At 61.2% G+C, this 45683-nt stretch carries 37 protein-coding genes and 2 pseudogenes (1 of these 39 running past the window's edge); 20 read left to right on the top strand and 19 right to left on the bottom strand.

The annotated features are described in order from the left end of the window. Positions 1–659, bottom strand: partial view of a PBSX family phage terminase large subunit gene (locus tag E0E29_RS17605; protein ID WP_130851047.1) — the 5' portion only. Its footprint begins 589 nt before the window's first position; the window shows 659 of its 1248 coding nt (coding positions 1–659); its start codon is at positions 657–659; its stop codon lies off the left edge, out of view. After that, positions 656–982, bottom strand: coding sequence for an XRE family transcriptional regulator (locus tag E0E29_RS17610; RefSeq protein ID WP_130851048.1), 327 nt, complete (start codon positions 980–982; stop codon positions 656–658). The genes E0E29_RS17605 and E0E29_RS17610 overlap by 4 nt, the downstream gene beginning before the upstream one ends. 341 nt (positions 983–1323) lie before the next feature. Here E0E29_RS17610 and E0E29_RS17615 point away from each other — a divergent pair, with 341 nt between their 5' ends. After that, complete coding sequence (locus tag E0E29_RS17615; RefSeq protein WP_130851049.1) at positions 1324–4551, top strand: S-layer homology domain-containing protein; 3228 nt, start codon at positions 1324–1326, stop codon at positions 4549–4551. Between the two features lie 74 nt (positions 4552–4625). Here the strand turns inward: E0E29_RS17615 and E0E29_RS17620 are convergent, their stop codons facing one another. Then, complete coding sequence (locus tag E0E29_RS17620) at positions 4626–5630, bottom strand: hypothetical protein (RefSeq protein WP_130851050.1); 1005 nt, start codon at positions 5628–5630, stop codon at positions 4626–4628. Between the two features lie 243 nt (positions 5631–5873). On the opposite strand from E0E29_RS17620, the gene E0E29_RS17625 reads away from it, so the two are divergent. From E0E29_RS17625 to E0E29_RS17640, 4 genes are all read left to right on the top strand, one after another. Further along, positions 5874–6302, top strand: coding sequence for an RrF2 family transcriptional regulator (locus tag E0E29_RS17625; RefSeq protein ID WP_130851051.1), 429 nt, complete (start codon positions 5874–5876; stop codon positions 6300–6302). Between the two features lie 83 nt (positions 6303–6385). Then, positions 6386–7414 carry a methionine ABC transporter ATP-binding protein gene (locus tag E0E29_RS17630; protein ID WP_130851052.1) on the top strand — a complete coding sequence of 343 codons (1029 nt, stop codon included), beginning with the start codon at positions 6386–6388 and terminating at the stop codon, positions 7412–7414. Then, positions 7407–8189 (top strand): methionine ABC transporter permease, encoded by a 783-nt coding sequence (locus tag E0E29_RS17635; protein WP_130851053.1) that lies wholly within the window; start codon positions 7407–7409, stop codon positions 8187–8189. Before E0E29_RS17630 ends, E0E29_RS17635 begins: the two co-directional genes overlap by 8 nt. Positions 8190–8623: 434 nt before the next feature. Next, positions 8624–11854 (top strand): S-layer homology domain-containing protein, encoded by a 3231-nt coding sequence (locus E0E29_RS17640; protein WP_130851054.1) that lies wholly within the window; start codon positions 8624–8626, stop codon positions 11852–11854. Between the two features lie 78 nt (positions 11855–11932). Here the strand turns inward: E0E29_RS17640 and E0E29_RS17645 are convergent, their stop codons facing one another. The 5 genes from E0E29_RS17645 to E0E29_RS17665 all read right to left on the bottom strand — a co-directional run bounded on the left by E0E29_RS17645 (position 11933) and on the right by E0E29_RS17665 (position 17640). Beyond that, positions 11933–12952, bottom strand: coding sequence for a hypothetical protein (locus tag E0E29_RS17645; protein WP_130851055.1), 1020 nt, complete (start codon positions 12950–12952; stop codon positions 11933–11935). Between the two features lie 187 nt (positions 12953–13139). Continuing rightward, positions 13140–14867 carry a phospho-sugar mutase gene (locus tag E0E29_RS17650; RefSeq protein WP_130851056.1) on the bottom strand — a complete coding sequence of 576 codons (1728 nt, stop codon included), beginning with the start codon at positions 14865–14867 and terminating at the stop codon, positions 13140–13142. Positions 14868–14963: 96 nt separating this feature from the next. After that, the gene (locus E0E29_RS17655) at positions 14964–15446 is read right to left on the bottom strand and encodes a 23S rRNA (pseudouridine(1915)-N(3))-methyltransferase RlmH (protein WP_130851057.1); all 483 of its coding nucleotides are present in this window, start codon (positions 15444–15446) and stop codon (positions 14964–14966) included. A 10-nt stretch (positions 15447–15456) separates the two neighbouring features. Then, positions 15457–16242: an MBL fold metallo-hydrolase gene (locus E0E29_RS17660; protein ID WP_130851058.1), complete on the bottom strand. Its 786-nt coding sequence runs from the start codon at positions 16240–16242 to the stop codon at positions 15457–15459. A gap of 96 nt (positions 16243–16338) precedes the next feature. Then, on the bottom strand, positions 16339–17640 hold the full coding sequence (locus E0E29_RS17665) for a UDP-N-acetylglucosamine 1-carboxyvinyltransferase (protein WP_130851059.1): 1302 nt from the start codon (positions 17638–17640) through the stop codon (positions 16339–16341). 302 nt (positions 17641–17942) lie between these two features. Between E0E29_RS17665 and E0E29_RS17670 the strand changes: the two genes are divergently transcribed. The 7 genes and pseudogenes from E0E29_RS17670 to E0E29_RS17695 all read left to right on the top strand — a co-directional run bounded on the left by E0E29_RS17670 (position 17943) and on the right by E0E29_RS17695 (position 24970). Then, positions 17943–18479 (top strand): NUDIX hydrolase, encoded by a 537-nt coding sequence (locus E0E29_RS17670; protein ID WP_130851060.1) that lies wholly within the window; start codon positions 17943–17945, stop codon positions 18477–18479. A gap of 34 nt (positions 18480–18513) precedes the next feature. Further along, positions 18514–19218: a response regulator gene (locus tag E0E29_RS17675; protein WP_130851061.1), complete on the top strand. Its 705-nt coding sequence runs from the start codon at positions 18514–18516 to the stop codon at positions 19216–19218. Between the two features lie 1034 nt (positions 19219–20252). Next, positions 20253–21014, top strand: a pseudogene (locus tag E0E29_RS19365) (histidine kinase dimerization/phospho-acceptor domain-containing protein); the annotation flags it as partial. Positions 21015–21173: 159 nt separating this feature from the next. Next, positions 21174–21518, top strand: a pseudogene (locus tag E0E29_RS19370) (sensor histidine kinase); the annotation flags it as partial. Further along, entirely contained in the window at positions 21508–22890 is a 1383-nt protein-coding gene (locus tag E0E29_RS17685) for a hypothetical protein (protein ID WP_130851062.1), read from the top strand. The pseudogene E0E29_RS19370 and the gene E0E29_RS17685, both read left to right, overlap by 11 nt. Before the next feature lie 77 nt (positions 22891–22967). Further along, on the top strand, positions 22968–23762 hold the full coding sequence (locus tag E0E29_RS17690; protein WP_165449973.1) for a hypothetical protein: 795 nt from the start codon (positions 22968–22970) through the stop codon (positions 23760–23762). A gap of 191 nt (positions 23763–23953) precedes the next feature. Then, entirely contained in the window at positions 23954–24970 is a 1017-nt protein-coding gene (locus tag E0E29_RS17695; RefSeq protein WP_130851064.1) for a hypothetical protein, read from the top strand. A gap of 79 nt (positions 24971–25049) precedes the next feature. Here E0E29_RS17695 and E0E29_RS17700 read toward each other — a convergent pair whose 3' ends face one another. Then, positions 25050–27905 carry an S-layer homology domain-containing protein gene (locus E0E29_RS17700; RefSeq protein ID WP_130851065.1) on the bottom strand — a complete coding sequence of 952 codons (2856 nt, stop codon included), beginning with the start codon at positions 27903–27905 and terminating at the stop codon, positions 25050–25052. A gap of 519 nt (positions 27906–28424) precedes the next feature. On the opposite strand from E0E29_RS17700, the gene aroF reads away from it, so the two are divergent. From aroF to E0E29_RS17725, 5 genes are all read left to right on the top strand, one after another. Then, positions 28425–29441 carry a 3-deoxy-7-phosphoheptulonate synthase gene (gene aroF / locus E0E29_RS17705; RefSeq protein WP_130851066.1) on the top strand — a complete coding sequence of 339 codons (1017 nt, stop codon included), beginning with the start codon at positions 28425–28427 and terminating at the stop codon, positions 29439–29441. 12 nt (positions 29442–29453) lie between these two features. Then, a complete protein-coding gene (locus tag E0E29_RS17710; protein ID WP_130851067.1) occupies positions 29454–30296 on the top strand; it encodes a prephenate dehydrogenase in 843 nt (280 codons plus the stop codon). 95 nt (positions 30297–30391) lie between these two features. Then, entirely contained in the window at positions 30392–31516 is a 1125-nt protein-coding gene (locus E0E29_RS17715) for an AI-2E family transporter (RefSeq protein WP_130851068.1), read from the top strand. Positions 31517–31628: 112 nt separating this feature from the next. Next, positions 31629–32189 carry an RNA polymerase sigma factor gene (locus E0E29_RS17720; RefSeq protein ID WP_130851069.1) on the top strand — a complete coding sequence of 187 codons (561 nt, stop codon included), beginning with the start codon at positions 31629–31631 and terminating at the stop codon, positions 32187–32189. Further along, on the top strand, positions 32186–33409 hold the full coding sequence (locus E0E29_RS17725) for a hypothetical protein (RefSeq protein ID WP_130851070.1): 1224 nt from the start codon (positions 32186–32188) through the stop codon (positions 33407–33409). The genes E0E29_RS17720 and E0E29_RS17725 overlap by 4 nt, the downstream gene beginning before the upstream one ends. A gap of 45 nt (positions 33410–33454) precedes the next feature. Here E0E29_RS17725 and E0E29_RS17730 read toward each other — a convergent pair whose 3' ends face one another. Both E0E29_RS17730 and E0E29_RS17735 read right to left on the bottom strand, forming a co-directional pair. After that, positions 33455–33976, bottom strand: coding sequence for a spore maturation protein (locus tag E0E29_RS17730; RefSeq protein ID WP_130851071.1), 522 nt, complete (start codon positions 33974–33976; stop codon positions 33455–33457). Continuing rightward, positions 33976–34530 (bottom strand): nucleoside recognition domain-containing protein, encoded by a 555-nt coding sequence (locus E0E29_RS17735; protein WP_242622580.1) that lies wholly within the window; start codon positions 34528–34530, stop codon positions 33976–33978. The genes E0E29_RS17730 and E0E29_RS17735 overlap by 1 nt, the downstream gene beginning before the upstream one ends. Positions 34531–34766: 236 nt before the next feature. Between E0E29_RS17735 and E0E29_RS17740 the strand changes: the two genes are divergently transcribed. Then, the gene (locus E0E29_RS17740; protein ID WP_130851073.1) at positions 34767–35009 is read left to right on the top strand and encodes an AbrB/MazE/SpoVT family DNA-binding domain-containing protein; all 243 of its coding nucleotides are present in this window, start codon (positions 34767–34769) and stop codon (positions 35007–35009) included. A gap of 218 nt (positions 35010–35227) precedes the next feature. On the opposite strand, the gene rsmI is transcribed toward E0E29_RS17740, so the two are convergent. Next, the gene (gene rsmI / locus E0E29_RS17745; protein ID WP_130851074.1) at positions 35228–36079 is read right to left on the bottom strand and encodes a 16S rRNA (cytidine(1402)-2'-O)-methyltransferase; all 852 of its coding nucleotides are present in this window, start codon (positions 36077–36079) and stop codon (positions 35228–35230) included. A gap of 52 nt (positions 36080–36131) precedes the next feature. Beyond that, complete coding sequence (locus tag E0E29_RS17750; RefSeq protein ID WP_130851075.1) at positions 36132–36788, bottom strand: tRNA1(Val) (adenine(37)-N6)-methyltransferase; 657 nt, start codon at positions 36786–36788, stop codon at positions 36132–36134. 55 nt (positions 36789–36843) lie between these two features. Here E0E29_RS17750 and E0E29_RS17755 point away from each other — a divergent pair, with 55 nt between their 5' ends. Continuing rightward, a complete protein-coding gene (locus E0E29_RS17755) occupies positions 36844–37602 on the top strand; it encodes a GNAT family N-acetyltransferase (protein ID WP_130851076.1) in 759 nt (252 codons plus the stop codon). Here the strand turns inward: E0E29_RS17755 and E0E29_RS17760 are convergent. The 4 genes from E0E29_RS17760 to E0E29_RS17775 are packed head-to-tail and all read right to left on the bottom strand — an operon-like array spanning position 37559 to position 42328. Next, positions 37559–38197 carry an NUDIX hydrolase gene (locus E0E29_RS17760; RefSeq protein WP_130851077.1) on the bottom strand — a complete coding sequence of 213 codons (639 nt, stop codon included), beginning with the start codon at positions 38195–38197 and terminating at the stop codon, positions 37559–37561. The genes E0E29_RS17755 and E0E29_RS17760 overlap by 44 nt on opposite strands. Positions 38198–38209: 12 nt before the next feature. After that, complete coding sequence (gene nrdG / locus E0E29_RS17765) at positions 38210–38737, bottom strand: anaerobic ribonucleoside-triphosphate reductase activating protein (protein ID WP_130851078.1); 528 nt, start codon at positions 38735–38737, stop codon at positions 38210–38212. A 53-nt stretch (positions 38738–38790) separates the two neighbouring features. Continuing rightward, entirely contained in the window at positions 38791–39993 is a 1203-nt protein-coding gene (locus E0E29_RS17770) for a class I SAM-dependent rRNA methyltransferase (RefSeq protein ID WP_130851079.1), read from the bottom strand. A gap of 13 nt (positions 39994–40006) precedes the next feature. Continuing rightward, positions 40007–42328, bottom strand: coding sequence for an anaerobic ribonucleoside triphosphate reductase (locus E0E29_RS17775; protein ID WP_130851080.1), 2322 nt, complete (start codon positions 42326–42328; stop codon positions 40007–40009). 433 nt (positions 42329–42761) lie between these two features. Between E0E29_RS17775 and E0E29_RS17780 the strand changes: the two genes are divergently transcribed. Further along, a complete protein-coding gene (locus tag E0E29_RS17780; protein WP_130851081.1) occupies positions 42762–43811 on the top strand; it encodes an LCP family protein in 1050 nt (349 codons plus the stop codon). A gap of 53 nt (positions 43812–43864) precedes the next feature. On the opposite strand, the gene cysK is transcribed toward E0E29_RS17780, so the two are convergent. Together cysK and E0E29_RS17790 are read right to left on the bottom strand one after the other, a co-directional pair. Next, positions 43865–44785: a cysteine synthase A gene (gene cysK, locus E0E29_RS17785; RefSeq protein WP_130851082.1), complete on the bottom strand. Its 921-nt coding sequence runs from the start codon at positions 44783–44785 to the stop codon at positions 43865–43867. Between the two features lie 119 nt (positions 44786–44904). Next, a partial coding sequence (locus tag E0E29_RS17790) for a MetQ/NlpA family ABC transporter substrate-binding protein (RefSeq protein ID WP_130851083.1) occupies positions 44905–45683 on the bottom strand: 779 nt, incomplete at its 5' end.

Genomic DNA, 45683 nt, shown 5'->3' on the forward strand with positions numbered 1-45683 from the left:
CACTCGCCCAGGACGAAGCGGCGGTAAAAGCTGCCCCGGAACTGCCGCTGGTAGCGCAGAATGGTCTCCCTGGAGAGGGAGGGGTTGTCCCACATGGTGAAGTGGAGGTAGAGGGCTCTCTTCTCCTCCTTACGGACGATCCACTCTCGGAAGAACCAGTGACCGGGTCCTTCCGGGTTGCAGGAAAACCACACCTTACTTCTCTCCACGGAGCACCGTGCCACAGCCTGCTCCACGAAGGATCGGGGCATGAGGGCCACCTCGTCCAGGAGGACGCCGGCCAGGGTAACGCCCTGGATGGCGGCGGCGCTTGCCTCGTCCTTTCCGCCGAAGAGGTAGAAAGTGTTTTCCCGTCCGGCGAAGCGGACGGTGAGCAGATTGCGGGAGAGCCGCTCCTCCAGCTCGAAGCCCAGCTCCTCCAGCAGGGGCCGGACGGGGGCCAGGAGGTTCCGGCGCACGCTGCCCATGGAGCGCCCGCACAGGGCGAACTGCTGCTTCTGGAAGGAGGCCATGGCCCAGCAGAAGAAGCTCAGGCCCATGCACAGGGTCTTGCCGCTGCGGACGGCGCCGTCACAGATGACGGCCTCCCGGTCCCGGGTCCTTGGGTCGCACCACCAGGTGAGGACCTGCTTTTGTTTTGGGGAGAATCCCCGGATCACTTGACCTCCTCCTGTTCCCCGTCCTGACCGCTGTCCCTGGCAGAGCTCTCCAGGGCGCGGAGGAAGTGTTCAGCGCCGTCGCCGCCCTTGTGGGCGATCTCGCAGAGCTTTTCCAGGGCCAGGACCTTGTCGATAAGCTTGATCTCCACGGCACCATTGCCGTGGCGTTTGAGTTCGGTCAGGGCCCGCAGGTCCATCCGGTCGATCTCCTCCATCCGCTCCTCGGTGAGGAACGCCAACTTGACGGCGTCGTTGGCCTTTTGGTCGGCCAGCCGTTCCAGCCGTCGGAGCACATCGTCTCTCCACTGCCTTTCGTTTTTCACCGGCACCCTCCTCTCAACCTACCTGAAAACACCCCCAAATGTTGCACGTTTGCGTACACCAATGGGGGAAAAATTTTTGCGATGCTACCAAAATGCTACCAAAAATATGGCTCAAACCATTGGGGCGCAATGGGTTCAGGAAACAGTCGAAATAAAATGCTACCAAGATGCTACCAAGGGAACTTTTCTCATTAAAACGGGCAGTCTTTTCCACAAAATGTGGAAAAGACTGCCCGTTTTTTGCGATGCAAGGGGCGTTATACGCCCGTAGCACGAGAAAAAGTTCGTATTTTCGGGTGGTTGTCCCCTAAAACCCCAAATTTTAGAAGGAGGAATTCTAAATGAGAAACCTCAAGCGGGCTCTCAGCCTGGCTCTGGCTTCTGTCATGGTCGTCTCCATGATGGTTGTCGGCGCTGGCGCCGCGAGCTATGACGACTTCTCCGACAAGGATAAGATCGTCAACAAAGAGGCCGTTCAGATGCTCGTCGAGCTGGGCGTCATCAACGGCAAGGATACCGGCGACTTCGATCCCACCGGTATTGTCACCCGTGCCGAGATGGCCAAGATGATCTGCGTCGTCCTGAACGGCGGCAAGGATCCCAGCCTGGGCACCACCGTCACCAACAGCTACACCGATACCGTGGGTCACTGGGCTTCCGGTTACATTGAGTACTGCACCCAGCTTGGCATCGTGGCTGGCGACGGCGCTGGCAAGTTCAACCCCAACGCCACCGTGACCGGCTCTGAGGCCGCCAAGATGCTGCTCGTCGCCATGGGCTACAAGTCCGAGGTCGAGGGCTTCACCGGCTCCAACTGGGCCATTGCTGTCAATGTGCGCGCCAACCAGAAGGGTCTGTACTCCGACCTGAGCATCTCCGTGGACGAGGGCCTGACCCGTGACTCCGCCGCTCAGATGGTCTACAACGCTCTGGATGCCGGCGTGGTCAGCTATGACTACACCCTGGTCACCGATGGTTCTTCCATCAGCTCCAGCCCCACCCTCATCGACAACAACAACAAGACCCTCCTCGAGGACAAGTTCAACGCTGTGAAGGTCGAGGGTGTTGTGGTCGCCAACGAGGTGGCCAACCTGAGCTCCACCTCTGAGAAGGGCTCCGCTCTGGAGGACGGCAAGACCTCCATCGCCATCACCAACGACGACGATCAGAGCGCTTACGCCGGCACCAAGACCTTTGCTGTCTCCACCGACATCAACGATCTGGGCCGCGCCGTGGTCATCTACGTCAAGAAGGACTCCAACTCCACCAAGGCCGAGGTCCTGGGCTCCGCCATCACCTCTTCCGACAACAAGGTGGTCGTGGACAACTCCAAGGACGCCATCGCTGATGTGGCTGATGACAACGATCTGACCATCGCTGCCAACGCCAAGATGGCCTTCAACTACGGCAACATGGTTTCCTACAACAAGGCTCTGGATCCCAAGACTGCCGGTGTTGAGAAGATTCTGGTCGATACCGACTCCGACGGTGATGTGGACTACGTCCTGGTGAACACCTACTCCTTCGGCAAGGTGACCACCTACACCACCTCCGGCGACGGCAACATCACCATCAGCACCAAGGACAAGGACGGCAAGACCTCCGCTCTGTCCGCTGACGACAAGGACGACGTGGTGGGCTTCGACGATGTGGCCAAGAACGACTATGTCCTGGCTGCTTACATCGGCGGCGACCTGCACGTGGCCAAGGCCGAGACTGTTGTGGGCGTGCTCAAGGCCTACAAGGGTTCCGATCCTGCTACCAAGCTGACCGTGGACGGCACTGACTACAACGTCTCCAACATCAAGAACATCTACACCGGCGGCGACGACGACATCACTGCTGCCAACACCTATGGCGCCAACAACCTGGACACCGAAGCCACCTTCTACCTGGATAAGAACGGCTACATCGTGGCCGTGGGCAACGTGTCCGAGAACGCTTACAACTACGCTCTGGTTATGGCCGAGGGTACCTCTGTTGACGAGCGCGTGAAGGTGGCTCTGGCTGACGGCACCACCGGCACCTACGATCTGAACACCAGCGGTCTGAAGCTGAGCCAGATTGAGGTGGGCAAGGTCTACGCCTACACCATCAACTCCGACAAGAAGATCAAGCTGACCAACGACACCACCACTGACGGTGACAGCGCCAAGGACGTCACCTTCACCAAGGGCAAGACCAGCATCGGCAAGGTGGGCACTTCTGACAAGACCTACTATGCCAACGGCAACACCGTCTTCTTCTACACCGCCAGTGTGAAGGGCGTCTCCATTAGCGATGTGGACGTCTACAGCGGCTACGCCAAGGCTCCCACCCTGGATGCCAACAAGGCTGCTGCCACCGTGTACCTGAAGAACGACCGCGTCATGGCCGTTGTCTTTACCGGTGAGAATCTGACCACCGCCAATGTGGACGACAACCTCTACATCTCCAGCGTGGGCACCAGCACCAGCGACTACACCAACGCCACTGCCTTTATCGCCGGCAGCACTGAGGCTACCAGCATTAAGGTTTCCGGCAGCGTGAAGAGCGGTGTTGTGTACACCTACACCATCAACTCCGATGGTTACTATGAGCTCAAGAGCGTGCCTGCCGGCAACTCCATTGCCGACGCCACCGTTTACCTGGCCAACAGCAATACCGTGGTCTTTGACAAGGCCGACACCAAGACTGAGCTGAAGATCACCTCCAAGACCCTGCTGGTCAACGACAGCGACTACCTGAGCGATCCCGTGGCCGAGCTGGGCGCTGGCCCCGACGTGGGCGATAAGATCGCCGCCGTCATCTACAACAACGACGACGAGGCTCTGCTCATCGTGGTCAAGAACACCGAGAAGAAGGACGACGAGGATGTGGTCGTGAAGGACTACACCAACGTCACTGACAACGCCGGCACCCTGACCATCGACCACTATCAGAGCTCCCTGTCTACCGCCGAGATCCAGACCGTTCTGAAGACCTGGGCCAAGGCCGACAGCGTGAAGTACAACGCTAGCGACAAGACTGCTACCTTCGTGGGCGGCGCCTATGACGGCAGCACCCTGAAGGTGGAGCTGAACAAGGTGGTCAACATCACCGTGAACGGCACCAACAAGTACGTTACCAAGGATACCAAGCTCGATGCTCTGGGTCTGGACGGTACTTATGCTAAGGTGACCGATACGGATAGTGGCGACAGCTACAAGAAGATTGACAACAATACCGCTATCGTTGATGGTTACAAGTACGAGGGCGGCTATTATGAGGTCAAGGCTCCTACTGTTGCTTCTGATGCTTCTTCCACTGGTGTGAACGGCGTTAAGCTGATCGCTGCCAAGGCGGATGTGGAGTATGCCAAGAAGGATCAGGTTGTCACCATTACGGTTACTACCGATAAGGGTAAAATCGATGATTCCAAGAGCTGCGACATTAGCGCCACTGTTACTCCTAACGTGGACGTGACTGGTGCTACCACCAAGACTGGCGAGAGCAGCAACGTTCAGGCCGAGGAGACCTATACCATTTCCTTCAAGATGCCTGGCGAAGATGTGACTGCTATCGAAGTGACTCTGGCTGATCACACCTAATTAAGCGGTTAATAGTCTAGCTTAAACAAGCACCCCCGGACCAAATTTGGTCCGGGGGTGCTTTTATCCTATACTTAGATTACTGCCAATCCGTAGTCAAACAGTGTCATGGTACTGCCGCCGCTCAGATCTAGAGTGAACTTGAGCTTGACACCTCCGGACTCTGTCTCCCTGTCAAAGGAAAACTCAGTCTCCGTACAGGAAACGCCATTCAGCGGCTCTGTGGTGCTTCTGTCTTCCCCCTGAACAAAAGAATGTTCCTGGCCTCCGGCCACCAGCGCAGCGGTCACCGTACCGTTTTTATGTCGGACCCATAGGCGGAACGATGCTCCAGCGGGTATTGTATTGGATCGGGTGACCAGTTCTCCGGATGTGCCGCTGACGGGCGTAAAGCGCAGAATACCACCCAGGTTGGAGCCCGTGCTGTCCTTCGCGTACCGCCACGCCGTGTGCAGGTCCAGCCAGACGGTGACCGAATCTCCCGCCTTTACGTCCACGCTCTGCTGAAACTTGAGATCGCCCCTGCCGGTGTTGTAAGAGGCAATGACGGGGGTATCTGCGGTACCGGTCAAACGGGTCTTCCCATTGACTCGAACCTCATATTTGACCTCCACCGACGTCTCCCAGCTTAGGCCATTGTAAAGTTCCAAGCCGATCCCGGTCAATCGACCGTTTCCGGATGTGATAACCGACCTGGTCTCCGCAGCACCTCCACTGCTGCTCTGTTCGCCATAACCCAGGGAGAGGTCCGACTGTCCGGTTTTGCTTAGAGCCACTGCGCCATCTGAAAGCAGGAGCGTTTGACTCATGGACGAGGTTCCACCTTTGTCGATGAACCCATCAAACAACAACGCCTTTTTCCAGCCGGTATACTTGCCCGCATAGTCGTTTTGCAGGATCAGGTTGTAGATATTGTAGCTCTGGTCCTCCAGACCGCTGAGCGCCTTGCTTGCCTGCGACGACGCCGCGGCGACGGCGGCATCGAGCTTCTCATTGTCCTGATTGAATTCCTCCCGTAAAAACTTGTCCTCTGGCTGCCACTGGCACAGCCCGTAATTCGCGGTGTATCCGCTTGCCATTTTGCATCCCTCCTCACCCTTGTGCGCCCCGTACTTCAAAGTTGCATGCCCTTTCCATCCCCGGGCCATGCCCTGCCCTGACGCCCCACTGGGCCCGATTTTCCGGTCTCAGGTCGGATTTTCGACCGGCTCCGGCTGGCAGAGCCAGCAAAATCTGGCGCCGCACTTGAAAACATACTATTCCTGTGGTATTATAGGAACACACACTTGCAGACTGCATAAAAATGAGCGAGGAAGGTTCCCATGAAAATTTCCACAAAGGGCCGTTACGCCCTGCGGCTAATGTTGGATCTGGCGCTGTCAGACCCCGGCGTCCCCGTTCCGCTCCGGGACGTGGCCCAGCGGCAGGACATTTCCGATAAATATTTGGAGCAGATCGTCACCCCCCTCTCCCGGTCCGGACTGGTTCGCAGCGTCCGCGGCGCCGGGGGCGGCTATCTCTTGACCCGCGATCCGGCGGAATACACAGTAGGGGAGATCCTCCGTCCTCTGGAGGGCAGCCTTGCCCCGGTGAGCTGTGTGGACGGCAGCGAGTGCTGCTGCCGTGCCGAACAGTGCGTCACTGTGGAGGTCTGGCGGGAGATCCAGCAGGCTGTGGCCGGCGTGGTGGACCACATCACCTTGGCCGACCTGGTGGAGCGCCAGCGCAGGAAGGCGGACCAAGAGGGCTGAACGGCTTGACAGGCCACGACCTGTGGGCATACAATACCCTTTGTGTCCGTGTGACAGAGAGAAAGTAGGGAGGAATCCATCCCGTGATTGAGCTCAAACACATTTCCAAAATCTTTCCCACCGCCGACGGGGAATTTCAGGCTCTGACCGACGTGAGCCTTACCATCCCCACCGGGGATATTTTCGGTATCGTGGGCATGTCCGGTGCCGGCAAGTCCACCCTGGTCCGGTGCATCAACCTGCTGGAGCGGCCCACTACGGGCCAGGTCCTCATTGACGGTCTGCTGGACGAGAGCGGCAAGGCGGTGGATCTGTGTACCCTGTCCTCCGCCCAGCTGCGGAAGGCCCGGCGGGGCATCAGCATGATCTTTCAGCAGTTCAACCTGCTCATGCAACGCACCTGCCTGGACAACATCTGCTTCCCCATGGAGATCGCCGGGGTGAGCAAGGCCAAGGCCCGGGAGCGGGCCCGGGAGTTGCTGGACACCGTGGGCCTGCCCGACAAGGCGGACGCCTATCCCTCCCAGCTATCCGGCGGCCAGAAGCAACGCATCGCTATCGCCCGTGCCCTGGCCTCCAATCCTAAGATCCTGCTCTGTGACGAGGCCACCTCCGCCCTGGACCCCACCACTACCCGCAGCATCCTGCGACTCATCCAAGACATCAATCGCCGCCTAGGCATCACCGTTGTGGTCATCACCCACGAGATGGCGGTGGTGGAGGAGATCTGTACCCACGTGGCCATTCTGGAGCACGGCCACATGGTGGAGACCGGCTCTGTGGCGGAGGTCTTTTCCAACCCCAAGACCGAAGCCGGACGGCGTCTGGTCTACCCCGAGGGCGTCCAGATCGACCAGCTGCCCCCCGCCGGCGTGGTCCGTATTGCCTTCAACGGCGGCTCCTCCTACGAGCCTCTCATCGCCTCTCTGGCCATCGACTGCGGCGTGAAGGTGAACATCCTGGGCGCCGATACCCGTAACGTGAACGGCCAGGCCTTCGGCACCATGCTGCTGGGCCTGCCCGAGGACAAGAACGAGGCCGCCAAGGCCATGAATTACTTAAAAGCGCAAAAAGATGTAACGGTGGAGGAGGTGCACGACTACCATGGCTGAGTTTCTCGCTTTTCTGGGCCCTGACGCGGCGGAAGAGGTTCAATACCTCATCAGCAACGTGCCCTTTGCCATCTGGGAGACCCTTTACTCCACCGTGCTGGCGACGCTCTTTGCCTATATCATCGGCCTGCCCCTGGGTGTGTTGCTGGTGGTGGGCGAGGAGGGCGGCGTACTGCCCCTCCCCAAGGCCCTGATGACCGTGCTCAACGTGGTGGTCAACCTGCTGCGCTCGGTGCCCTTCCTCATCCTGATGGTAGTGGTCTTCCCCCTCTCCCGCGTCCTTTTGGGCACCTCCATCGGCACCAAGGCCACCATTGTCCCGCTGTTCATCGCCGCCTTCCCCTTTGTGGCCCGTCTGGTAGAGGCCTCCATCCGTGAGATGGATCGGGGCATCATCGAGGCCGCCCAGTCCATGGGCTGCTCCCCCTTCCAGATTATCACCAAGGTCATCCTGCCCGAGTGCGTCCCCTCTCTTCTCACCGGCTTTGCCACCGCCTTCGTCACCATCCTCAGCTACGGCGCCATGTCGGGCGCCATCGGCGGCGGCGGCCTGGGCGCCATGGCCCTGAACCGTGGCTACACCCGCCACCAGAACATCGTGCTCTGGGGCGCCGTCATCCTGCTAGTCATCCTGGTCCAGATCTTCCAGACCATCGGCACCCGCCTGGCCGTGGGTTTGGACCGCCGTCTCTCCGACAAGGGAGGCAAAAAGCGGGGCCGCAAAGCGGCCATGAAAAAACTCAAACTGGACCGCCGCATCCCAGATGGCATGTAAAATTTCTACAAGCCGGACAAACTTATTGTTTGTCCGGCTCTGTTTTTAGTGCATAATCATCGCTTGACAGGAGCTTGTTCCGGTTGTAAACTAGGTGCAACCCAAGCGGAACTGAATAACGCCCCTCAAACGCGAAGAAGAGGAGAGTAGGCGGGAAGATACGTCGCAGAGAGCCCGGTATGGTGGGAACGGGTACGGAAGGTCCTGTTGAAGATGGCCTTGGAGCGGTGCGGCTGACTGCGGAAACGCATAGGTCGTGACGGGTGCGCCCGTAAGCGCGCAGGAGTATGCTTGTACTCCATAAGGCCCCTGTCGTGAGGCAGGGGTGAAGCAAGGTGGTACCACGAAGCGTTGGCTTTCGTCCTTGAATGTGATTCAAGGGCGTTTTTTTGTGCTCCGAACTGGGAAAGAAAGAATGAAAAGGAGAATGAACCATGAAGAAATTTGCCTCTCTGCTCCTGTCCGGAGCACTGACCGTGGGCCTGCTGGCCGGCTGCGCCGGCGGCGGCGCCTCCAGCACCCCCGCCCCCGAGACCACCACCCCCGCCGAAAGCGNTGACGACTTCTCCGACAAGGATAAGATCGTCAACAAAGAGGCCGTTCAGATGCTCGTCGAGCTGGGCGTCATCAACGGCAAGGATACCGGCGACTTCGATCCCACCGGTATTGTCACCCGTGCCGAGATGGCCAAGATGATCTGCGTCGTCCTGAACGGCGGCAAGGATCCCAGCCTGGGCACCACCGTCACCAACAGCTACACCGATACCGTGGGTCACTGGGCTTCCGGTTACATTGAGTACTGCACCCAGCTTGGCATCGTGGCTGGCGACGGCGCTGGCAAGTTCAACCCCAACGCCACCGTGACCGGCTCTGAGGCCGCCAAGATGCTGCTCGTCGCCATGGGCTACAAGTCCGAGGTCGAGGGCTTCACCGGCTCCAACTGGGCCATTGCTGTCAATGTGCGCGCCAACCAGAAGGGTCTGTACTCCGACCTGAGCATCTCCGTGGACGAGGGCCTGACCCGTGACTCCGCCGCTCAGATGGTCTACAACGCTCTGGATGCCGGCGTGGTCAGCTATGACTACACCCTGGTCACCGATGGTTCTTCCATCAGCTCCAGCCCCACCCTCATCGACAACAACAACAAGACCCTCCTCGAGGACAAGTTCAACGCTGTGAAGGTCGAGGGTGTTGTGGTCGCCAATGAGTTTGCTAACCTGAGCTCCACCAGCACCAACAGCGATTACGCCAAGGGTGTTGTGGGTTCCGCTCTGGACGAGGGCAAGACCAAGGTCATCATCACCAACGGCGATGACCAGAAGGTTTACACCGGCACCGAGACCTTCGCTGTCTCCTCCGGCAAGGACGTTCTGGGCCGCTCCGTGGTGATCTATGTCAAGAAGGCCACCAACGCTGCCAAGGCTGAGGTCCTGGGCTCCGTCATCACCTCCACCGACAACAAGGTGGTCGTGGACTACAGCGGTGACTCCGTGAAGGACGTTGCTGATGACAACGATCTGAGCTTCACCAGCAGCACTCAGATCGCCTACAACTACGCTTCCATGGCCGCCCTCACCGACACCTCCATTGGTTCTGCCGGTTACGAGAAGATCATTGTCGATACCGATGATGACGGCGATGTGGACTACGTCCTCTACAACAACTATCAGCTGGGCAAGGTGACCAAGTACTCCACCTCCAGCGACGGCTCCATCACTGTTTCCCTGGCTTCCGGCTCCTACACCGTGGACGACAAGGTTGACGTGGTCGGCTTTGACGACGTGGCTAAGGACGACTATGTCATGGCTTCCTTCTTCGGCGGCAAGCTGTACGTCGAGGCTGTTGAGACTGTGACTGGCACCATCGAGGCCTACAAGAACAGCAGCAAGAACGACTTCACCACCAAGCTGACCATTGACGGCACCGACTACAACATCTCCAACGTGCCCACCTACACCGGCACCGAGCTGTTCGCCGCCAACAAGACCTTCGTGGATGACACCGCCAGCCTGGACACCGAGGCTACCTTCTATCTCGACCAGCAGGGCTACATCGTGGCCACCGGCGAGGTCGTGGAGTCCGCCTACAACTTTGCCTATGTGATTGAGTCCTCTGATGCCACCCTGGAGGATCTGGTGAAGGTCGTCCTGTCTGACGGCACCAAGGCTACCTACACCCTCAGCGACAAGAGCCCCGTGGATATCGACAATGTTGATGATGGCAACGTCTACGCCTACACCATTGACTCCAAGAAGGAGATCAAGCTGACTGCTGTCACCGACAACGGCACCTTCCAGCAGGACGCCACTTCCAGCGCCGCCTTTGAGAAGGGCAAGAGCACCATTACCGTCACCGGCAGCACCGCTCCCGCCAACGACGGCAAGTACTTTGCCAATAACAGCACCGCTTTCTTCTACGTGAACGGCGATAAGGTCGAGGTCTACACCGGCCGCGATGCCGCTCCCAGCGTGAACAGCACCACCGGTGCTACCGTCGTCGTGAACCGCTCCGGCGCTGCCGCCGCTGTGGTGTTCGAGGGCGTGGTGGCCAAGGCCTCCGTGGGCGATCACATGTTCGTCTACAGCCTGGCCAACATCTCCAGCGACTACATCAACGCCAACGTGGTCCTCAACGGCAAGGACACCACCGAGACCGTGAAGATCGACGCCAGTGACAAGAACATCCTGAAGGCCGACACCCTGTACACCTACACCGTGAACAGCGACGGCTACTATGAGATCAACACCGTCACCGGCGAGGACTTTTACAAGACCAGCACTGTGTCCCGCGTCTACACCAACTCCGTCGTCACCACCGCTGGTGAGTATCTGATCAACGGCAACACCGTGGTCATCGACAACGACGGCAACCCCGGCACTCCCGACGTGGCCCTGAAGGGCGCTCTGGCCAAGGGTGACGAGGTCCAGTTCCTGCTGGATGACGACACCATCGTGATGATCGTGATCACCAAGCATGAGGCCGAGATTCCCACCCAGGGTGAGGTCAACGGCAATGTGACCGCTACCTTCTCCCTGAGCGGTGGCCTGAAGTTCTCCTGCACCAACGGCTACGTGCCCAGCGATGCTGAGAAGATCGCTGCTGCCAAGGCCGCTGTCGCCAAGGCTCTCGATGTGAACGCCTCCGACGTTACCGTTTCTGTCTCCGGCACCACTTGGACCGTCGGCGCTAACGGCAACAGCTGGAACGGCACTCCTGCCGAGAACACTGTCGCTGTTACCACTGCTGATCAGGACACCCACCTGGCTTATACTGCCAACTGGAAGAACGACCCCACTTATGGTTGCTTCTATGATCTGGTCAACACCGGTTATGTGACCTTTGACGCCCAGATCTTTGCCACTGCCAACAATGCCATCACTGTCAGCGGCAAGGTCATTGCCACCGATGTTAACACCAAGGTTCCCGGCTTTGGCACCAATCCTGCCAACCCCACCGAGACCATTAAGAATCTGTACTGCACCGGCGGTTCTGCTACCTCTCAGAACAACCTGGGCGATTCCACCAAGTTTGCTGTCATCGCTCTCTACGATGCGGCTGACGGTGGTTCCGCCAAGTACGTTCTGGTTGGTAACGACGGCCCTGCCACTACCACTGTCACTGTTGGTTCCACCCAGTACACCATCACTTGGGATCTGACCTGGTAATTTAAATTGCCACTCTTCAAGTGAAAAGAAAGAGGACCCCGGCTTATGGCCGGGGTCCTCTTCTATACTTTTGTACACTTAAATCCACAGTATTCCATAATCAAATATCTCCATCGTGTTCTCAGTGTCACCTAATGTTGCCGTAAGTACGATACGGAACTGGCCTTCCAAAAAGCTGTGGTCCAAATAGAAAGATGCTTCTGTGCATGCCTTGCGGTTGAGTGGTTCCACTGCGGCCTTCTGCCCGCCGGGCATCAGGTTCTGCACCTCATCACCCTCCCGCTGAACGCTGAGTGAAACGCTTCCACCCTGATGCCGCACCCAAGCTCTTAGTCCATCGCTGGCCGGAAGGCCGGACTGTGTTTGACAGACCGTCCCGCTGCTGCCTGAGACAGGTGTCACATACAATGTCCCAGCCAACGATCCGGCCCGGTCACCGCCAGTAATCCAAAAATGGGTGCTTGGTGCTTCCAGCGTAAAGGTAAAGATGTCTCCCGTGCTCAAACCTACGGCTTCGGGAAATGTGATCCTGAATTCCTTCGTCTGGTCACGGCTTAGTCCACTTAACTCATATTGTCCAGACAAGACATCCTCACCATTGCGGGTAAAGTGGTACGGCATGTATTCGGCACTGCTCATAGCGACGTCTGTATATACCTGAAAGGTAAATCCAGTCGCATAGCCCGTTCCCTCTGCTGTCTTGCTTTCCGTCACACCGGAGGTCCGCGTGGATTGACTACCATACGGATAACTCACGTTCCCCTGTCCCGTCCGTCCAAGAATAAGGCTCCCACTGTTCAACAGGAGCGATGCACTTAGTTCACGGTCCACTTCTCCCACGAACCCATCAAAAATCAGTGCCTTTTTATACCCGGTGTACTTTCCCTCATAGTCGTTTTGCAGCAGCAGGTTGCAGAGGTTATAATTTATCGTCTCCAGCCTGGTACGCACCCGACCGGTTTCTGCCGTCGCCCTGTCCTCCGCCGCCTTCAGGGCGGCATCTAGCTTCTCGTTGTCCTGATTGAATTCCTCACGCAAAAACTTGTCCGACCGCTGCCACTGACACAGTCCATAATTCGCGGTGTATCCGCTTGCCATTTTGCATCCCTCCTCATAGAAGGGTGCTCCGGCGGCCAAAGTTGCACCTGTAATAAATCACCAGAAATCACCCTGCCGTTCCGCCGGTCCCGGTCCCATAACCTGGACCTGAAAAGAAAAACAAAGACAAAAACAGCCCCGCCATCTCCCATGGGAGACAGCGGGGCTATCGTTTTTTGGTCAGTGCTCAGCCCTTGAGGGATTCCGCCCAGACGACGTATTTGGCCACCTTCTCGTCGCACTCGGCCTGAGTCACGCCGTTAGCCAGGATGTAGACCTTGACCTTAGGCTCGGTGCCGGAGGGACGGACGATGAGGCTGGTGCCGTCGGCCATCTCGTAGCGCAGCACGTTGGAGCCGGAGAGCTCCATGGTGGACTTGGCGCCATCGGAGACGTTGACCACGGATCCGTCCTTGTAGTCCTTCTGCTGGAGGACCCCAACGCCGGAGATCTCCACCGGGGGGTGCTCCCGCAGGCCGGCCATTAGATCGGCCATCTTCTTGAGGCCGTCCAGACCGGGCATGACCAGGTTCAGAGTCTTCTCGGCGTAGAAGCCGTACTTCTCATAGCACTTCTGGAGGGCGTCGTACAGGGTCATGCCCTGTCCGGCGTACCAGGCCGCCATCTCGGTGAGGCACAGAGCGGCGGTCACCGCATCCTTGTCCCGGACGTAGTCGCCCAGCATATAGCCGTAGCTCTCCTCGTAGGCGAAGATCACCTTGCCCTCGCCGGCGTTCTCCAGCTTGTCCTTCTTCTCGGCCAGGAACTTGAAGCCGGTGAAGGTGTCATAGCAGGCAAGGCCGTTGGTCTCGGCCACCTTCCGGGCCATCTCGGTGGTGACGATGGTCTTGAGGGCCACCGGCTTTTCCGGCATCTTGCCGGTGCGCTGCTTGGCACCGATGAGGTAGTCCAGCAGCAGTACGCCGGTCTGGTTGCCGGTGATGGTGACATACTCGCCCTTGTCGTTCTTCACCATGATACCCACACGGTCGGCGTCGGGGTCGGAGCCCAGAATGAAGTCGGCGCCCTCCTTCTTGGCCAGGTCCACCGCCAGATAGAAGCCCTCGGGGTTCTCCGGGTTGGGGGAGACCACGGTGGGGAAGTTGCCGTCCACCACCATCTGCTCAGGCACGCAGATGACGTGCTTCATGCCCAGACGCTTGAGCACCTCGGGGATGAGCTTGTAGCCGGTGCCGTGGAAGGGGGTGTAGATCATCTTGAAGGTGTCGGCCACCTTCTCCACCGCCGCCTTGTCGTTGACCTGGCCCATGACGTTGGAGAGGAACTTCTCATCGGTCTCCGCCCCCATGAGGGTGATCAGGCCACTCTTCACCGCCTCATCATAGTCCATGCGGACGATGGAGTCGAAGAGGTCCAGCTCGGCCATCTTCTTGGCGATGGCGTCGGCGTGGTGGGGGGGCAGCTGGGCGCCGTCCTGCCAGTAGACCTTGTAGCCGTTGTACTCCTTGGGGTTGTGGCTGGCGGTGACGTTGACGCCGGCGATGCAGTGGTACTCGCGGACGGCGAAGGACACCTCAGGGGTGGGGCGCAGGGACTCGAAGAGCCGCACCTTGATGCCGTTGCCCGCCATGACGCAGGCCGTCTCCTTGGCGAACTCAGCGGAGTGGTTGCGGCAGTCGAAGCAGACGGCCACGCCACGCTCCATGGCCTCCTTCCCCTCGGCCTTGATGACCTCGGCAAAGGCCTGGGTGGCGTGGCGGATCACATGGACGTTCATCTGGTGCAGACCCACGCACATGGTGCCGCGAAGACCGGCGGTGCCGAACTCCAGGGGTGCGAAGAAACGGCTTTCGATCTCCTTTTCGTCGCCGGAAATGCTCTCCAGCTCGGCCTTCTCCTCGGAGGACAGGGCGGGGCTGTGGAGCCACTTTTCATATGTATCTCGGTAGGACATTGGAAGAACCTCCCATCATCTTTGTTGTCAAAATTATAACACAATTCCAAGGGGAACTACAATGGTTATTTGTTGAAACCTGACAGAGCGGCGGCTTCATTTGTGGTAATCGGAGCCCTCATTGATCTTGAAGGCCCGGTAGACCTGCTCCAGCAGCATGACCCGGGCCAGGTGGTGGGGGAAGGTCATGGGAGACATGGACAGCTTCACCCAGGCCTGGGCCTTCAGAGAGGGGTGGAGGCCGTAGGAGCTGCCGATGAGAAAGACCAGGTGCTTGGCGCTGCTCAGGCTCCAGTCGGACACCAGCTTGGCCAAGTCCTCACTGGAGCAGAGCTTTCCCTCCACGCACAGGGCCACCAGACTGGAGTTGGGGGGCAGCTTGGCCCGGACGGCGGCGGCCTCCTTCTCCAGGGCGGCGTCGATCTGGGCCCGGGAGGGAGACTTGGGTAAGCGCTCCTCGGGGAGCTCCGTCAGGGTGAGGCGGCAGTAGCCCCCCAGCCGCTTGACGTACTCCGCCGCCGCCTCGGTATAGAATTTCTCCTTCAGCTTTCCCACGCAGAGGATGTGTACGTCCAGCATGGCGGCCTCCTTATACAGTATAGACGGGTCCGGTCTGGTCCCGGGGGGCCACCGCCAGGGTGAGGCCCGGTTCCCAGGCGCCGTGGGCGCTCAGAATGGCGCTGACGGCGTCAAAGGCCCGCTGGGGAGTGTTGTTCTCCCTGGACAGGTGGGCCAGCACCACGGCCCGGGCACCGCCATCCACGGCGGAGAGGGCCAGGGCGCCCCCGTCCTCATTGGACAGGTGGCCCTTCTCCCCCAGGATGCGGGCCTGGAGATAGTAGGGGTAGGGGCCGGATCGGACCCAGTCGGGGTCGTGGTTGGCCTCCACCAGCACTAGCTGGGCCCCCGCCATGCCGTTGCGGACGGCCTCGGTGACCACACCCAGGTCGGTGACCAGGGCGGCCTTCCGGTTCCCGCTGGAGAAGGCGAAGCCCATCGGTTCCGCGGCATCGTGGGAGATGGGGAAGGTCTCCACATCCAGACCGCCCACAGTGAAGCTGCTCCCCGGGGCGCAGGTCCGGACCACGTCCTCCAGAGCGGCAATGCGATAGCATAGCTGCCGGGCGGTGCCGGGGCTGGTGTAGACCGGCAGCCGGAACCGCTTATGTAGGGTGGCAAGGCCAGAGATGTGGTCGGCGTGCTCATGGGTGATGAGGATGCCGGCAAGGGACTCCGGCGGGATGTTCAGCCCAGCCAAGGCAGTACAGATCCGGCGGCAGGAGATGCCCACGTCCAGCAGCAGATGGGTCTCCCCATCGGAGAGCAGGACGCAGTTGCCGGAGGAGCCGCTGGCCAGTGTAGTCAATGTCAGCAACGGTGATCGCTCCCAGTGTTCATATCGGTAAGTTCAGCGCAAAAGCGCAAAAAACATGGGCGGCGGATCACATACCGCCGCCCTCGTGTTCGATTCTCAGCCCACGGAGGCCTGGGCCTTCTCCTCGTCCGGGGTGACCACCACGCGGATATCGGCGCCCACGCCGGAGAGCTTGCGGACGATGTCCTCATAGCCCCGCTCGATATAGTGAATGCAGTCCACCTCGGTGGTGCCCTGGGCGGCCAGACCGGCGATGACCATGGCGGCGCCGGCCCGGAGGTCACAGGCCTGCACCGGCGCGCCGGTGAGCTTGTCCACCCCTTCAATGACGGCGATCTTGCCGTCCACCTGCACCTGAGCGCCCATGCGGCGGATCTCATCCACATAGCGGTAGCGGCTGTCCCAGACGCCCTCGGTGATGACACTGGTGCCCTCCGCCATGCACAGTGCCACGGCGATCTGAGGCTGCATGTCGGTGGGGAAGCCGGGGTAGGGCAGGGTCTTCACATTGGTGCGGGTGAGCCGGCGGTTGGGGTCCCGGCGAACCAGTACGGAGTCGTCGGATTCCTCCACCTCCACCCCCATCTCCACCAGCTTGGCGGTGATGCAGTCCAGGTGCTTGGGAATCACGTTCTTGATGCGGACCTCGCCGCCGGCAGCGGCCACGGCAGCCATATAGGTGCCCGCCTCGATCTGGTCGGGGATGATGGAGTAGGTGCCGCCGCTCAGGCGGTCCACGCCCCGGATTTTGATGACATCGGTGCCGGCGCCCATAATGTCGGCACCCATGGAGTTGAGGAAGTTGGCCAGATCCACGATGTGGGGCTCCTTGGCGGCATTTTCAATGATGGTCATGCCCTTGGCCAGCACGGCGGCCAGCATGATGTTCATGGTGGCGCCCACGGAGACGATGTCCAGATAGACCTGACCGCCCTGGAGACGGCCGCCCTGGGCCTTGGCGTTGATATAGCCGCCGCTCACGTCCACATCGGCCCCCATGGCGACAAAGCCCTTGATGTGCTGGTCGATAGGCCGGGCGCCCAGGTGGCAGCCGCCCGGCGGCGGCACCTGGGAGGAGCCGAACCGGCCCAGCAGGGCACCGATGAGATAATAGGAGGCCCGAATCTGTCGGGCCATCACGTCGGGTACCTTGGCGTTGCGGATGTGGGTACAGTCGATGTCCACCGTGGTTCGGTCCACGGTGCGCACATCGGCGCCCAGCTCCTGGAGGATCTTCAAAAGAAGGGTCACGTCGCTGATCTGGGGAATGTTCTCGATCCGGCACACACCGTCCACCAGCAGGGCGGCGGGAATGATAGCCACCGCGGCGTTTTTGGCGCCGCTGATCTCGATCTCTCCGTACAGCGGTCTGCCCCCGTGAATCACATACTTCGTCAAAACCGCACCTTCTATTCTCCTCGCACCCTCCGGCTCGCCGAAAGGGGCGCGTCAAGGGCCGGGAAATGGTCCTAGGCCCGGTAAATGTTTCTTTTACAGGCGGGCGCTCACAGGTGCCCGCTCCGATGCGACAATATTATACCATCCCTAGTATGTAAAAGCAAAAGAAATTTTACACGAATGTTACGGCTTTCTCCACTGGAAATCTTTTCTTTTGCCGGTGTGTCTGAGACGGCCGGTGATTGCAGTCCACAGCAAACCGTGGTATACTGATTTTAATTCTGCAAACAGGAGCGGTGGACATGGAAATGTACGAAAAAACGGTATCCAGCAAGCCGATCTTCAAAGGTGTCATTGTGGACCTGCGGGTGGATCGGGTGACCCTGCCAAACGGCGCTGAGGCGGGCCGTGAGGTTGTCTCCCATCCCGGCGGCGTGTGTGTGGTGCCTTACCACGACGACGGCACCGTCACCGTGGTGCGGCAGTTCCGCTACCCCTTCGGCAAGGTCATCACCGAGCTGCCCGCCGGCAAGCTGGAGCGCGGGGAAGACCACCGTCTTGCCGGTATCCGGGAGCTGGAAGAGGAGACCGGACTCACCGCTGATTCTTTTGAATATCTGGGTGGATTGCTGTCCTCGCCGGGCTTTTCCGACGAGGTGATCCACCTTTATCTGGCCCGTGGACTCCACCAGGGACCCTGCCACCCTGACCCCGACGAGTTCCTGGAGCTGGACCGGGTACCCTTTGAAGTGCTGCTGGAGCAGGCCATGGACGGCCGGCTTCAGGACGCCAAGACCGTGGCCGGGCTGCTGAAAACCAAGGTTCTGCTGGGCCTGTGACCGACACCGATATGGACAAGCTGGGAGGCGCGATATGGGAAAGACCATTCTGATCGTAGAGGACGAGAAGAACATTGTCGACATCCTCAATTATAACCTGACCAAGGAGGGCTATACCGCTCTGGAGGCCTACGACGGAGAGGCCGGACTCCAGCTGGCCCTGGAACAGGACCCGGACCTCATCCTGCTGGACCTGATGCTGCCCAAGAAGAACGGCTTCGATGTCTGCCGGGAGATCCGGCAGGCCGGCCGTACCACTCCAATCCTGATGCTCACCGCCCGTGAGGAGGAGACTGACAAGGTCCTGGGCCTGGAGCTGGGGGCCGACGACTATATCACAAAGCCCTTCTCCATGCGGGAGCTCATGGCCCGAGTGAAGGCCAACATCCGCCGCAGCACCATGGTTCCGGCTGAACCCTCCGCCAAGCCGGCCGTCGGCCGTTTGGAGCTGGGCCGCATCACCATCGACACCGAGCTGCTCATGGCCTACAAGGACGGTGCCCCCCTGGACCTCACCCAGCGGGAGTATGAGCTGCTCAAGTTCCTGGCCTCCAACCCGGGGAAGGTCTTCTCCCGGGAGGCCCTCATGGAGAACGTGTGGAACTACGAAGGATACGTGGGCGACGTCCGGGCGGTGGACGTCGCCGTCCGCCGCCTGCGCGAAAAGGTGGAGGACGACCCGGCCAGTCCCCAGTTTGTAGTGACCAGGCGCGGTCTGGGCTACCTCTTTAACGCCTGAATTTTCAAATCACTCGGGCCGGATCGGCCTCCACAGGGCCCCATCGCAGATGGGACCGCCGTCAGGCGGTATAGGGTGCCGCCGGCACCCTGGCGCAGGGGCAATTCACTTGCCCTGAGCATGTGGAGTCCTCTGCGGGGTCCCCGTGGGGCTGGAGCCCCATGGGGAGATGGACGATCCGTCCAGTCCCCAGTTTGTAGTGACCAGGCGCGGTCTGGGCTACCTCTTTAACGCCTGAATTTTCAAATCACTCGGGCCGGATCGGCCTCCACAGGGCCCCATCGCAGATGGGACCGCCGTCAGGCGGTATAGGGTGCCGCCGGCACCCTGGCGCAGGGGCAATTCACTTGCCCTGAGCATGTGGAGTCCTCTGCGGGGTCCCCGTGGGGCTGGAGCCCCATGGGGAGATGGACGATCCGGCCAGTCCTCAGTTTGTTGTGACCAGACGCGGTCTGGGCTACCTCTTCAACGCCTGAGCATCCCCTACGCCCAATCACGCCTGAGAAAGGAGGTCCGCTCCCATGTTCCGCTCTCTCCATATGAAGCTGGTGCTCATCATGGTGCTGCTCATCATTTCCCTGATGACGGTGGTGGGCGCCTTTCTGATGAACGCCGTGGTGCGGTACTACCTGGACGACTTCAACACCCGTATGAGCAGCATGTTCTCTGCCCAGGACCTCTATGAGGACCTCACCAACCCCTACGAAGGGGAGGAGGACGGCGTGGCCGGTCTCCAGGACGTGCTCAGGGCCAATATGGGCGAGCTGGGCGTGGACGGGCGCACCCGCTACTATTTCATTTTGGACGGCACCACCGGGGCCTATCTGGCTGGCTCCGATGACCAGCTGGGCCAGAGCCTGGACAAGAGTCCCAACGTGCTCCGGGCGCTGGCCACCGGGGAGCCGGCCACCGACAGCGACATCACCGCCGACTTTATGGATGTGGCCATCCCCATCACCCGGGGTGAGGTCCCCTATATCATCCAGATCTACGATAACCGCCAGACGGTGACCGAGCTCAACAGTTCCATCTTCATGCTCATCATACAGGCGCTGATCTTCGGCCTCATCTCCTCGGTGCTCCTCTCCTTCCTGCTGGCCAAGACCATGATCACCCCCATCGAACGGCTCACCGCCGGCGCCAAGCGGGTGGCCTCCGGGGACTTCTCCCGGAAGCTGGAGGTGGCCTCCAAGGATGAGATCGGCGTGCTCACCGCCACCTTTAACTCCATGGCCCGGCAGCTCCAGGCCACCATCCGGGAGGCGGAGAACGAGCGCAATAAGCTGGACACCCTCTTCCTCCACATGACCGACGGTGTGGTGGCCTTCAGCCGGGAGGACGGCGTGATTCAGAAAAACCCGGCGGCCGAGGACATGCTGGGCCGTCCCATCCTACCCGAGGACACCTATGAAAGCCTCTTTGGGGACCTGGCGCCCCTGGATCAGATCCTGAGCCTGGAGCAGCCCGGATATCAGGAGGCCGAGCGCACTGCCGGCAACCGGAGCCTGGAGCTGCTGCTGGCCCCCTTCGATCAGGAGAGCGGCCAGGGCGGCGTGATGGTGGTCATCCACGACGTCACCACTCAGCGCCGGAACGAGGAGATGCGCCGGGAGTTCGTGGCCAACGTATCCCATGAGCTGCGCACCCCCCTCACCAACATTCGCAGCTATGCCGAGACGCTGGTGGACAGCGCGGGAGATATCCCCCCCACCATGGAGAAAAACTTCCTGGGGGTCATCCTCAACGAGTCCGACCGCATGACCCACATCGTCCAGGACCTGCTCACCCTGTCCCGGTTCGACTCCGGCCGCAGCGAGCTCAAGCTGGAGCGGTTCTCCTTCTCCGCAGCCGTCCGGGATATCTACAACGCCGTGCTTATGGACGCCCAGCGCCATGGACACACCCTCACGCTGGAGGTTGCCCCCGATGTCCCCGATATCGTGGGGGACCGGGACCGGGTGCTCCAGGTGATGATGAATGTGGTCTCCAACGCCATCAAGTATACCCCTGACGGCGGGCAGATCGCCATTTCCGCCGGCCGGAACCCCCTGCGGGTGTGGATGGAGGTGTCCGACAACGGCATTGGCATCCCCGAGGCCGATCGTCCCCGCATTTTTGAGCGGTTCTACCGGGTGGACAAGGCCCGGTCCCGGGAGTCGGGCGGCACCGGCCTGGGTCTTTCCATCGCCAAGGAGATCGTAGACCGCCACGAGGGCATCATTGCCCTGGTGGACCGGCCGGGGCCCGGCACCACCATCCGCATCGAGCTGCCCATTGAGGGACCTGCCCATGGGAAATGAGAAAAAGCGCTCCCTCATCGAGTGGGGAAAAAACGCGCTCATCGTACTGCTGGCCCTGTCGGCACTGTATCTGTTGGGCCGTACGCAGCTCTACGTGGACGGCGCCGCCAGCGGCGGCCATCTGCTGTCCGGCCTGAAGTCCATCTTTTCCGAGGAGGAGCCTGTCTCTCCCAGTCAGGTGCTGGGGGACTGGAGTCAGGGCACCCTGCCCCGTCCTGTCCGCATGGTGGTCCTCACGCCTCAGGGCAGCGCCGGCATCCAGTACGACAATACCGTTCTGGACAGCCTCTTTCTGGAGTTCACCAACCCCCTGGCCGACGCACTGACCAGCGCGGGTACACCACAGCAGGTCAGTGAGGAAGCATTCCGTACGGCTCTGAGCGCTCAGCGGCCCGGCATCTATCTGGATTTTCTCGGGCGGGTGCCGCTGACCAATCTGACGGCCTGGCTGAGCGGCGGACGTGCCGGAAATGTGGAGCTGCCCCACAGTATTCGCCGTATGCTCCTTACTTTGAGTGAGGACGGACGGGTATTGCTGTACTTTATTGATGAAAATACAGGCAACTGCTATGTCTCCGAGACGGCTTCCGATTTGGCCCAGCGGCTGGAGCGGTTCGTAGCGGGGGTCTCGCCCAATGGCGCCGCCTTTGCCTTCCAGAGTGGGGAGGCCTATGCCAGCCTGGCGCCCTACACACTGCTTGGAGGCGGTGTATCGCCCCAGCCGGACCGGTTCTCCGTGACCAACCCGGTCCCCATCACCGACGGTGGTGAGGACTACGGTGACGCCTTTGAGGCTCTGGTGCGGAGCCTGTCCTTCCAGCCCCAGTCCATGTCCTACCGGAGCCGGGACGGCGTCACCATCCAGGAGGGTTCGGAGAAGCTGCGCTTCAGTGACAGCGGCCAGGTGACCTATGAGGCCGCCGAGCGTACCGATCCCCGTTTTCCCCTCCAGGGCCTGAGCCAGAATCCCACGGAGTGGGAGCTGGTGGGAAGTGCCTGGGCCTTTGTGGAACGGGTTTTCCAGACCAGTTCCGCCTCCCCGCTGTGCGGAGATGCGCGGCTGTATATCCAGGGGCTGGAGGAGACGGAGGACGGCGTGGCCGTTCTCATCGGCTACCAGCTGGACGGCGCCGCCGTGGTAGTGGGACAGCTGGGCTGTGCCGCCCGAATCGAGATTTCCGACGGCGCCATCACCGGCTTTCAGCTCCAGCTGCGCAAGTACACCTATGTGCAGCAGGGGCCCCAGGTGCTGCCGGAGCTCCAGGCCACCGCCGCACTGGAGGCACAGGAGGCCCAGGGCTCGGAGCTGCTGCTCTATTACTATGACGATCTGCGCGGCGACGAGGTCACCGCGGACTGGGGCGCGTTCTGAGTCCGCGCCTTGAGAGGAGGTGAGTCATCCTGGAGTGGTCTAAGCTGAAGAACATCATTATTATCATGCTCTCCTGCGTGAACGTCTTTTTGCTGGTACTGGTGCTCCACCGCCAGCAGGAGAGCCGAAACTACTCGGAGAACGCCCGGGAGGATGCCATCACCGTGCTGTGGAACACCTGCCGGATCGAGTTGGACCGGGAGTTGCTGCCGGAGGAGATGGAGCTGTCGCCCATGGTGGTGCAGCGGGACCAGGTTCTGGAGCAGAGCCAGGCCGCCGCGCTGCTGGGTGAGCTGACAGCCACGCCGTCAGACTCCATGCGGTATGAGGGCACCAAGGGTACCGCTCAGTTTTATATCAACGGCGCCTTTTCCGCCGAGTTTTATGAGGGGGCCTATCCGGTGGATGAGCGCACACCGGAGGAATTCGCGCTCACCCTCATGGAAGGGCTTGGAATCGATGCGCAAGTGCAGACCTCCGACACCGCCGCCTGGCCCCGGCAGGGGGCGGTCGTCGTCCGCCAGAGCTGGGAGGATGTGCCCATTTTTGACTGCACCGCCACCCTGATGTTTCAGGATGGAGAGCTGCGGGAGATTCAGCGGGACACCAGCCACCGTCTGGTGGGTACGCCTCAGCCTGTGAGCGGCGAGCGCTGTCTGGATACGGTAACGCTGCTGCTGCGGTTTGCCGACTATGTCAAGCAGAACAGCCGCGTGTGCAGTGAGATCACCGGCTTTGTCGCCGGCTACACCATGGACGCCCAGACAGAGCCCACTCGTCTGATCCCCACCTGGTATGTGACCACCGACAACGGCGCCTACTACTGGAATGCCGTCACCGGCGATATCCGCCCGGAGCAGGCGGACACCTGAGTACGAAACACAAAACAAGACCCGTCGCCAGAGGGAGTTTCCATCTCCCTCGGCAGCGGGTCTTTTCTGTTTTTCGTAAGCGCGGTACCATTTATGGGCCAGCGAAGGCCGCCCGGACATGGCGCCGCCCGGGTATGGAGAGGGCATGCAACGCTGGACAGCAGACCTCCCAAGGGTGAGGAGGGATGCAAATGGCAAGCGGATATACCGCAAATTACGGACTGTGCCAGTGGCAGCGGTCGGACAAGTTTTTACGGGAGGAATTCAACGGGGACAATGAGAAGATTGACGCCGCCCTGAAGGCAGCAGAAGACAAGGCGGCATCTGACGCACAGACGGCCCAGAACACAGCGGACCGGGCGCTGGCGGGGCTGGAGGCAGCGGACTACAACATCTACAACCTGCTGCTGCAAAACGAGTACGAGGGCAAGTACACCGGGTATAAAAAGGCGCTGTTATACGACGGGTTTTTGGATGAAAGCCGTGTGGCCTCCAAAAGCGCTGCCATCCAGATTAAGGACAGGGCCGCCCGACTGAGCAAGACCGGCCAGGGGAATATTACTACAGCCAAGACCAGCGACACCTGTTTCCTGGGGGACGATCCCTGTTCCACTGGCACCAAAACGGCCACAGGCGGGGGCGTACTCACCGGGTTCACCTTTTCCTTTTATCCCTCGGATAACTACGGGTGTTCTACCCAGATGACGGTCACGTACAACGGCGAGGCCGTGGCCCGCCAGAAGGTGACCTTCGACCCGGGCGAGACCGGCACCAAGACCGTCACTCTGGAGACCCCGGTGGAGCTCATCAAGGGGGATACCTTTTCTATCAAGCTGGACAGCAACAACAGCTCACGGTCAGTCAGTATCTATCTCGGCTCCGGTGGGACCATGGCCGGGACCATCCGGATCACGGCCATGGGGGCGGCCAGTGGGAACCTCACCGCCACGGCGGCGGAGCTGACCGGGACGGGAGAAAAGGCTCTGGTCTTTGTCCGCTACACCGGGGGAGGCGTGACCCCTACCTTGAACGGAGCCGAGCTGGTCAAAACCGGCCATCGGAAGAGCGTTGAAGTCAACGGCCAGAGTTGCAATGAGGACGCCTATGAGGGGACATGGTCCGGTGGTAGCCTCGCCGCCAGCTTCACCCTGAATTGCGGGAACTATCTTGAATGCGTATTTTTTGACTATGGCATCGTGGTGCTGTAAAAATGGGTAGAAGAGGACCCCGGACCAGTTGGTCCGGGGTCCTCTTGTTTGTGCTGCGTATGTCTTAGAACACGATTGCTTACTCTTCGGTCACAGCCAGCTTGGTGGCGCTGTAAGAAGCACCATCCTCAGCGAACAGCACGATGTAGTAGAAGTTACCAGCCTCAAGGGTCTCAACAGCCTCAGCGGCCTCAGCGGCCTCGTAATTGGCAGGCTTCTCAGCCACGATTTTCATGGTGCCCTCAACAACGCTCTTGGAAACGGTCAGAGCACTCAGGACAGTGGCCGAGGTGGTCTCGGTGGTAGCCAGACCATCCTCATCGGTCACGGTGGTACCGTCAACGGCCAGGATGCTCGCGTTGTCGGTAGCATAGCGCTCGATGATGTACAGGCCAACCGCCTCGTTGTTAGCGTTGTAGACTACGGTGACATAATCCTTCTTGGACACGCTGGAGATGATGGCGGTATCAGAACCGTCGATTTCAGCCATGGATGTGCTGTCGGTCAGCTTGACTTCCTTACCACCCACAACCACAGACTTACCATCAACCAGGGTGACAAAATCGGTGATGATGTTGTCAGTGACCTTAGTCAGCTGATAGACGCCCTTGCTGGTGATGGTGTAGGTATACACAGCGCCAGCCAGGCCAGTGGCCTTGTCGTCCACAGTAATGCCCTCGACCAGCTCTCCATCGATGACAGCGTTGTAGATAGCATTCTCACCGGTGCTCTTCACATAGCTGTAGAGGTACAGAATATTGCTAGAGGTCACAGCCTTTGTGGTGACGATCACAGCCTCAGCCACACCGTCCTCGTCGTAGTCTACATAGCTGACAGCGGCCTTGCTTTCGGTACCGTCACCCACAGTGACCTTGAAGGAGGGAGCAGCATTCTTGCCGGCATAGACCTCAACGGTCTTGACGGTCTTGTTGTCGTCCTTCAGAATGGCATAGAAGAAGGTGGTGGTGCTGTCAACCTTGGTGGCAAAAGCAGCATCATCCACATACAGAGTGGCGTCGCCGCTCTTGTACTCCACGACTTTATTCTCAGTACCGATAGCAGTGTTAGTAATACCGGTGCTGGTCAGGTTGATCTTGTCGTCGCTGGTGATGTAGTAGCCGTAGACCGCACCCGTCGTGATTTCAGTGTCCTCAAAGCTATCGCTGTTGTTGAACTCGTTGACCACATAGGAGGCCTCGGTGCCGTCGGGGAGGATCACATAGGCACGGACGGAACCAGCCATGGCAGTAGCGTCGTTGTTGCCCTGGACATTAGCCACATAGGCATAGTCGGTGAAGGCCTTGACCTCGGAGGTGGCCACAACGTAGCCGAACTTATCCAGGTACAGAGTAACCTCGTTGCCCATGGCGTTGTTCTTGGTGTACTCGGTGGGCTTCATCAGCTTGCCATCGTTGTCGTACAGGACGTTGTCAAAGGTGTAGGTGGTGCCGTCCACAGTCAGGTTGGCCTTCAGGCGGTTGTCGTGAGCCTTGAAGGTCTCCAGGGTTCCGGTGACGGTCTCGGCCTTAGCGACGTACAGCTTGCTGCCCATGGTGTTGTAAACAACATAGTCGTCCAGAGCCACGTCCTCAAAGCCCATGATCTTCTCGGCCTTGTAGTTCTTGCTATCGGTGTAGGTGTCGATGGTCAGGGAACCGTCATCCTTGGTGGAGTACTTAGTGATCTTACCGAAGCCGTACTGGGTCTGGACCACATACTCGGTGATACCGTCGTTATCGTTGTCGATAAACTTGGTCTCATAGCCGACGTAGTTGGCCAGCACACGGGCCAGGTAAGTGTTGGTGGCCTCGTCATCCTCACGGCCCTGAACAGCGCCGTTCACAACAGCCACAGTGGAATTATTAACGGTGATGTCCTCGCCGTCCATATAATCCTTCATCACAGCGGCAGTGTTGCTGTTGGCAATAGCGGCATCCTTATCAAAAGCGCTGGTGGTGGAAACCACGGTGTTCTTGCCAGAGTCCATCACGGAACCCAGGACCATAGCCTTCTCGGAGTTGTTGGGAGAGGCCACGGAGGGGACAGCGTAGAAGAACACGGAGGTGCCCTGCAGGGAAGCATCGGTGGCAACCTTGAAAGTAGCAGAACTACCGAAGTTGTGACCGACCTTAGTCAGCTCGTCAGCGTTGGTAATCTCGATGACAGTCTTGCCGTCAAAGTTAGAAGAGGTCTGCTCGTTGCGGACCACAACGCCCTCGACGCGGACGCCGCCGAACTTGTCGCTCAGCAGAGTATCGTCCAGCTTATCAACGCGGGGAACAGAGGTCAGGGAGCCGTTGGGGCCGGTGACCAGAGCGTAGTCGTACTTGACCATTTCACAGTTCAGGGCGTTGTAAGCCATCTGAGCGGCGTTGTCACGGGTCAGGCCGGCATCCACGTCGATGTCCAGGCCGCCGTACAGCTTGTTCTGGTTGGCCAGCACGTTGGTAGAGATGGCCCAGTTGGCGCCAACCATGCCCTCGAAGCCGGCGTTGTAGCCCAGAGCCACCAGCAGCATCTTGGCAGCCTCAGTGGCAGTCACGGTGCCGTTGGGGTCGAAGGTGCCGTTGCCCTTGCCGGCCACGATGCCCAGCTGGGTGCAGTACTCAATGTAGGACTCGGCCCAGTGGTTCACGGTGTCGGTGTAGGTGTGGGTGGTGGAAGCGCCCAGAGCAGGATCCTTGCCGCCATTCAGAATGACGCAGATGATCTTGGACATCTCGGCGCGGGTCACGATCCCGGTGGGATCGTAGGAGCCGTCGTCCTTACCGTTGATCACGTTCAGAGTGCTCAGCACGGTGACGGCCTCTTTGTTGACGATCTCGTCCTTGTCGGAGAAGTCGTCGAGGTTCACAGCGCCGGCGCCAACGACCATCATGGACAGAACCATGACAGCGGCCAGAGCCAGACTGAGAGCCCGCTTGAGGTTTCTCATTTGGAATTCCTCCTTCTAAAATTTGGGGTTTTAGGGGGCAAACGCCTGAAAATACGAACTTTTTCTCGTAATACGGGCGTATAACGCCCCTTGCATCGCAAAAAACGGTCAGTCTTTTCCACATTTTGTGGAAAAGACTGACCGTTTAGACGAAAAAGGTTCCCTTGGTAGCATCTTGGTAGCATTTTATTTCGGCCGTTTTCTGAATCCATTGCGCCCCAACGGTTTGAGCCATATTTTTGGTAGCATTTTGGTAGCATGGAGAAAAATTTGATGTCAAGGCCTTGACTTCAACAGGGAAAAGTGTTAAAGTACCACAACAGAAGGAAGTGTGTCTCATGAAGCTGTTCCTGGGTTACATCTATGGGTATTCCTACCGTTGCCTCTATACCGGCAACGGCACTTTGTCATGCCCTGGATCTGGTTCGCTATGAATGCGTGTGGACATCACAACGCGGCGGTCCCGACCGGGACTGCCGTGTTTTTCTTATCCGTCTTAGCAGAAAGGAAGGAACGAGTATGGTCGTTATTATGAAGCCGGGCTTCTCCGAAGAACAGCTGGCATCCGCTATCCACACCATGGAGGAAGGCGGCGTCAAGGTTATGGTCTCCAAGGGCTCCGAGACCACCATTTTGGGCGCCGAAGGTGATCCTTCCCGCATCGATCAGGAAAAACTCTCTCTGCTCCCCGGTGTAGAGCGGGTCATGCGTGTCACCGAGCCCTACAAGAAGGCAAACCGAAAATACCACCCAGAGGACACTGGCATCGATCTGGGCGGCGGTACCCTGCTGGGCGGCGAAAAGCTGGCTGTCATTGCTGGACCCTGCTCCGTGGAGAGTGAGGAGCAGATCGTGGGCGTGGCCAAGGCGGTGAAGCAGAGCGGCGCCTCCGCCCTCCGGGGCGGCGCCTTCAAGCCCCGTACCTCCCCCTACTCCTTCCAGGGCATGGGCAACGACGGCATCCGCCTTCTCCAGGAGGCCAGAGCTGCCACCGGCCTGCCCATCGTCACCGAGATCATGTCCACCGACAACATTGAGATGTTCGAGATGTGTGTAGACGTCATCCAGGTGGGCGCCCGCAATATGCAGAACTTCGACCTCCTGAAGCAGCTGGGCCGCACCACCAAGCCCATTCTCCTCAAGCGGGGACTCTCCTCCACCATCGAGGAGTGGCTCATGTCCGCCGAGTACATTATGGCCGGCGGCAATGACAAGGTCATCCTCTGCGAGCGGGGCATTCGCACCTTTGAGACCTTTACCCGCAATACCCTGGACCTCTCCGCTGTGCTGGCCGTGAAGAAGCTCTCCCACCTCCCCGTGGTAGTGGACCCCTCCCACGCTTGCGGCCAGGCCTGGATGGTGGAGCGCATGAGCATGGCGGCTGTGGCTGCCGGTGCCGACGGCCTCATCATCGAGGTCCACAACGATCCACCCCACGCCAAGTGTGACGGTGCCCAGTCTATCACCCCCGGGCAGTTCGATGACCTCATGGGCAAGCTGCGCAGCCTGGCCCCCTGTGTGGGCAGGACGGTCTGAGGAGGGGCGGACATGAAAAAGCAGATCGCCATTATTGGCCTGGGCTTAATCGGCGGCTCTATGGCCATGGCCCTCCGGGGCTTTGAGGACTTTGAGATCGTGGGAGTAGACAATTCTCACGCCACTCTGGAGTTTGCCGCCGCCCACGGCGTGGGCGACCGCCTCACCGACGACGCTGGGGCGGCCATTGCCGCTGCCGACCTGGTCTACCTTTGCCTCCATCCAGGTGCCATCGTGGACTTTCTCAAAGCCCACCGCCTGGACTTCAAGCCCGGCAGTCTGGTCACCGACGTATGCGGTATCAAGACCGCCGTTGTAGACGCCGCCGCTGTGCTGCCCGACGAGGTGGACTTCATCGGCGGCCATCCCATGGCCGGCAAGGAGACCTCCGGCATTTTCCACGCCAATGGGACTCTCTTCCAGGGCGCCCACTACATCCTCACCCCCCGGCCCGGCCACCGCCCGGAGCACCTGGACCTCCTCCGGCGTATCGCTGCCTACATCGGCTGCCGTGACGTGGTGGAGACCACCACCCAAAAACATGACGCCATCATTGCCTACACCAGCCAGGTCATGCATATCATGGCGGTGGCGGTATGCGACGACCCAGATCTCTTCGAATGCCGGGGATTCGAGGGCGGCTCCTTCCGGGACTGCACCAGGGTGGCCGCCCTGGACGTTCCTCTGTGGACCGAACTCTTTTCCATGAACGCCTCCGCACTGACCAAAGTCATCCGCAACCTGGAGGACAACCTGTGCGCCTACCGCCAGGTACTGGAACAGGGTGACACCGCCGCCCTCACCCGGAAGCTTGCCTGGTCTGCCGACCGGAAACGGCACATGAATCTGGAGTGAACCCCATTTTCCTATCTTTCCGGTGGCGCATTGACTTCCATATAGGGGAGATGCTATAGTGGTGTTACCGAAATCAGAAGGATGGGAATTTTTCCATGGATAAAAAACTCTTCCGCAGCCTGCTTCTGCTCATCACCTTTACGGTGGCGCTGGTCTTCCTGGTGGTCCGCTTCGACGACCTATGGCGTACAGTACGTCTGGTCCTCTCCCAGCTGACGCCCCTCTTTGCCGGACTGGCCATCGCCTTCATCCTCAGCCGGCCCTGCGCCTTCTTCCGACGGACCTTGGACAAGGGCCTGGGCAAAACACCTCTGGTCGGCCTCAGTCTCCCCCTGGCGGTGGCCCTCTCCTATCTTCTCCTGGTCGGCGTGGTGGGCGCCATCTTTGCCTTTGTCATCCCTCAGCTCACCAGCAGCGTGGGCCGCTTTGCCGCCAATCTCAGCGGCTATCTGGCCCAGGTTCAGGTATGGCTCAATGAACTTATGGCCTGGCTCCATCTGGAGCAGCTGGACCTCTCTAAGTTTGGCCAGACACTGAAGGATTTCGTCAACGGCCTCTTCTCCGCACTTTCCACCGCCGTACCACAGCTTCTTACCCTCACCAGCGGCTTGGTCTCTGTCATTGTCACCATGGTGCTGGCCCTGGTTTTCTCCGTCTATATGCTCTCCGGTAAGGATACCTTGCTGGGTCAGTGTCGGCGTGTTCTGAAGGCGTATGTTCCCCAGAAGGTCTATGATATGGTGCTGGATGTCACCGCGCTCACGGCAGAGACCTTCAGCCGCTTTGTCAGCGGTCAGATCACCGAGGCATGCATCCTGGGCGGCCTCACCTTCCTGGGCATGGTCCTCCTGCGGCTGGATTACGCCCTCCTCATCTCCGTCCTCATCGGCGTCTCCGCCTTGGTGCCCGTGGTGGGTGCCTATGTGGGCGCCATTACCTCTGCCCTGCTGCTGGTTATGGTGGACCCCATCGACGCCCTCATCTTCCTCATCTTCCTGGTCTGCCTCCAGCAGATCGAGGGCAACGTCATCTACCCCCGGGTGGTGGGCACCTCCCTGGGCCTGCCCGGCATCTGGGTCCTCACCGCTGTCACCGTGGGCGGCGGCCTCTTCGACCTGGCCGGCGTCCTCCTCAGCGTGCCGGTGGCCTCCATCCTCTACGCCCTGCTGAAGCGGGATGTACGCAAGCGCCTGGCCCGGCAGGAAAAGGGGAGCCAATAAAGACAAAACGGCGTGCGGTTTTCCGCACGCCGTTTTTCTCAGAAAATTTTAGCTTTGGTGCAACCAAACGGCACTGTTTGTCGGGATATAGGGCAGAGAGGAGGGAACAAGCATGGAGGATGAGGCCATCGTAGCGCTCTATTGGCAGCGGGACCAGAAGGCCATCCGGGCAACCCGGGGGAAGTACGGAGCCTATCTCCGCAAGATCGCCTGTCAGATCCTCTCCGACCATGAGGACGGGGAGGAGTGTGTCAACGACACCTACCTAAAGGCGTGGAACTCCATGCCCACCCAGCGGCCAGCGGTGCTCTCCACCTACCTGGGTAAGATCGTCCGGGGCTGCGCCATCGACCTCTTTCGGCACAGACACCGGCAGAAGCGGCGGGTATCGGAGTATGCCCTCTCCCTGGAGGAGCTCTCTGAGTGCCTCTCCGGCGGGGACGCCACCCAGGAGGCAGTGGATCTCCGTTTGCTGGGAGAGGCCATCGACGCCTATCTCCGCACCCTTTCTCTCACGGCCCGCCGGGCCTTCGTGGCCCGGTATTACTACATGGACCCCGTTCGGGCGGTGGCGGCCGACCAGGGCCTGGGACTGTCCCAGACCAAGAGCATCCTCCACAGGACCCGGCTGGGGCTCCGGGATCACCTGCGAAGGGAGGGGTTTTCGGTATGAAGCGGGAGGACATCAGCGACGCCATGGCCCACATTGGCGACGACCTCATCGAGGAGGCCGACGCCATCCGGGGCGCTGGAGGCGTGAGGCGGAACCATTGGAAGGGCTGGGCCGCCCTGGCGGCCTGCGCCGGGGTGGTGCTCTTCGGGGCAGTCCGCTGGGTCAGCAGTCCGGCGGAGCCAGCTCCCACGTCGGCGGTGGAGACCACCGCCCCGCTGGAGAGCACGGCTCCGGTGGGGACGTCTCCGCCCCCCGTCACCCCCGTCCCCACGGTGGACGGCCTGCCCATGCTCACCATCGAGCTGGGGGAGACGGGCATGGGTTTTGAGGGCTACATGGCCTACCACATCTCCGAGCTGGTGAACGGCAACCCCTGGACGGAAGAGGCCGGGCTCACCACTCTGCCGGTCTATGCGAATCCGCTGGAGCTGGATGCATACGGACAGCCGGTGGAGGACCGAGATGCCATGGAGGCTGCCTTGCGAGAGGTGGCGGACCGCCTGGGTATGGAGGGGGCGGAGATCGAGGAGACCGACTGGGGGACACTGGTCATCCCGGGGGAGGGACTCACCCTGGATGTGAGCAGTACCCTGCCCGTCACCCTCGAGTTCGAGCCCACGCGCGCCCTGCCGGAGGGGTATGACTTCGGCTATCACGCCCCCCATGACGCCATGGCGGCAGCGGGTGAATACCTGATGGAGACCTATGCCGCCCTACTGGACATGGAAATGCCCACTCTCAGTCTCTGGGGCGGTGATTACAACATCTACCGGGAGCAGGGCTATCAGATCGAGGTATATGAGGGGGCTGGGGACCTGACCGAGCAGCTGGTGGGGTACCATTTCCGCCGGGTCGCCTTCTACCCGGACGAGGAGGGGCGGCTGTGGATGGTCCGGTTCTATCTGGCCGACCTCTCCGAAAAGCTGGGGGACTATCCCGTCATCACGGTAGAGGAGGCAGAGACCCTACTGGGAGAGGGCCGCTACATTACCAGTGTGCCCTATGAGTTGCCGGGGCTGGAGTACGTGGAGAAGGTGGAGCTGGTCTACCGGGACGGGGCGCTGGAGGGCTGCTGGATGCCCTACTACCGCTTCTACGTCCGGCTTCCGGAGGAGGCGGAGGAGGACGGCCTCCAGACCTTCGGCGCCTATTACGTGCCGGCGGTGGAGGGGCGCTTCCTCACCAACCTGCCGGTGTGGGACGGCTCCTTCGACACCTGAGCAGCAAAAGAGCGGGCGGGTCCAGACGGGGCCGCCCGCTCTTTGTCATGCGGGGAAACAGAGTCGAACCGCCCAGGCGGCGGCGACGAAGCCTGCCAGGTCGGCGCACAGGGCGGCGGGGACAGCATACCGGGTCTTTTTGATGCCGGCGGCGCTGAAGTAGACGGCAATGGTATAGAAGGTGGTCTCGGTGGAGCCCAGCATCACCGCTGCCGTCCGCCCGATAGTGGAGTCGGGGCCGTAGGTGCGGATGAGGTCAGCCCCTACTCCCAGAGCGGCGCTGCCGCTCACAGGCCGCACCAGCAGCAGGGCTACCGTTTCCGGCGGGATTCCCAGCCGCTCCAGCACCGGAGCCAGCAGCCCCGCCAGCAGCTCCAGGGCGCCGGAGGCCCGGAGCATCCACACCGCCGTCAGCAGGGCAATGAGAGCGGGCACGATGCGGATAAGGACCCCCAAACCGTCGGCTGCTCCGGTGAGAAGGGCGTCATACACGTCCACACGACGCCACAGGCCCAGCAGAGCCGCCCCCGCCAGCAAAAGGGGGACGGTGAGTTCCAATACCTCCATCATTCGTCCCTCCACAGCCGTGCGAAAAGCCGGGCGGCCAGGATGCCCACCGTTACCGACAGGGCCGAGGCCAGCCACACCGCCGGAAGGATATCAAAGGGAGCAGTGCTCCCCGCCCCTGCCCGCACAGCCGCTACCGTGGTGGGAATGAGCTGAATGGAGGCGGTGTTGCACACAACCAGCATGCACAGGGCGTCAGAGGCCACCCCAGACGAGCGGCGGCTCATGCGCCGGGCGGCGTCCAATCCCAGAGGTGTGGCGGCGTTACCCAGACCCAGCAGGTTGGCCGACACATTGGCCGAGATGGCATCCATCACGCCGCTGTCTCGGGCGAAATCCGGGTAGAGCCGGCCCAGCACCGGCCGCAGCAGCCGGGAGAGCCAACCCATGGCTCCCGCACGGCGCAGCACCTCCATGACCCCCATCCACAGACACAGCGCCCCCGCCATTCCGAGACACAACTCCACCCCGGCGGAGGCCCCCTCCGTGGCGGCGGAGGCCACCTCTGAACCCCGACCGGTGGCCAGAGCGCACACCAGCGAGACAACCACCATTCCTGCCCATATTCCAGACATTGCCAATCCTTAGCCCTCCCCTCACCCAGAAATCTATGCCCGAATGAGCCAAAACATATCCGAAACCCACCATTTCCGTAGGATAGACATATTTTTACCCTGATTTCCATATTCTGATTGACTTTTCTATACAATATGTTATAATACATGACAGATATTGGTCCGGAAGCGCGTTTATGCGCCGCCATTATCTGGGAAGGAGCTAAAACAGAACTATGAAATCGACCGGGATCGTACGGAAAGTTGACGAACTGGGACGGATCGTGCTCCCTATTGAGCTGCGACGCACCCTCGACATTGCAGAAAAGGACTCCCTGGAGATCTACGTGGATGGGGCCTCCATTGTCCTGAAAAAGTACCAGCCTGCCTGTATTTTCTGCGATGATGCCAAAGATGTCATCAATTTTAAGGGTAAAAACGTGTGCCCGAACTGCATTCGCGAGCTCATGAATAAATGAGTTCTGAGTCCTTTTCCCGTGGACAAAAAAATCCGGAGCGGCCATCGCCGCTCCGGATTTTTTTACGTAGATGTTACATAAGAAATAATTTTTCGTGTCCGAATGGTTTCGGCCGAAATCGACACGCAGCCAAATGGTCTTTCGTATCCGGAGTTATATTGCGGATTGTATATACAAATGGTATATGCATGATAACCAAGAAATTACAAAAAAGGAACTCAATCGACGCGATCCGACGTGCCTTTGCCCAAAGCAAGGTCGTAAAGAGCCTTGCGGGGCAGTCCCAGCTCCGCGGCGGCCTGCCGGGCGGCGTCCCGGAGAGAGGCACCGGAGGCCCGCAGCTCCTCCACACGGAGAAGGCCTGTCTCCAGGGTGGGGACATTTTCGGCTGCGGGAGCTCCGCCCTCCACCACCAGCACAAACTCTCCCTTGGGGGGATTTGCCTCATACCAAGTCACCGCTTCACCCAGGGTGGTGCGGCGAATCTCCTCGTGGAGCTTGGTGAGCTCCCGACACAGGGCGATGCGCCGGTCCGGGCCGAAGGTGTCCAGCAGGTCGGCCAGGGTGGCCTGGAGCTTATGGGGCGCTTCATAGAAGAGCATGGTCCGGGTCTCGCCCTTCAGCTCCTCTAGATGGGCCCGGCGGTTTTTCTTGTTCATGGCCAGAAAGCCCTCGAAGGTGAAGCGCCCCGTGGGCAGTCCGGAGGCGGCCAGGGCGGTGATGAGGGCGCAGGGGCCGGGGATGGAGACCACGGGGATGTCCGCCTGGGCGCACTGGCGGACCAGGTCCTCTCCGGGGTCGCTGATGGCCGGGGTGCCGGCGTCGGTGACCAGGGCGCAGCTCTCCCCGGCCATGAGACGGCTCAGAACGGCGGCGCCGCTCTCACCGGTGTTGTGGCGGTAATAGCTCACCATGGGCTTTTTGAGGCCCAGGTGGTTGAGCAGCTTCAAAGTCACACGGGTGTCCTCGGCGGCAATGAAGTCGGCCTCGGTCAGAGTGTCGGCCATCCGGGCCGAAATATCCCCCAGATTGCCGATGGGGGTGGGGACAAGGTAGAGGGTTCCGGGCATGATGGTGCCTCCTGTATATAGATCTTCTGCCTGTGCGGCAGGCAGAGCGGGATCACCGGGCGGGTGGCGGGGGCGTTTGCAGCAGGGTGGGCAGCACCTCCAGTCCGGGGCGGCCCTGGCGCACCGCCTCCACCAGGGCGGCGGAGGGGGGCGTGGAGAGGCTGTGCTGGAGGAGTGCCATGCGCTTGGGTTCCAGGCTGTTTTCCCGCAGGGCGGCGAAGAGGTCGGGCAGGCGCTCCGGACGGTGGACCAGGGCGAACCGCCCGCCGGGCCGGGTCAGGTACCCGGCGGCGGCGCACAGCTCCGTGAGGGTACACCCCTCCTCGCTGCGGGCCGGTCCCCCGGACTTCCCCGCCCCGGTGGGGAACCAGGGGGGATTGGAGATCACCAGGTCGAAGGCGTTGGCGGGAAAGAGCCGCCGGTCCCGCAGGTCCCCGGTGACCACCCGGGCATCCAGGACGTTTCGGGCAAAGGTCTGCCGGGCCACATCGGCGGCGGCGGGGGAGACCTCCACCCCCGTGAGGGAGAGGCTCTCCTCCCGGTCCAGCAGCAGCAGGCCCAGCACCCCCGAGCCGCAGCCCAGGTCACACACCTTCCACCGGCGGCGCACCGTGGCGAACCGGCCCAGGGCCAGGCTGTCACCCCCCAGAGGAAAGCAGTCCTCCGTCACGAGGAGGGTATAGCGGCCCAGCCGCTCCGTCCGCTCCATGGCCCCCGGCCTCCTTTTGTGCTAAAATGAGGAAAACGAGAAAAGGAATGATAGCATGGACATCCGCGCCGTCACCGTCCTGAATCCGGGAGGGTCCGCCGGCTTGCCCGGCGGCTTTCAGGCCTGGGAGGGAGGCCGGTTGGTGGGCTCCCTCACCCTCTTTGCCCCTCTGGGCCACACCGCCGAGGTGAGCGCCTTCGTCCCCACGGAGCACCGGCGGAGGGGAATCTTCTCCGCCCTCCTGGCGGAGGCGGAGACCGCCTGCTGGGACTATGGGGCAAAGCGGCTCCTCTTCGTCTGCGGCGGGGAGAGCGGCGACGGCCAAGCGGTGGCCACCCACTGGGGGCTGGCTCTGGACCACAGCGAGTACGTGCTGGTGTGCAAAGGGCCGCGGCCGGAGGGGAGGAAAGACCCCGCCCTGCGGCTGGCCGGTCCCCGGGACCTGGAGCAGGTGGCCGCCCTTACGGGGGCGGCCTTCGGCGACACCCCGGCGGAGGCCCTTTCTCTGGCGGAAAACACCCTCTCCGACCCGGCCCGGCAGTGCTGGGGCCTCTGGGAGGAAGGGCGGCTCATTGCCGCGGCCGGGGTGGGCCCGGCGGCGGAGGGGCTGTCCATTTACAGTGTGGCGGTGGACCCCGCCCGGCAGGGACAGGGCCTGGGGCGGCGGCTCATGGCCGGTCTGCTGGGCGTCCTGCCCCGGGACAGGACCCTGGTGGTGGAGGTGGACAGCGGGAATCTCCCTGCCCGGGCCCTCTATGCCGCCTTCGGTTTCAGAGAGACCCGGCGGCAGGACTATTTTGCCCGCGGTCTGTGAAGTTCCACAGGAGGATGCGGGCGGTGAGGCCCCAGATGGCGTGACCCTTGTAGGTCCAGATGGGCACCTGGTGGGTGCCGCCCCGCCAAGGATAGCCCTTAGGAAAGCCGATGAGGTCGTAGGGGAAGTCGGCATCCACCTTGGGTTCCATGGGGAAATTATAGAGGAGCGGGGGCTGCTCCTGGAAAAAGTCTGCGGGCACCAGAAAGGTCCCCTTTACCTCGGCGGCGCTGGCCTTCATGTGGACCACGGCGCCGGTGTCCACCTGGGCCAGCACCGGGTGCATGAGGCCGTGGGAGGGCATGAACACATCATCCAGTCGGGCCATGGGCCGGATGGCCGAGGGGGGAATGGCCAACTCTTCACACGTCTCACGGAGGGCACACTGGGTGGGCGTCTCCCCCTCCTCCATGCGCCCGCCGGGAAAACAGACCTCCCCAGGCTGCCGCCGCAGGGCGTCGGAGCGGACCTCAAAGAGCAAGTGGAGCTTTCCGTTCCACTCCACCACAGGGACCAGGACGGCGTAGTGGGTGCGCACCCCCATGATACCGGGAACACGGTCCAGAAAACGTCCTTCCAACTCGGAAATGGTCATGACTGCCTCCTTTTATGACTCCGGGACGGTGAAGTGGGCTAGGGGATCAGGGCGGCTCCACAGCACCACATGGCCGGCCGCCCGGCTCTGCTTTACGTCGATGAGCCGCTGGTTGGCGCTGCCCCGGAACAGGGCCTCGTAGGACTTCTCAGAGAGCAGGAAGGGGCCGTCCACCAGTACGTCGGTCTGCTCCAGCAGCGCCAGCGCCCCGGGCAGCTCCCCCTCCAGCAATCTCTCATAAGTATACCCCGTATAGGTCCACACGTTCAAGCCCCTTTCATGGGCCAGCCGGGCCAGGGCGGCGCAGTCCTCCGCCTGGAGGAAGGGCTCCCCGCCGGAGAGGGTGAGGCCGTCGGTGAGGGGGTTGCCCGCCATCCGCCGGGCAAGCGCTTCCACCGTCACCTCATGACCACCGGCGGGGTCGTGGGTGTCCGGATTGTGACAGCCGGGGCAGTGGTGGGGACAGCCCTGGGTGAAGACGGTGAACCGGAGGCCGGGGCCGTCCACGATGGAGTCGGATACCGTATTGGCGATGCGCATGACAAAAACCTGCCTTCTTTGAAAAAACGGGCTGCTTTTGCAGCCCGTTTTATTTATTGGTCGTCCACCACCTGGAAGATGTAGAACTTCAGGTAGAGGGACTGATCGGCGCCCCACAGCACCGGGTGGTCGGGGGACTGGGTGCGGTACTCCACCTGCCGCAGACGGCGGCGGGCGTCACGGGCGGCCTCCCCGATGGTTTTCGTAAACAGCTCCGGGGTCATGAAGTGGGAGCAGGAGCAGGTGGCCAGATAGCCGCCGTTTTTCACCAGCTTGATGCCCCGCAGGTTAATCTCCCGGTAGCCGGTCACCGCCTTCTTCACCGAGGCCCGGGACTTGGTGAAGGCGGGCGGGTCCAGGATCACCAGGTCGAACCGCTCCCCCTGCTTCTCCAGCGCGGGCAGCAGCTCGAACACGTCGTGGCACTCAAACCGGACCCGGTCGCTCATGCCGTTGAGCTCCGCGTTGCGGGTGGCCTGGTCCACCCCCAACTGGGAGGCGTCCACTCCCAGCACCTCCCGGGCGCCGCCCTTGGCGGCGTTGAGGGCGAAGGCTCCGGTGTGGGTGAAGCAGTCCAGCACCTTCCCGCCCTTGGCCAGGGGCTGGATGGCCAGACGGTTGTACTTCTGGTCCAGGAAAAAGCCGGTCTTCTGGCCGTCGGCCACGTCCACCTGGTAGCGGACCCCGTTCTCCACGATCTCCACCATGGGGTCAAAGGGCTCGGACAGGAAGCCCTTCACCCGCTCCATGCCTTCCTTCAGGCGCACCTTGGCGTCGCTGCGCTCGTAGATACCCCGGATGGCGATGCCGTCCTCGGCCAGGACCTTCACCAGAAGGTCCAGAATGGTCTTTTTCAGCCGGTCGATGCCCAGGGCCAGGGACTCCACCACCAGCACATCGGAGAACTTGTCCACCACCAGGCCGGGGAGAAAGTCGGCCTCCCCAAAAATCACCCGGCAGGAGGAGGTGTCCACCGTGTCCTTCCGGTAGGCCCAGGCCGCCCGGACCCGGGACTCCAGAAAGGCCTCGTCGATAACGCTGCCCGGCTTCCGGGACAGGACCCGCACGGCGATGGTGGAGGCCCGGTTCAAAAAGCCCACGCCCAGAGGATAGCCGTTGTAGTCCTCAATGGCCACCACGTCTCCGTCGGCGGGATCCCCCAGGACCTCACCGATCTCGTTGTCATAGATCCAGGGACCGCCGGCCTTGAAGGACCGGCCATCCCCCCGCCGCAGGCGGATACTCGCGTCTTTCATCTGTTCCATCCCCTTACACGCTGTGCTTGACCCGGTCGTGCTCCTCCGCCCGCTTGGCGTTATTGAAGCGGTCCAGGGTGCCCACCAGATAGCCGGTGATGCGGCGGATGCGCTCAAAGGGCACGCCGTCGGCCTCGGTGCGGCCGCAGCCCGGGCACTGGTCCCCGATGATGCCGGAGAAGCCGCACACCGGGTCCCGGTCCACCGGGTGGTTCACGCTGCCGTAGCCGATGCCGCTCTCCTTCATGCAGCGGATCACCTTCTCAAAGGCCTCCAGGTTGTCGGTGGGGTCGCCGTCCATCTCGATGTAGCTGATGTGGCCGGCGTTGGTGAGGGCGTGATAGGGCGCCTCAATTTTGATCTTGTCGTAGGCGGAGATGGGGTAGTACACCGGCACATGGAAGGAGTTGGTATAGTACTCCCGGTCGGTGATTCCCTCAATGACGCCGTACTTCTCCTTGTCGATGCGGACGAACCGGCCGGAGAGACCCTCCGCCGGAGTGGCCAGCAGGGAGAAGTTGAGGCCCCGCTTTTCGCTCTCGGCGTCCATCCGGGCACGCATGTGTCCTACGATCTCCAGACCCAGCACCCGGGCCTTCTCGCTCTCGCCGTGGTGGGCGCCGATGAGGGCTTTCAGCGTCTCGGCCAGGCCGATGAAGCCCACGGACAGGGTGCCGTGCTTGAGCACCTCCCGGACCTCGTCGGTCCAGTCCAGCTTGTCGCTGTCCAGCCACACACCCTGGCCCATGAGGAAGGGGTAGTTGTAGACGTGCTTCCGGCACTGGATCTCAAACCGCTCCAGCAGCTGGTCCACACACAGGTCCATCATTCGGTCCAGGGACTCGAAGAAGGCGTTCAGGTCCCCCTTGGCCTTGATGGCCAGCCGGGGCAGGTTGACGGTGGTGAAGGACAGGTTGCCCCGGCCGTTGCAGATCTCCCGCTCGGGGTCGTACACGTTGCCGATGACCCGGGTGCGGCAGCCCATGTAGGCGATCTCGGTCTCGGGGTGGCCGGGCTTGTAATATTGCAGGTTGAAGGGGGCGTCGATGAAGCTGAAGTTGGGGAAGAGCCGCTTGGCCGAGCACCGGATGGCCAGCTGGAAGAGGTCGTAGTTGGGCTCCCCGGGGTTGTAGTTGACCCCCTCCTTCACACGGAAGATCTGGATGGGGAAAATGGGCGTCTCGCCGCCGCCCAGGCCCGCCTCGGTGGTGAGGAGGATGTTCTTCATCACCAGTCGGCCCTCGGGGGAGGTGTCCATGCCGTAGTTGATGGAGGAGAAGGGGGTCTGGGCGCCGGCACGGGAGTGCATGGTGTTCAGATTGTGGATGAGGGCCTCCATGGCCTGGTAGGTGGCCCGGTCGGTCTCCTTCTCCGCCCGCTGCTGGGCGAAGGCCTGGGCCCTGGTTACCGTGGCCTCGTCCCCAAACTTGGGTACCAGAGCGGCCCGCTCAGCGGCAAAATAGGCCTCGTTCCCGCTGAGGGTGGGGCACAGGCCGGTGTCTGCCTCGATCTGGGCCATGATCCCCTTCAGGGCCTGCTCCGGGTCGGCGTCATCGGCCAGGAGGGTGAGGGCACGGGCCAGGTTCTGGCGGTACACCCGCTTAAACGTCTTGCGCACGCCGTCGGCCATGCCGTAGTCGAAGTTTACGATGGACTGACCGCCGTGCTGGTCGTTCTGGTTGGACTGGATGGCGATGCAGGCCAGAGCGGCGTAGGAGGAGATGTCGTTGGGCTCCCGCAGGGTGCCGTGGCCGGTGGAGAAGCCCCCCTTGAAGAGCTTCTGAATGTCGATCTGGCAGCAGGTGGTGGTAAGAGTGAGAAAGTCCAGGTCGTGGATGTGGATGTCACCCTCCCGGTGGGCACGGGCGTGCTCCGGGTTGAGGACGAACATGTCGTAGAACTGCTTGGCGCCCTCGGAGCCGAACTTGAGCATGCTGCCCATGGCGGTGTCGCCGTCGATGTTGGCGTTCTCCCGCTTGATGTCGGAATCCTTGGCAGCCGAGAAGGTGATATCCTCATACACCTTCATGAGTCGTGTGTTCATCTCCCGGGCCTTGCTCCGCTCGTTCCGGTAGAGAATGTAGGCCTTGGCCGTCTGGACATAGCCGTTGTCCATGAGCACCCGCTCCACCAGGTCCTGGATGTGCTCCACGTCGGGCTGGGGCTCCCCCTCCAGCTCCAGAATGGACACCACCTCGTCGGCCAGGCGGAGGGCCGTCTCCCCATAGCCCGGTTTATAAGTGGCGTCAAAGGCCTTGGTGATAGCGCCGGCGATCTTCCCCTCGTCAAAGGGGGCGATGCGGCCGTCCCGCTTTCGGATGCTGGTCATGGTCATTTCTTTGCGCTCCTCCTTCGTGCTTCCATGGAAAGAGCCCTCCGGAGAGGGCCCATTTATTTGGTGTTATGTAAATGCAACTATATACAACATATTGTGGTTTTCTTTTGCAGCGGTGAATCTATGATACTCTATCTGCCTGCCACCGTCAAGGAGAACCCATGCCGAATTTCCCCCCGGATTTTTAGGTAACTTGCCAGTAGACGTCGAAACGACCGAAGAGCGCCCGACAGGATCTGCCTGGATTTAAAGTCGGTCCGGCGGAGCGTTCTGTCGCCTTTCGCTCCAGTAAGAGAAGGGCGCGGCGGGGCAACACCTGCCTGTCAAGGGATTTTTTGAAAAATACGGGGATCGTCGAAAACTTTTGCTTGCCTGTCCACGTCAAAATCAGTATACTGATAGTCGTTGACATAATTGAGAGGTTGGATGTGCGTTGGCGAAGCGGCTGATCAAAAAGAAAAAGAAGCGGCGAGGTTCTCCCCTGGGGCGGATGTTCCGCACCCTCTACCGGACGGTGGTGGTCCTCTCCGCCCTCATTGTGGTTTTCTTCTGTGCCTACAAGGCGCTGGTGAAGCCGCCGGAACAGGCAGCGCCCCCCACCGTGGAGGTACCGCAGCCCACCGACGTGACCGATGATCCGAACACGGACGAGGACGAAAGCGCCCTCCCCACCCCTACGCCGCTGGTACGCAAAGATGGCTTTTACACCTTCCTGCTGGCGGCCACCGATGAGGGCGGCGGCAACACTGACACCATTATGGTGGTGGGCTACGATACGGCCAACCAGGAGATGGGTGTGGTCTCCATTCCCAGAGATACCCTGGTGGACCGGAAGATCCCCAAGATCAACAGTGTCTATGCCTCTGACGGCATCGATGGACTCAAGGACGTGGTCTCCGATCTCATCGGCATCCCCATCGACCACTATGTGACGGTCAACCTCAACGGTTTCCAGCGGCTGGTCAACGCCGTGGGCGGCGTGGACTTCTATGTCCCCTGTGATATGAACTACGACGACCCCACCGCCGATCCTCCCCTCTCCATCCATTACAGCGAGGGCATGACCCATCTGGACGGTCAGGAGGCCATGGAGGTGGTACGCTTCCGCCACAACAACGACGGCAGCGGCTACACCGACGTGGGACGGTCCCAGACCCAGCAGCAGCTCCTCATCGCCGTGGGCAAAAAGGTGCTGGCCAATCCGGGCAATATCACCGAGTATGTGGACATCTTCCTGAAAAACGTCAAGACCGACCTCTCCGCCACCGACATCATCTGGCTGGCCACCCAGGCCGCCAGCCTGGACCTGGACAACGGCGTCTCCACCGCCACCCTGCCCGGTGACGGTACCGTCCGCTACCGGGGCACCTCCTGGTGCTATCAGCTGGAGCCCGAGGAGTGCCTGGAGATTTTCAACACCATGCTCAACCCCTACACCACCGAGATCACCATGGATATGACCAACATGCTCCAGGTGTCATAAAGAACACATAAGGCGCTCCGGACCACGGTCCGGAGCGCCTTTTCGTACTTAGATCAGCCCTTCTGGAAGAGGGCGGTGGAGAGGTACCGCTCTCCGGTATCGGGCAGGACGGTGACGATGGTCTTGCCGGCAAATTCCGGCTGGGCGGCCAGGGACTTGGCGGCCCAGGCGGCCGCGCCGGAGGAGATGCCCACCAGCAGGCCCTCGGTCTCCGCCAGAGCCCGGCCTGCGGCCATGGCCTCGTCCCCGGGGACGGTCACCACACGGTCCACCACCGAGCGGTCCAGGGTGCCGGGCACAAAGCCGGCGCCAATGCCCTGGATCTTGTGGGGGCCAGGCTTGCCGCCGGAGAGGACGGGGGATTCGGCGGGTTCCACCGCCACCACCTGGATGGCGGGATTCTGCTCCTTCAGGTACCGGCCGGCGCCGGTAATGGTGCCGCCGGAGCCCACCCCGGCCACCAGTACGTCCACCTTTCCTTCCGTGTCCCGCCAGATCTCGGGGCCGGTGGTCTCATAGTGGGCCTTGGCGTTGGCCGGGTTGTTGAACTGGTCGGGCATCCAGGCCCCGGGCAGGGTCTCCAGCAGCTCGTTGGCCTTGGCGATGGCACCACCCATGCCCTTGGTGCCCTCGGTGAGGACCAGCTCGGCGCCCAGAGCGGCCAGAAGGCTCCGCCGCTCCTGGCTCATGGTCTCCGGCATGGTGAGGACCACCCGGTAGCCCAGGATACGGCCAATGTAGCTCAGGCCCACCCCCGTGTTGCCGCTGGTGGGCTCCACGATGGTGGCGCCGGGCTTCAGTACCCCACGCTCTTCCGCGTCCCGGATCATGTAGAGGGCGGCCCGGTCCTTGGCCGAGGACAGGGGATTGAAGGACTCCAGCTTGGCCAGTACCTTGGCGCCGGGAGCGTACCGCTCCAGGGCCAGGAGCGGGGTGTTTCCGATAAGGTCCAGAATGGAATGGGCGATACCCATGGTAAATGCCTCCTAAATTTGTTTTGAACAGTGTATCACAAAAATCCGATAAATTCAATAGGAATTAAGGAAGAAGCAAAGGCCCGTTCCGGCATAGCCGGATCGGGCCTTTCGCATTTTTAGAACACGGTGACCACAGCGCCGTCGTAGGTCTGGTCGATGAAGTCCTTGACCTCCTGGCTGCACAGGGCCTTGGCCAGAGCCTGAATGGCGGGATCGTCCAGACGGTCCTCGGACACGGCCAGCACGTTCACGTAGGCAGTGGCGGCGGTGCCGTCAGCGGCCTCGATGGCCAGAGCGTCAGACACCTTTAGGCCGGCGTCAATGGCGTAGTTGCCGTTGATAACGGCGATGTCCACGTCCTGGAGGGTGGTGGGCAGCAGCTTGGCCTCCAGCTCCACGATCTCATAGTTGTGGGGGTTCTCGGCGATGTCGTCCTTGGTTGGCTCCAGGCCGCAGTCCTCGGTGAGGGTGATGAGGCCCTGCTCCTGGAGGAGCAGCAGGGCGCGGCCCTCATTGGTGGTGTCGTTGGGCACGGCGATCTGGGCGCCGTCCTGGAGCTCATCCAGGCTGGCGGTCTTGCCGGCGTAAATGCCGAAGGGCTCGTAGTGGACCTCGGCGGCGCTGGCCAGGTGGGTGCCGTACTCCACGTTGAAGTTGTTCATGTAGGTGATGTGCTGGAAGTAGTTGGCGTCCAGGGAGCCGTCCTCCACGGCCTGGTTGGGCAGAATGTAGTCGTCAAACTCCACGATCTCCAGGTTGATGCCCTCCTGGGCCAGCAGGTCCTTCACCACCTCCAGGATCTCGGCGTGAGGGGCGGGGGAGGCGCCCACCTTCAGGGTGACGGCCTCGGCGGGAGCGGCGCTTTCGGCGGGGGTGGTGGTCTCGGGGGCGGGGG

The sequence above is a fragment of the Intestinimonas timonensis genome, from assembly GCF_900626145.1.
GTDB lineage: Bacteria > Bacillota > Clostridia > Oscillospirales > Oscillospiraceae > Intestinimonas > Intestinimonas aquisgranensis.

What these genes read in the sequence shown, in the direction of transcription:
- aroF (WP_130851066.1), top strand. Translation starts at nt 28,425, where the DNA reads ATGGTCGTTATTATGAAGCCGGGCTTCTCCGAAGAACAGCTGGCATCC.
- rsmI (WP_130851074.1), bottom strand. Translation starts at nt 36,079, where the DNA reads ATGCCCGGAACCCTCTACCTTGTCCCCACCCCCATCGGCAATCTGGGG.
- E0E29_RS17695 (WP_130851064.1), top strand. Translation starts at nt 23,954, where the DNA reads ATGGCAAGCGGATATACCGCAAATTACGGACTGTGCCAGTGGCAGCGG.
- E0E29_RS17635 (WP_130851053.1), top strand. Translation starts at nt 7,407, where the DNA reads ATGGCTGAGTTTCTCGCTTTTCTGGGCCCTGACGCGGCGGAAGAGGTT.
- E0E29_RS17740 (WP_130851073.1), top strand. Translation starts at nt 34,767, where the DNA reads ATGAAATCGACCGGGATCGTACGGAAAGTTGACGAACTGGGACGGATC.
- E0E29_RS17625 (WP_130851051.1), top strand. Translation starts at nt 5,874, where the DNA reads ATGAAAATTTCCACAAAGGGCCGTTACGCCCTGCGGCTAATGTTGGAT.
- E0E29_RS17760 (WP_130851077.1), bottom strand. Translation starts at nt 38,197, where the DNA reads ATGACCATTTCCGAGTTGGAAGGACGTTTTCTGGACCGTGTTCCCGGT.
- nrdG (WP_130851078.1), bottom strand. Translation starts at nt 38,737, where the DNA reads ATGCGCATCGCCAATACGGTATCCGACTCCATCGTGGACGGCCCCGGC.
- E0E29_RS17755 (WP_130851076.1), top strand. Translation starts at nt 36,844, where the DNA reads ATGGACATCCGCGCCGTCACCGTCCTGAATCCGGGAGGGTCCGCCGGC.
- E0E29_RS17655 (WP_130851057.1), bottom strand. Translation starts at nt 15,446, where the DNA reads ATGCTGGACGTACACATCCTCTGCGTGGGAAAGCTGAAGGAGAAATTC.
- E0E29_RS17720 (WP_130851069.1), top strand. Translation starts at nt 31,629, where the DNA reads ATGGAGGATGAGGCCATCGTAGCGCTCTATTGGCAGCGGGACCAGAAG.
- E0E29_RS17685 (WP_130851062.1), top strand. Translation starts at nt 21,508, where the DNA reads ATGGGAAATGAGAAAAAGCGCTCCCTCATCGAGTGGGGAAAAAACGCG.
- E0E29_RS17775 (WP_130851080.1), bottom strand. Translation starts at nt 42,328, where the DNA reads ATGACCATGACCAGCATCCGAAAGCGGGACGGCCGCATCGCCCCCTTT.
- E0E29_RS17725 (WP_130851070.1), top strand. Translation starts at nt 32,186, where the DNA reads ATGAAGCGGGAGGACATCAGCGACGCCATGGCCCACATTGGCGACGAC.
- E0E29_RS17670 (WP_130851060.1), top strand. Translation starts at nt 17,943, where the DNA reads ATGGAAATGTACGAAAAAACGGTATCCAGCAAGCCGATCTTCAAAGGT.
- E0E29_RS17645 (WP_130851055.1), bottom strand. Translation starts at nt 12,952, where the DNA reads ATGGCAAGCGGATACACCGCGAATTATGGACTGTGTCAGTGGCAGCGG.
- E0E29_RS17750 (WP_130851075.1), bottom strand. Translation starts at nt 36,788, where the DNA reads ATGGAGCGGACGGAGCGGCTGGGCCGCTATACCCTCCTCGTGACGGAG.
- E0E29_RS17615 (WP_130851049.1), top strand. Translation starts at nt 1,324, where the DNA reads ATGAGAAACCTCAAGCGGGCTCTCAGCCTGGCTCTGGCTTCTGTCATG.
- E0E29_RS17710 (WP_130851067.1), top strand. Translation starts at nt 29,454, where the DNA reads ATGAAAAAGCAGATCGCCATTATTGGCCTGGGCTTAATCGGCGGCTCT.
- E0E29_RS17770 (WP_130851079.1), bottom strand. Translation starts at nt 39,993, where the DNA reads ATGAAAGACGCGAGTATCCGCCTGCGGCGGGGGGATGGCCGGTCCTTC.
- E0E29_RS17730 (WP_130851071.1), bottom strand. Translation starts at nt 33,976, where the DNA reads ATGGAGGTATTGGAACTCACCGTCCCCCTTTTGCTGGCGGGGGCGGCT.
- cysK (WP_130851082.1), bottom strand. Translation starts at nt 44,785, where the DNA reads ATGGGTATCGCCCATTCCATTCTGGACCTTATCGGAAACACCCCGCTC.
- E0E29_RS17700 (WP_130851065.1), bottom strand. Translation starts at nt 27,905, where the DNA reads ATGAGAAACCTCAAGCGGGCTCTCAGTCTGGCTCTGGCCGCTGTCATG.
- E0E29_RS17675 (WP_130851061.1), top strand. Translation starts at nt 18,514, where the DNA reads ATGGGAAAGACCATTCTGATCGTAGAGGACGAGAAGAACATTGTCGAC.
- E0E29_RS17650 (WP_130851056.1), bottom strand. Translation starts at nt 14,867, where the DNA reads ATGTCCTACCGAGATACATATGAAAAGTGGCTCCACAGCCCCGCCCTG.
- E0E29_RS17735 (WP_242622580.1), bottom strand. Translation starts at nt 34,530, where the DNA reads ATGGTGGTTGTCTCGCTGGTGTGCGCTCTGGCCACCGGTCGGGGTTCA.
- E0E29_RS17620 (WP_130851050.1), bottom strand. Translation starts at nt 5,630, where the DNA reads ATGGCAAGCGGATACACCGCGAATTACGGGCTGTGCCAGTGGCAGCCA.
- E0E29_RS17715 (WP_130851068.1), top strand. Translation starts at nt 30,392, where the DNA reads ATGGATAAAAAACTCTTCCGCAGCCTGCTTCTGCTCATCACCTTTACG.